Genomic DNA, 57671 nt, shown 5'->3' with positions numbered 1-57671 from the left:
GGAGGGCGGCACCGCGCTGGTCTCGGTCCGTCCGGAGCACATCGGGCTCACCTCGGCGACCGACCCCGACGCGCTGCCCGGGCAGGTCACCGACGTCGAGTTCACCGGCATGGCCACCAACCTCGTGGTCGACGTGGCCGGCGAGCCGGTGCAGGTGGCCGCCATCGACGTCCCGGCCGGCGTCGCGGTGGGCGACCAGGTCGGGCTGCGCCTGGTCCGGGACCGCATGTGGGTGGTGCGGCCGTGACCACAATCCCCGCCACGCCCGGCCCGGCCACCACCGCGCCGGCCACCACCGACCCCACGCCGCCCGCCCCGCGGCGGCGGCTCGCCGACCGGTTCGCCGGCGGCACCGGGTCGCGCTGGTTCCCGTACGTCCTGGTCTTCCCGCTCGCGCTCGTCCTCTTCGGGTACGTGGTGCAACCCATGTTCGCCACCTTCGCCGAGAGCGTCGGCGTGGACGGGTGGGAGAACTACGGCACCTTCCTCACCGGCGACGGCGTCGCCCGGTCCGCCCTGGTCACCTCGCTGGTGATCTCCGCGGCGAGCGTGGTGCTCTGCGGGATCGTCGGCGTGGCCATGGCCTTCCTGCTCAAGCGCTTCTCGTTCCCGGGCCGCCGGCTGATCGAGGCGATCATCCTGGTCCCGGCCGCCCTGCCGCCGCTCATCGGCGCCATCTCGTTCCAGCTTCTCTACAGCGAGACCGGCATCCTTCCACGCGGGCTCCAGCACCTCTTCGGCACCGCCGAGCCGGTGCTTCCGTTCAGCGGCATCGCCGGGGTGCTCGTGGTGCACACCTTCACCATGTACCCGTTCTTCTACCTCTCCGCCTCGGCGGCGCTGGGCGGCATGGACCCGTCGGTGGAGGAGGCGGCCTACAACCTCGGAGCCGGACGGATCCGGGTCTGGCGCACCGTGCTGCTGCCGATGCTCACCCCGGCGCTCGTCTCCGCCTCGCTGCTGGTCTTCATGACCTCGCTGGCGTCGTACACGGCCCCGCTGCTGTTCGGCGTGGACCAGACGATGACCATGCAGATCTACATCAACCGCACCAACGGTGACCTGCCGATGGCGTCCACCTACGCCTCGGTGCTCGGCGTCGTCTCGATCCTCTTCCTGCTCGGCATGCGGTGGTACGAGGGACGGCGCAGCTACCGGTCCCAGTCCAAGGGCGTCGCGGCGCACCGCCGGGAGGTCACCAACCCGCTCGGACGCTGGTTGGCGCTCGTCGCCTCGCTGCTGGCCACCGCCGTGCTGCTCGCCCCGGTGGCGACCATCGCCCTGGTGGCCTTCTCCCAGGACGGCTCCTGGACGACCGAGGTGGTGCCGGCGGCGTACACGACGAAGAACTTCGTCACCATCTTCTCCGACCCGGACGCCTTCGAGCCGATCCTCAACTCGCTGCAGATGAGCCTCATCGCGACCGTCGGCTGCGTCGTGTTCGGCGTGCTCGTCGCGTACGCGGTGCGCCGGCTGAACTTCCGCGGCCGCGGACTGCTCGACGTGGCGGTCATGCTGGCCTGGGCGCTGCCCGGCACGGTCGTGGCCATCAACCTGATCTCCGCGTTCAGCACCGGCAACGCGTTCAGCCTCGGCCAGGTCCTCATCGGCACCTTCTGGATCATGCCGCTGGCGTACTTCGTGCGGTTCCTCCCGCTGGTGTTCCGGTCCAGTTCGGCGACCCTGGCCCAGATCGACCCGTCCCTGGAGGAGGCGGCCCGCAACCTGGGCGCGTCCTGGTGGCGGGCGTTCGGCACGGTGACCCTGCGGTTGATGCTGCCGGGTGTGCTCGCCGGCGCGCTGCTCGCCTTCGTGCACGGCGTCGGCGAGTTCGTCGCCTCGGTGCTCATCTACACGTCGGAGACCGCGCCGATCTCCGTGGAGATCAACAATCGCATGTACTCGTTCGAGATCGGCACGGCCGCCGCGTACGGCATGCTCCAGGTGATCCTGATCTTCGTGGTCATGGTCGTCTCCGGCCGGCTGGAGAGCGGCCGGCGGTCGACCCGGGAGGCGGCACAGTGGACGGCCTGACCGGACCCGCCGGCACCGACCCGGTCGCACGCTGGCACGCGCGCGGCGGGCTGCTCCCCGCCTCGCGGGTGCCCGGCGGCGACCTCGCGGCCGTCGCCGGCGCGGCGGACTTCGCCGTGCTGCCCGTCGGCGCGGTCGAGTGGCACGGTCCGCACCTGCCGCTCGGCGCGGACCTCATCCTGGCCGAGGGCTTCGCCGGCGAGAGCGCCCCCGGCGACCACCACGACGCGGTGCCGTCCGGCGGCGGGACCCCGGACGGCACCGCAACCCCGGACGGCGCCGCGAGTCCGGGCATCGGCGTGACGCCGGGCGACGGGGTGGCGGGGCCGCGCGGGGTGCTCTTCCCCGCCGTGCCCTACGCCGCCTGCCCCGGACAGACCCGTCCCTGGCCCGGCACCGTCGCGATCCGGCCGGAGATCGCGGTCGGCTACCTGGCCGACGTGATCGAGGGGATCGTCGCGGCCGGCTTCGCACGCCTCGTGATCGTCAACGGGCACGACGCCAACATGTCCACCGTCCGCGCGGCGATGGAATGGGTGTCCGGGCAGCGCACGGCCAGCCTGCTGCTGGTCAACTGGTTCCAACTCGTCACGCCGGACGAGACCGCGGAGCTGTTCGGCCCGCTGCCCTCCCGCGGCCACGGCGGGGCGTACGAGACGTCCGGGGTGCTGGGCTTCGCGCCGGAATCGGTCCGTCCCGGTGTCGCACCCGACCTGCCGCCGAAGCCGAAGCTGCCGGTGCCCCACCCGTACGTGCTGGTCGAGTCCCGGCCGGACCCGTGGCAGGGCTGGTCGGGGCACGTCTCGCAGGCCAGCGAGACGGCGGGCCGGCGGATCCGGGAACTGGCCGGCGCCCGGCTGCGCGAGATCCTCCGCGCGTGGGTGGCCGCACCGCCGCCCGCGCCGCCCACCGACGCCCCGCTGCCCGCCCCGCCCGCCGGGCCGACCGCGACCGCCGGGGTGACCGCGACCGCCGGGCCCACCGCGACCGCCGGAAGGGAGGAGCCGTGACCCTCGACCGCGGACTGGACGTCGTCGACTTCCACCTGCACTTCCGCATCGGCGCCGACGAGACGGTCCGTGCCTGCGAGGAGGCGGCCGGGATGCACCCCGGCGGCGAGCACGAGCGGGCGGTCCGCGCGGCCGGCGCCGCACCGTACGCGGCCCAGTGGCGGCGCGCGTGGGGCTTCCCCGACCCCGAGCCACCCGCCCCGCGCTGGGAGGACGAGGCCGACCGGTGGGCCGAGGAGCTGCGCGCGAACGGGATCCGCCGTGCCGTCTTCGTGACCGGCGGCGGAAACGACGCCGTCGCCGACGTGGTGGACCGCCACCCGGACCTGCTGCTCGGGTTCGCCCACCACGACCCGTACGGCCCCGGTGCCGCCGCGGAGCTGGAACGCGCGGTGGTCGAGCGCGGCCTGCGCGGGCTGAAACTCTTCGCGCCGCTGCTGCGCGGGCCCCTCGACGACGAGGCACTGGACCCGCTGTGGGGCACGGCCCAGCGGCTCGGCGTGCCGGTGCTCATCCACATCGGGCACTACGGCAGCGCCGGTGGCCTCTCCCACGGCCGGTACGGCGGTCCCGACGAACTCGCCCGGATGGCGCGCCGGTTCCCCGAACTGGCCGTCGTGGTGCCCCACTTCGGCGTCCAGCACGTGCAGGACCTGCTCTTCGCCGCCTGGGGCTGCCCGAACATCCACGTCGACACCTCCGGCTCCAACCAGTGGGTGCGCTGGATGCCGTACAAGCTGACACTGGAGGACCTCTTCCGCCGCTGCTACGAGACCATCGGCCCGCACCGGATCGTCTTCGGCAGTGACTCGTCGTGGTTTCCGCGCGGCTACGTCACCCGATACCTCGACGACCAGTTGCGAATCTGCCGGGAGCTGGGCCTGCCCGACGACCATCTACGCGCGATCTTCGCCGGGAACGCCGCGCGGCTGCTCGGCCTGCACGACTGACCGGCTGATCACCGGGCGCCTCGATCCGCACCGGGGCCAGGAAGGAACGGAAGACCCGTCATGAGCACACCTGCGCTGACCACCTACCAGCGGCACCACCTGCGGCCGACCTACGAACACCACGTCGGGTACCTCTTCCCGGCCATGGTGCGGGCCAGCCAGGCGCACGTGGTGATGCTGACCGAGCAGGGGCTCATCCCTGCCGAGCGGGGCGCCCGGCTGCTGCGCGGGCTGGCCGACCTGAGGGCCGACACCACCCCGCCGCCGGCGTACGACGGCAGCTTCGAGGACGTCTACTACCTGGTGGAGAAGCGGCTCGCCGAGGCGTGCGGCATCCCCACCTCGCAGCTCGACGTGCAGCTCGCCCGCAGCCGCAACGACCTCGACGCCGGTGTGTTCCGGATGGTGCTGCGTGACCAGCTCCTCGGGGTGCTCGACCGTGTCCTCGCGGCGGGGTCGACCGCGCTGGAGCAGGCGGACCGGTACGCCGACGTGGTCATCACCGGCTACACGCACCGCCGACCGGCCCAGCCCACGACCATCGGGCACGCCCTCGCGGGGTACGCCGAGGCCCTGGCCGGCGAGGCCGTCGCCTACGCCGACCTGCTCGACACGCTGAACACCTCGCCGCTGGGCTCGTGCGCCTTCGCCGGCACCGACCTCGACATCTCGCCGGCGCGGGTGGCGGAGCTGCTCGGCTTCGGCGCCCTGGTCACCAACTCGTACGAGGCGGTGGCCGGGGCCGACCACCTCGTGGCCGTGGGCACCCTCAACGCGCGGTCGCTGGCCACCGGCGCACGTCTGGCGCGCACCCTGATGGACTGGCTGAGCTGGCGCTGGGTCACGACCCCCGCCGACTTCACGCAGGGCAGCAGCATCATGCCGCAGAAGTGCAACCCGGTGGTGCTGGAGCACCTGGTCTCCATGGCCGGCGCCACCGCGGCCGACGCGGCGTCGGTGCTGAACAACGTCGGGGCCGCTTGGTGGGAGGACTCCAACAACGCCACCACGGACGTGCAGGTGCGGCTCTGGGAGAGCAACGACCGCACCGACCGCTTCTTCGCGCTGCTCGGTGGCTTCCTCGCCGAGATCGAGCCGCTGGAACCGCCGTCGAGCGCGGAGATCGTCGCCTCCGGGGCCACGACCACCGCGGCCGCGGACGCGCTGACCCGCCACGGGGTGCCGTTCCGTGCCGCCCACTCGGTGGTCGGCCGGCTCGTGCGCGGCGGTGACCCGAGCACCTGGACCGCGGAGACGGTCCGGGATGCCGCGCGGGAGGTCACCGACCCGCTGTCCGACGACGCCGTCGCCGACCTGATCGCCGCCGCCGTCCGGCCGGAACTCGTGCTCGACCGCGCCCAGGCCGACGGCCCGGGCGCGTCCGCCGTGCGGGCCCAGGTCACCGTGCTGCGCGGCGCCTTCGACGGCGTCGCCCAGCGGCTGGCGGCCCTGCGGGACCGGCTGGCCCGCGCCGACGCGGAACTGGACCGGGTGGCCTCGGAGGGGGCGAGCCGGTGGTCGTGAGGACGGAACGGGACCGGCCGCTGTTCCGCCGCGGTCCCGCCACGCCCGGTCCGTCGGCGGCGAGTGAAGGGACGTACCACCGGTGAGCGCTCGCCTCGATGGCCGGCTCGCCCCGCCCGAGGGCGCCCCGGAGGGGCTGCTGCTCGGCGTCGACTTCGGCGGCACCAAGATGGCGGTCGGCGTGGCCGACGCGCACGGCCGGCTGCTGGCCCAGGAACGGCTGCCCACACTCGCCGACCGCGGTGCCCGCCAGGCCCTCGACCGTGCGTTGGACCTCGCCGCGGGTCTGGTGGAGACGCACGGCGGACGGCTTCTCGCCGCCGGGATCGCGTCGCCGGGCGTGATCCGACCCGACGGCATCGACCTCGCCCCCAACGTCCCGGGCTGGGACCGGCTGCGGTTGGCCGACGCGGTCCGGAGCCGGCTCGGCGTGCGGGCGGTGGCCGTGGAGAACGACCTGAACGCCGCCGCGCTCGCCGAGCTGCGGGTCGGCGCGCTCCGCGACGCCGACCCGGGTGTCGTCCTCGGTCTCGGCACCGGGGTCGCGGCGGCCGTCACGGTCGGCGGCTCGGTCCTGGCCGGCCACCGCGGTGCGGCCGGCGAGATCGGTTACGCCGTCACCGGCCCGTGGCCGGGCCAGATGTTGGAGCTGGGCTTCTCGGGCCGGGCACTGGACCGGCTGGCCGACGAGATGGGCGTGCCGGGGGCCGCGCCCGGGCTGGTCGCCGCCGCCGAGCGGCCCGGCGCCGCGCGGGACGCGTTGACCGCTCGTGTGGACGAACTGGCGCGCCACCTGGTGACCTGCTGTCTGCTGGTCGACCCGCAACGCGTGGTGCTGGTCGGCGGCGTGGCGGGCAGCGAGCTGATCCGCGAGCTGTTGGGGGAGCGGCTCAGGGCGGTGCTGCCGTACCCGCCGGAACTGTCGCTCTCCGCGTTCGCCGACGACGCCGCGCTGCTGGGTGCCGTCGTCCTGGCCGGCGACGCCCTGGCGGCACGGGCGGGAGACGCCCCGGGCCTCCCGGCGCCACGACCCGTCGACGGGTGGGCCGGGCTACGCGCCTGACGACGTGCACCCCGGCCGGCGCCTGACGCTGCCCATCTCGGGCAGCGTCAGGCGCCGGTGACGCGTGGCCGCCGGTGGTCGGTCAACCGGAAGCCGACGCCGCGCACGGCGTCGATGGTGATGCCGGTGCCGAGGTCGGCGAGCTTGCGGCGCAGCCGCTTGACCAGGGAGTGCACGTCGGCCCTGCTGTCCAGTCCCTCGTCGTGCCACACCGAGCGGTGCAGTTCGGCGTACGCCCACACGCGAACGGGTTCGGTGGTCAGGCACGTCAGCAGGTCGTGTTCGAGCCGGGTCAGGGAGACCTCCCGGTCCCCGTACCGGGCGGTGGACCGCACCGAGTCGATCGTCAACGTGTCGTCGCTGGTGTCCGGCGCGGGGGCGGTCGCCGGGGCCGGCCCGGGGAGGGTGCCGGGAACGCCGATCAGCCGGCGCAGCTCGTCGAGGTCGGCCACCAGTAGCAGCGGCGCGACGCCGTCGAGGCGCTCGGCGAGCCGGAGCCGCTCGGCCGGGGACCGCGTCACCGCGATCACCAGCGGATACAGCTCGCCGCCGGGCCTGTCCCGGGCCGTGTTCTCGTCGTCGTCGGTCACGGTGCCCGTCCGGAGATGATGGGCAGTCTTTGCCCAGATCGATGACCGTCGTGACAATTTTCGTCAGGCGTCGTGCCGGGTCGGCAAACGGTTAGTGACAACTTGCTCACCGCACGTCCTTGATCGTCCATTCATCTCGATCATAGTGTCCAACCGGGCAGCCGGCGTGATCCGCGCGGTGTGGGGAGGCTCGGTGGGTTCGTCCGTACCGGTTCCGCCGGACGGCGCGGTCCCTCGCACCTTCACCACGGCCCATCACCCCCTGGGTCGTCCTGAAGGAGGCAGCACGGAATGTTCAGACGTCCACACTGGAGGCGCACCGCCAGATCCCTGGTGAGCGCCGGCGCGGCGGCGGTCCTCGTCGCCACAGCGCTGGCGGCCACGGGATCAGGCGCCCAGGCCGCGTCCGGCGGCTTCGGCGCCGGTGCGCCCTCCCCGGCGGACAAGATCCGGCCGGAACTCACCAAGCAGCTCGAGGGCAAGAGCGAGAGCGACTTCTGGATCCGGTTCAAGGACCGGGCGGACCTCAGCCAGGCCAGCAAGATCAAGGACTGGAACGAGCGGGGCGCGGCCGTCGTGGCGGCCCTGAAGAAGACCGCCGCCAACAGCCAGGCCAAGGTCGCCGCCGAGCTGAACAGCTCGGGCACGAAGTACCAGACCTTCTGGGCCACCAACGCGATCCGGGTCAGCGGTGGCTCGCTGTCCATGGCGCAGAACATCGCCGCCCACTCCGAGGTGGAGGCCCTCTACGCGCCGGTCGCGTACGAGGTGCCCAAGACCAGCAAGGGCGACACCGAGAAGGTCGTGAACGCCCTCGAGTGGGGCATCGCGAACATCAACGCCGACGACGTCTGGTCCCAGTACGGCGTCAACGGGCAGGGCGTCACCATCGCCAACATCGACACCGGTGTGCAGTTCGACCACCCGGCCCTGGTGAACTCCTACCGTGGCAACAACGGCGACGGCACGTTCGACCACAACTACAACTGGTTCAACGCCGCCGGCACCTGCGCCACGCCCTGCGACGGCGACGGCCACGGCACCCACACCATGGGCACCATGGCCGGCTCGGACGGCGGCGCAAACCAGATCGGCGTCGCCCCGGGCGTCAAGTGGATCGCGGCGAACGGCTGCTGCCCCAGCGACGCGGCGCTGGTCACCTCCGGCCAGTGGATGCTTGAGCCGACCGACCTGAACGGCCAGAACCCGGACGTCAGCAAGCGGCCGAACATCATCAACAACTCGTGGGGCACGCGGGTCCCGTCCAACGACCCGTTCATGGAGGACGTGACCCTGGCCTGGAAGGCGTCGGGCATCTTCGGCGTCTTCTCCAACGGCAACAACGGCCCGGGCTGCGCGACCAGCGGCTCCCCGGGCAGCCTGGCCAGCAACTACTCCGCCGGCGCGTACGACGTCAACAACAACATCGCCAGCTTCTCGAGCCGTGGGCCCGGGCAGAACGGCGAGATCAAGCCCAACATCTCGGCGCCGGGCGTGAACGTCCGGTCGAGCATCCCGGGCAACGCGTACGCCAGCATCAGCGGCACCTCGATGGCCGCGCCGCACCTCGCGGGCGCCATCGCGCTGCTCTGGTCGGCGGCGCCGGCTCTGGTCGGCGACGTCGACGCCACCCGCGCCCTGCTGGACAACACGGCGACCGACAGCCCGGACTCGCAGTGCGGCGGCACCGACGACGACAACAACGTCTTCGGTGAGGGCCGGCTCGACGCGCTCGCGCTGCTCAACGCGGCCCCCATCGGCGACACCGGCACCCTGGCCGGCACCGTCACCGACGCGGGCAGCGGCGCCCCGCTGCAGGGTGCCACCGTCGCCGTGACCGGCCCGGCCGACCGCGAGCTCACCACCGGTGCGGACGGGAAGTTCTCGTCCCTGCTTCCGGCCGGTGACTACCAGGTCGCCGTGTCGGCGTTCGGCTACGCGCAGAAGACCGTGTCGGCGACGGTGAACACGAACGCGACCACCACGGTCAACGTCGCTCTCGACGCGGTGCCGAGCGTCACCGTGAGCGGCGCCGTCACCGACGGCTCCGGACACGGGTGGCCGCTCTACGCCAAGGTCACGGTCGACGGCCCGGGCGGGCTGTCGGACTACACGACCCCGGGCAACGGCCGCTACAGCCTGAACCTGCCGGCCGGGGCGACGTACACCCTGAAGGTCGAGTCGGTCTACCCGGGCTACGAGACGGTGACGAAGGAGGTGGTCGTCGCCTCGCGCAACGTCACCGCCAACATCGCCGTTCCGGTGCGGTCCGACTCCTGCACCACGGCGCCGGGCTACGTCTACGGCTCCGACGGTGAGTACGAGACGTTCGACGGCGCCACGTCGCCGAGCGGCTGGTCGGTGGTGGACCACGCCGGCACCGGCCAGGTCTGGAAGTTCACCGACGACGCCAACCGGGGCAACCGCACCGGTGGCAACGGTGGCTTCGCCATCGTCGACAGCGACCGTTACGGGTCGGGCGGGCGGCAGGACACCTCCCTCGTCAGCCCGGTCGTCGACCTGAGCGACGTCGCCGCTCCGGTGATCCGGTTCCGCCAGGACTTCAACTGGCTCGGCCCGGAGACCGCCGACGTCGACCTGAGCGTCGACGGCGGCGAGACCTGGACCAACGTGCTGCGGCAGAAGCAGGACATCGCGGGTCCGCGGGTGACCGAGGTGGCCGTCCCGCAGGCGGCGGGCCAGTCGCAGGTGCGGGTGCGGTTCCACTACTACGACGCCTCGTGGGAGTGGTGGTGGCAGGTCGACGACGTGCTGATCGGCAGCGAGGTCACCTGCGAGCCGGTCAACGGTGCCCTGGTGTTCGGTCACGTGCGTGACCGGAACACGAGCGGCTACGTCAACGGCGCGACCGTGACCAGCGCCGACAAGCCGACGGAGAAGGCCACCACGGTGGCGACTCCGGACGACACCGGTCTCGAGGACGGCTTCTACTGGATGTTCTCCTCGTTGACCGGCACCCACAAGTTCACCGCGACGGCTGCCAACTACGTCAGCCTGAGCAAGAACGTGGAGGTCGAGGCCGACTGGGCGACCAACGCGAGCTTCCAGCTCAAGGCCGGCCAGCTGTCGGTGACCCCGGCCACGCTGAGCGCCAACGTCCAGATGCCCACGGGCAAGACCAGCAAGACGTTCACCGTGACCAACACCGGCGGGGCGCCGGTCGAGGTCGAGTTCGGTGAGCGCGACGCCGGCTTCGAACTCCTGCGGGCCGACGGCTCCCGCGTGAGCCAGCAGCAGGTGCTCGGGTCCGAGGGCGCGCCGGAGCAGCGGCTCAAGGTGGCCACGTCGTTCTCCGCCAAGGCCTCCGACAAGGCCTCGACGGCGGTGGCGGCCCAGGCCGGCCCGCAGGCCGACCCGTGGACGAACCTTCCCGCCTACCCGGCCAACATCATGGACAACCGGGTGGTGAACCTCGACGGCAAGGTCTACTCGATCGGTGGTGGTGACGGGAGCGCGTCGACGACGAAGAACTACGTCTACGACCCGATCGCCCAGACCTGGTCGTCGATCGCCGACCTGCCCGAGGCGCGCAACGCGCTGACGGTGGGCGTCGTCGACGGGAAGATCATCGCGACCGGCGGCTGGGCGGCCTCCGGCCCGTCCGGCACCACCTGGTCGTACGACCCCGGCGCCAACACCTGGACCAAGGTGGCCGACAACCCCGCGCCGCGTTCCGCGGCCGGCCAGGCGGTCGTCGACGGCAAGCTCTACGCCGTCGGTGGCTGCACCACCTCGGCCTGCACGCCGATGTCCAGCAGCGTCGTCCGGTACGACCCGGGCAGCGACAGCTGGGAGACGCTGCCCGAGTACCCGAAGTCGGTGGCCTTCGCCTCCTGCGGCGGGATCGACGGCAAGGTCTACTGCAGCGGCGGCAACGACGGCGCCAGCGCGCACAAGGCCAGCTACGTCTTCGACCCGGGCGCCAACACCTGGAGCCCGATCGCGGACGCGCCGGTCGACGCCTGGGCCAGCTCCTTCGCCGTCGCGAACGGCAAGCTGCTGGTCGTCGGTGGTGTGCAGGCCGGTGCCGTCACCAACGCCGGTTTCGCGTACGACCCGAGCACCGAGTCCTGGTCGACCCTGCCGAACGCCAACGCCCCGCGGTACCGCGGTGGTGCGGCGTGCGGCTTCTACAAGGTCGGCGGCTCGTCGGGTGGCTTCACCTCGACGCGGGACAGCGAGGTGCTGCCCGGCTTCGAGCAGTGCGCCGCGGAGGCGGGCGACGTCAGCTGGATGACGATCGACAAGTCCGCGGTCACGCTGGCGCCGGGTGAGAAGGTCACGGTCACCGTCGGGATGACGGCGAACGTCGACCAGCCGGGCGCCTACAGCGGCCAGGTCACCATCAAGGAGAACACCCCGTACACGGTGGCTCCGGTCGCCGTGACGATGAACGCGGTGGCTCCGAAGACCTGGGGCAAGCTGATGGGTACGGTCACCGGGAACGGTTGCCAGGGCAGCGCCCCGCTGTCCGGCGCGATCGTCCAGGTCGACTCGTGGGCGAGCTCGCTCACCCTCTCGACGGACGAGCAGGGTAAGTACGCCTACTGGTTGGACCGGCGGAACAACCCGCTGACCATGATCGTCGCCAAGGACGGCTGGAAGCCCCAGACCCGTCAGACGAGGATCAACACCACCACGCCCACGGTGGAGGACTTCGCGTTGTCCCCCATCAAGTGCTGACGCCTGAGCGCTGAGGCACGCAGTTCGGCCCGCCTGGTCGCACCAGGCGGGCCGAACCGCGTCCGGGGCGGCTTCCCGGGCGCCGCGGGCGGCGGTGCGGCCGGCCGCACCGCCGCCCGCGGGGTCAGACCGACGCGAGGCGGAAGCCGACCCCGCGTACCGCGTCGATGGTCGCCGAGGCGTCCAACGTGGCGAGCTTGCGTCGCACCCGGCGCACCACCGAGTGGATGTCGGAGCCGCGCCCGAGGTGCTTGTTGCCCCAGACCTTCAGGTGCAGCCGCTCGTAGGTCCACACCCGACCGGGCGCGCCCACGAGGCACAGGAGAAGGTCGTGCTCCAGGCGGGTCAGTCGGATCTCGCGGTCGAGCCAGCGCACCACGCGACGGTCCGAGTCGACGATCAGGGCGGGCGGGTCGGCCGGCGCCGCGCCGGCCCGCCCGCCGGCGGTCGCGGCGCGTTCGGCACTGCCGGTCAGGGCGCGTGCGGCGCCGGCGGTCACGGCGCGTTCGGCGCCGATCGTGACGGTGTGTTCGGCGCTGCCGGTCACGGCCCGTGCGGCGCCGACGGTGACGGCGTGAGCCGTCGGTTCCGTGGTCGCCGCCACGGCGGCCGGTGACGGCACCACACCGAGGATCTCGCGCGCCTGTTCGACGCTCGAGACGATGAGGAACGCCTCCGTCCCTCCGAGCAGTTGGGCGAGCTGCCGGCGCGCGGCCGGCGAGGACGCGATGCCGATGACCATGGATGCGACCGGGATCCCCCTCATTCCCCACCTCTTCCGGTTCCCCACTGATACCGGGATGGTTTTGCTGTGACGCGGATCAATCTGGCGGCTGACCTTAGTCGGGCTTGATCTCGGTTCGGTCAACAATATTTGCACGTAGGCAGATATAAATGTTTCGGGCTTCGGCGTCCAGTGGATTCCTGGCACTTTCATGGTGACTTGACCGACTTGAGCGCCGTCGTGTTCCGGACGGGTGACCAGATCATGTCACCGCTGCAGCCGCCGGAAACCTGCGGAAAAGCACGCCGTTCCGGCTTCCGTCCGGCTCGCCGTGACCTCCGGACGCCGATCCCGAGGGCGGCAACACGTTTCGTCGGACATGTGACGGGAGGAGTTCGTCACACGCGTGAAATGAATCCTGAATGAGTCGGATGAGCGGCCGCCTCAGGCCAATTTGCCGAACATTTTTCGAGGATGGTCGGCGCAGTTACCCTACGGGTCGGTAGGAAATTGAGCGCGGACTCTCGGTAGCGACGGAGACCGATATTTGTCCCACATTGGACGAGGTGTCCCGATGGCCCTCCGCCGGGCGGGACGGGGACCACGGCGCGGGCACCGGGCGACGCGGGCGCGGCGGGCGTCGGCGGAGCCTCTTCTCCTCTAGGCTCGGCCCGGGCCGGTGCGAGTCGCTCCGGCTCGTCGGTCGGGCCGCGACCGGATGACGGCGACAGGGGGAGAGGCTTCATGAAGAAGATCCGGGCGGGGCTGTTCATCTCGCTCGACGGTGTCGTCGAGGCTCCGGACCAGTGGCACTTCCCGTACTTCAACGACGAGATGGGCGCCGCCGTGGGCAGTCAGCTCGACGGCGCCGACACGCTGCTGCTCGGCCGCCGGACGTACGACAGCTTCGCGGGCGCGTGGCCGGATCGGGAGACGGCCGGCGACGAGGACGCGGGCTTCGCGAAGACGCTCGGCGACCTGCGGAAGATCGTCGTGTCGCACCAGCCGCTCCAGTTCACCTGGCGCAACTCCGAACAGCTGCGCGGCGACCTCGTGGAGGCCGTCACCGCGCTGAAGCACGAGCCCGGTGACGGGCTCATCGGCATGAGCGGGTCGGTGTCGATCGTCCGGCAGTTGCTGTCCGCCGGGCTGCTGGACGAGCTGCACCTGCTCGTGCACCCGATCGCCGTGCGGTAGGGCATGCGCCTGTTCGAGGAGGGCGGGCCGTCGATCCCGCTCCGCCTGCTGACCTCGCAGACCTTCTCGACGGGCGTGCTCAACCTCGTCTACGCCCCGACCACCCCGGCCGGCGACGCCGGCTACGAGGAGGCCCGGACGCACCTGCCGCAGACCTGAGGCCGCGCGCCGGACCGGCGGGCGGGCGCCCTGCCCGTCCGCCGGCCCGACGGAGCCGGTCAGGTGCGCGCGGGCGACCAGCCGTCGGCGCGAAGCCGGGCGGAATCGGCGCCCTCACCGCTGAACAGCAGTCCGTCGCGGTCGGCCACGACGATCCCGTCGACGTAGACACCGCGTCCCTGGCTCGACACGTCGGTGACGCTGCGCCACCGCAGATGGGTGGCCCCGTCCGGCAGGTCGGCCGTGACCTGCCACCACACCCGGCCGCCGTAGCCGGTGACCGTGCCGTCGCTGCGCCACCGCTGGCCGGCGTGGCGCAGCACCATCGGCACGGGCGCCCACGTCGCGCCGCCGTCGGTGGAGACCTCGACCCGTGCGCTGTCGTAGCGCGGCTCGGTGTCGTACCAGAGCAGGAAGCTCGCCGTGCCGCCCCGCGCCGGCCGGCGCAGCGGCGCGGTGAGCGTGGCCGTGGCGGAGTCGCGCTGGTCGGCGCGCCACGCCTCCCGGGTGTGGGGCCGCACGGGCATCGCCTCGGCGAGGTCGCGTGCCACGGCGCGCCGGGCCACGTTGTTGCTGCCCCAGCCGCGGTCCGGGTGCACCCGGTTGCTGAGCAGGATCACGAAGGAGTGGGAGAGCGGGTCGACCACCAGGGACGTCCCCGTGAAGCCGGTGTGCCCGAACGCGACGGGGGAGGAGAGACCCATCATGTACCAGTGCTTGTTCAGCTCGAAGCCGAGGCCGCGGTCGCTCTCCGGGTAGGCCTGCTCCAGCGGCGCGTTGTAGTTGACCAGCATCGCCCGCACCGTCTCCGGCCGCAGGATGCGCCTGCCGCGGTACTCGCCGCCGTTGAGCAGCGACTGGCAGAGCACGGCCAGGTCGGCCGCCGTGGAGAAGACTCCCGCGTGGCCGGCGACGCCCCCGAGCGACCAGGCGTTCTCGTCGTGCACCTCGCCCCAGACCATGCCGCGCCCCGCGTACGGCTGGTACTCGGTGGCGGCGATGCGGGCGCGCCGCTCGGGGCCGGGGTTGTAGCCGGTGTCGGTCATGCCGAGCGGGGCCGTGACACCGTCGCGGACCAGGTCGGCCAGGGACCGGCCGGTGACCCGCTCGACGAGCACGCCCAGCGCGATCAGGCCGAGGTCGGAGTAGACGTACCGACTGCCCGGCGGGGCGGTGACCGGTGTGGCGAGCGCCGCCGCGAACCGTTGCTCCGGTGTCGGGTAGGCGCTCCACAGCGGTGTGAACGCCGGTAGGCCGGAGGTGTGGGTGAGCAGCATGCGTACGGTCACCGCCTCCTTGCCTCCGGCGGCGAACTCGGGGACGTAGCGGGCGACCGGGGCGTCCAGGTACACCCGTCCCCGTTCGACCTGTTGCAGGACCACGATCGTGGTGAACAGCTTCGACACCGACGCCAGGTCGACGATCGTGTCCGGCCGCATCGGGATCTGCTGGTCGGCGGGGAGCTCCACGCCGACCAGTTCCGGCGGCGGCCCCACCTCGCGGTACCGCACGGCGGTGCCCACGGCGGCGTGCTGCACGACGACGCCGTCCTTGGCCGCCAGCACGACGGCGCCCGCGTACGTCGGGTGCCCGGGGTGGTCCGGCGTCGGTTCGAGGTACGCGGCGAGGTCCGCGGGCATGCGCGCCACCTGCTCGGGAAGCAGACCGACCTGGCGGGCGCTGCCGCGCCGGAGCGTGTCGTGCCGGAAGCGGATGTCGGCGGGGGTGACGTCCGGCGCGCCCCACCGGGTGGCCTGTGCGGCCGGCGCGGCGTCGAGGGACGGTCCGGCGGTGGGCGGCGTGGCGGCCGGGTCGGGCGGTGCGGCGGTGGCGCCGGCCGGCGCCGCGGCCACCGTGACGGCCACGGCCAGGCCGATCGTGAGCGCCCGCACTGGTCCGGGCACGGGGGTGTTCCGGTGCGGCATGGTGCCTCCTACCAGGTCAGGCCGTGGCCGTACGGGTACGGCACGCCGCCGTCGGCGGCCGGGATCGTCACGGGCAGGCGCCCGCGCGGCGAGAGCTCCCCGTGCAGCGCGCGCACCAGGGTGTCCATGGCCGCCCGGGTGTACGAGTAGCTGGCCAGGTACGTCCGCACCCCCGGCAGGTGGGCGATGTCGTACGGATCCCGCACCGCCACCACGACGACGGGCCGCCCGGTGGCCAGCAGCGCGGCCACGAGGCGCTGCTGGCTGCCCCGCGGATCGGTCACCGTGGTGTCCCACGCCTTGTTCACGAGCACGACGGTGAGGTCGTGCCCGGCCGCCTCGGCGGCCGTCGCGGCGATGACCGCGTCGGACGGCAGGGTGGCGGGCCGGGCGGTGGCGCGGGCGCCGCGGGCGGTGAACCCCTGCGCGACGGTCTCGATCGGGGCGAAGGCGGCGGTGTTCCAGCCGGTGACGAGCACCGACCGGTCGGCGGGCCGCAGGGGCAGCAGCCCGTCGTCGTTCCGGACCGCGGTGAGCGTGCCGTCGGTGACCCGCGTGACGGCCCGCAGGTGCTCCGGCGCGCCGACCGTCCGCACGGCCGCGTCCACGTCGACCAGTGGCGAGCGGGTCAGGCCCTGCCGGTACTTCAGGGTGAGGATACGCCGGACCGACTCGTCGATGCGCCGCTCGGACAGCTCCCCGGTGGCCACGGCGCGCAGCACCGCGTCCCGTGCCAGGCGCAGGTCCGGCGGCATCAGGAGCTGGTCGGCGCCGGCCTTCAGCGCCAGCACGGGAACCCGCTCGTCGCCGTACCTCTGCCGTACGGCGGCCATGTTCAGCGCGTCGGTGACGATGACGCCCCGGAAGCCGAGTTCGCCCCGCAGCACGCCGGTGAGGATCCTCGGTGACAGGGTCGCCGGGTCGCCGGACGGGTCGAGGGCGGGCACGACGATGTGGGCCGTCATGATCGACTCGACGCCGGCGCGGATCGCCCGCCGGAACGGCGGCGCGTCGATCCGCTCCCACTCCTGCCGGGTGTGGTTGATGACCGGCAGGTCGGTGTGGCTGTCGTTGTCGGTGTCCCCGTGGCCGGGGAAGTGCTTCGCCACCGCCGTCACGCCGGCGCCGTCCTGGAAGCCGTCGACCTGGGCGGCGGTGAGGTCGGCCACGAGGGCGGGGTCGGAGCCGAACGACCGTACGCCGATCACCGGGTTGGCCGGGTCGACGTTGACGTCGGCGATCGGCGCGTACGGCTGGCGGATGCCGACGGCGCGCAGCTCACGGCCGGTGATCTCCGCGGCGGTGCGCGCGGCCTGGGGTGAGCGGCCCGCGCCCAGGGCCATCGCGCCGGGGAACTGGGCGGCGGGCGGGGGCATCCGCAGCACCACGCCCTGCTCCTGGTCGGTGGAGATCAGCAGGGGCACCCGGCCCTTGCGCCCGTCGCCCAGCGCCGCGCGTTGCAGTCCGTTGGAGAGGGTGGCGATCTGCCGGGGGCTGTCCAGGTTGTGCGACCAGGAGAAGTAGCAGACGCCACCGAGGTGGTACTCCTCGACCACCTCGGCGGGGGTCTCGACCCCGAACGCGGCCCGGTTGGCGGCGCGGTCGGCGGCGCTGGGCTCGGTGGCGTCGGCGCCGTAGACGTACGTGGCGAAGAGCTGCCCGACCTTCTGTTCGAGGCTCATGTGCCGCAGCGTCGAGGTGACCCAGCCGTGCTCGCCGGCGGGCGCGGGCGGCGCGGACGCCCGTACCGGCAGCGGCGCGAGGGTGGCACTCAGGACGGCGACCAGGACGGATGCGATGGCGAGACGGGCCTTCATAGACGACTGCCTCTCAGTCCGGATGGCTGAAACTTAGCTACACGTCTATGAATCGTCAAGAAGGTTTGCTACATCGCCCCCGCGCGGTCACCCGGCCGCGGCCCCTCGCGGATCACCGCCGGTGCCACTAGAGTCGACGGCAGCAATTCCCGTGGATCGATCCGGGTCACCCCACCACGGTGAGGAGCGCGGCATGCAGCTGCCCGAAGGCGTCGAGGTCGTCGGCCCCCGGCACGACCGCTACGAGGAGATCCTCACCCCGCCGGCGCTGGCGTTCGTGGCGGAGCTGCACCGCGCCTTCGACGCCCGCCGCCGCGACCTGCTCGCCGCCCGTGCCGCCCGCGTCGCCGCGCTGGCGGCCGGCGGATCGCTGGACTTCCTCCCGCACACCCGGCACGTCCGGGACGGCGACTGGCGGGTGGCGCCGCCCGCCCCCGGGCTCGTGGACCGGCGCGTGGAGATCACCGGGCCGACCGACGCCAAGATGACCGTCAACGCGCTCAACTCCGGCGCGAAGGTGTGGCTCGCCGACCTCGAGGACGCCAACACGCCCCGGTGGGAGAACGTCATCGGCGGCCAGCTCAACCTGCGCGACGCCGTCGACCGCACGCTCACCCACACCGCGCCCGACGGCCGGCGCTACACGCTGCACGACGGCGACCTGGCCACGATCGTGGTCCGGCCGCGCGGCTGGCACCTCACCGAGAAGCACATCCTCGTCGACGGCGAACGCACCTCGGGCAGCCTCGTCGACTTCGCCCTCTACCTCTTCCACTGCGCGCGGCGTCAGCTCGACCTCGGCCACGGCCCCTACTTCTACCTGCCGAAGATGGAGAGCCACCTCGAGGCGCGGCTCTGGAACGACGTGTTCCTGTCCGCCCAGGACCACCTCGGCCTACCGCGCGGCACGATCCGCGCCACGGTGCTCATCGAGACCTACGCGGCGGCGTTCGAGATGGACGAGATCCTCTACGAGCTGCGCGACCACGCCGCCGGGCTCAACGCCGGCCGGTGGGACTACATGTTCAGCGTCATCAAGACGTTCCGCACCCGGGGGCGCGACTTCCTCCTGCCGGACCGCAACGCGGTGACGATGACCGCGCCGTTCATGCGCGCGTACACCGAACTGCTGGTGCGGACCTGCCACCGGCGCGGCGCGCACGCCATCGGCGGCATGGCCGCGTTCATCCCGAGCCGCCGCGACCCGCAGGTCAACGAGACGGCGCTCGCGAAGGTCCGCGAGGACAAGACCCGCGAGGCGGGCGACGGGTTCGACGGCTCCTGGGTGGCCCACCCCGACCTCGTGCCGGTCTGCCGCGAGGTCTTCGACGCCGTCCTCGGCGACCGGCCCCACCAGATCGACCGGACCCGGGAGGACGTGCACGTCACCGCCGCGCAGCTGCTCGACGTCCGGGCCACGCCGGGCCGGCGCACCGAGGCGGGGCTGCGCAACGCCGTGAGCGTCGGCATCCAGTACCTGACGAGCTGGCTGCGGGGCACGGGCGCGGTGGCCATCTTCCACCTCATGGAGGACGCCGCCACGGCCGAGATCTCCCGCTCCCAGGTGTGGCAGTGGCTGCACAACGGCGTCGCGCTCGACGACACCGGCGCGACGGTCGACCGGGCCCTGGTGGAGCGCCTCGCCGACGAGGAGCTGGCGAAGCTCCCCGGCGACCCGGCCGACCACGCCGCGGCGCGGGCGCTGTTCCTGGAGGTCGCCGTGGCGGACGACTTCGTCGACTTCCTCACCCTGCCCGCGTACGAACGGATGCCCTGACAGCCGACACCTGACACCTGCGGCCCGCACGGGAGGCGGCGATGACCACGACGGACGTCAGCACCCTCGCCGCGACCCTGCGGGCCGTGCTCGGTGACCACCAGGTGATCACCGACCGGCAGGAGCTGCGCACCTACGAGTGCGACGGGCTCGCCCAGTACCGGGTGGTCCCCGCCCTCGTGGCGCTGCCCCGCACCGCCGCCGAGTGCGCGGCGACCGTCCGGGCCTGCGTCGACGCCGGCGTGCCGTTCGTGGCCCGCGGCTCGGGCACCGGCCTGTCCGGCGGCGCGCTCCCGCACGCCGACGGGGTGCTGATCGTGACGTCCCAGATGCGGGCGATCCGCGAGATCGCCCCCGCCGACGAGCGGGCCGTGGTGGAGCCGGGAGTCATCAACCTCCACGTGAGCCGCGCCGCGGCCCCCTACGGCTACCACTACGCGCCGGACCCGTCGAGTCAGCAGGTCTGCTCGATCGGCGGCAACGTCGCCGAGAACTCCGGCGGCGCGCACTGCCTGAAGTACGGCTTCACCACCAACCACGTCACCGGGCTGGAGGTGGTCACACCGGACGGTGACCTGGTGCGCCTCGGCGGCCGCGCGCCCGACGCACCCGGCTACGACCTGCTGGGCGCCTTCGTCGGCTCCGAGGGGACGCTCGGCATCACCACGGAGGTCACCGTGCGGCTCACCCGCTCACCGGAGTCGGTGCGGACGCTGCTGGCCGGCTTCGCCGGCACCGACCAGGCCGGCGCGGCGACCTCGGCGATCATCGCGGCCGGCGTGGTCCCCGCGGCCATCGAGATGATGGACGCGCTCGCCATCGAGGCCGCCGAGGCGGCCGTGCGGTGCGGGTACCCGGCGGGCGCCGGCGCCGTGCTGATCGTCGAGCTGGACGGCCCCGCCGCCGAGGTCGACGCCCAGTTCGCCGACGTGGAGCGGCTCTGCCGCGACAACGGCGCCACCGAGATCCGCGTCGCCGCCGACGACGCCGAGCGGGCCCTCATCTGGAAGGGGCGCAAGTCGGCCTTCGCGGCGGTCGGCCGGATCAGCCCGGACTACATCGTCCAGGACGGGGTCATCCCGCGTACGGCGCTGCCCGAGGTGCTGCGCCGCATCGCGGAGATCTCGGCGCGCCACGGGGTGCGGGTCGCGAACGTGTTCCACGCTGGCGACGGCAACCTGCACCCGCTCGTCCTCTTCGACGACGCCGTGCCCGGCCAGGCCGAGCGGGCCGAGGAGGTCTCCGCCGCGATCCTCGACATCTGCGTGGCGCAGGGCGGTTCCATCACGGGCGAGCACGGCGTCGGCATGGACAAGGTGAGCTTCATGCCCCGCATGTACACGGACGACGACCTCGACACCATGCAGCTGCTGCGGTGCGCCTTCGACCCGCGCGGGCTCGCCAACCCGGGCAAGGTCTTCCCGACGCCCCGGCTCTGCGGGGAGGTTCCCGGCCGGCGCAGAGGCGTCCACCCGGTGCAGGAGGCCGGCCTCGCGGAGATGTTCTGATGGCCGGGGACGTCCTCGCCGCCCTCCGCGCGGCGGCCGGCGAGGCGACCGGTCCGGCCGACGACGGAGCCCGTCCGGCCGGTCCGGACGGACCCGACGCCGCGGTGGTCCGGCCCGCCGGGGACGAGGACGTGGTGGCGGGCGTCCGTCCCCGGTACGTGGCCGCGCCCGGCTCCACGGCGGAGGCCGCCGCGCTGGTGCGGGTCGCCGCGGCCCGGGGCCTCGCCGTGGTGGTGCGCGGTGCCGGCACCAGACAGGACTGGGCGAACCCGCCACGCCGTCTGGACCTGCTGCTGGACACCCGCCGGCTCGCCGGCGTCGTGGAGCACGCGGCCGGGGACCTCATCGTCGTCGTCCGGGCCGGCACCCCGGTGGCGGAACTCCAGGCGGCGCTGGCCACCGCCGGCCAGCACCTCGCGCTCGACACGCCGCTGCCGCCGGGCGCGGCGTCCACCGTGGGCGGCGTCGTGGCCACGAACACGAGCGGACCCCGCCGGATGCGGTACGGCACGGTCCGGGACCTGCTGATCGGGATCACCGTCGTCCGGCCCGACGGTGTGGTGGCCCGCGCCGGCGGCAAGGTCGTGAAGAACGTGGCCGGTTACGACCTCGGGAAGCTGTTCACCGGCGCGTACGGCACCCTGGGGCTGGTGGCCGAGTGCGCGTTCCGGCTGCACCCGCTGCCCGCCGCGCGGGCCTTCCTGACCCGCCGGGCCGGCGACGCCGCCGAGGCGGGGCGCCTCGCCGCCGCCGTCCTCGCCGCCCAGGTGGTGCCGAGCGCGCTGGAGGTCGACGCGGCGCCCGACGGCCGTACGGAGGTGGCCGTGCTGCTGGAGGGCACGCCCCGGGGGGTGAAGGAGCGGGCCGCGGCGACGCGTGCGCTGCTCGGCGGGGCCACCGTCGCCGACGAGCCGCCGCCCTGGTGGTCGTCCTACCCGTGGCGCCCCGGCGACGTCGGGCTCACGCTCACGGCCGCCCTGTCCGGCGTTCCCCGGCTGCTCGCGGCCGCCGCCGAGGCGCGGCGCCGGCACGGGGTGGCGCTGGCCGTCCGCGGCTCGGCCGGCGCCGGGGTCCTGCACGCCGGCCTGCCCAGCGCCACCCCGCCCGACGTGGTGGCCCGGACCGTGGCGGAGTTGCGGGTCGTCGCCGGGTCGGCCGGTGGGCACGCCGTGGTGCTCACCGCACCGCCGCAGGTGCGGGAGCGGGTCGACCTGTGGGGCCCCGTCGACGGCCTGCACCTGATGCGCCGGGTCAAGGCGCAGTTCGACCCGGACGCCCGCTTCGCGCCCGGGCGCTTCGTGGGAGGGATCTGAGGTGAGCGGCATCCCCGACCAGCGTGGACGACCGGTGCCCCGCGACGTGCTGGGGCCGGTCGCCCCGGCGCCGGGCGAGCCGGCCTTCGACGACGACCACCCACCCCGGCGGGAGCTGGTCGACGACTGCGTCCACTGTGGTTTCTGCCTGCCCACCTGCCCCACGTACGTGCTGTGGGGAGAGGAGATGGACTCGCCGCGCGGCCGGATCCACCTCATGGAGCAGGGGCTCGACGGCGAGCCGCTGAGCCCGTCGATGGTCGCCCACGTCGACCGCTGCCTGGGCTGCATGGCGTGCGTCACCGCCTGCCCGTCCGGCGTGCGGTACGACCGGCTCATCGAGGACACCCGCCAGCAGGTGGAGCGGCGGCACCGCCGACCCCGCCGCGAGCGGGCGCTGCGCGCCGCCGTCTTCGCGCTCTTCCCGTACCCGCGACGGCTGCGCCTGCTGCGCGGGCCGCTGCGGGCGTACCAGGCCACCGGCCTGCGCGCGCTGGTCCGCCGCACCGGGCTGCTGCCGCGCCTGGCGCCCACGCTCGCCGCGCTGGACGCGCTGGCGCCCCCGATCGGGCGCGCCGCCCGCGTCCCGCGCCGGGTGCCCGCGCGGGGAACCCGGCGCGCCCGGGTCGGCATGCTCACCGGCTGCGTGCAGCACGCCTTCTTCCCGCAGGTGAACGCGGCCACCGCCCGGGTCCTCGCCGCCGAGGGGTGCGAGGTGCTGATCCTCCCCGAGCGGCAGGGCTGCTGCGGGGCGCTGAGCGTCCACAACGGCCGGCGGGCCGAGGCGCGGCGGTTCGCCCGGGCCCTGCTCGACGTCTTCGACTCCGCGGGCGTCGACTTCTTCGTGGTCAACGCCGCGGGCTGCGGTTCGGCCCTCAAGGACTACGGGGAACTGCTCGCCGACGACCCCGCGTACGCCGACCGGGCCGCCGCGTTCGCGGCGTCGGTGCGCGATCTCTCCGAGCTGCTCGTGGAGCTGGGTCCGGTGGCGCCGCGCCACCCGCTGCCGGTGACCGTCGCCTACCACGACGCCTGCCACCTGGCGCACGCCCAGGGCGTGCGGGCGCAGCCGCGGGAACTGCTGGCCGCCGTCCCGGGCCTCGCCGTGCGGGAGATCGCCGACCCCGAGATCTGCTGCGGGTCGGCCGGGGTGTGGAACGTCCTGAACCCGGAGCCCGCCGGGCAGCTGGGCGAGCGCAAGGCCGCCCACGTGCTCGCCACCGGCGCCGACCTGCTCGTCACCGCGAACCCCGGATGTCTGCTCCAGATCGCCTCGGCCGCGCGGCGGCTCGGCCGGCGACTCCCCGTCGCCCACACCGTCGAGGTGCTGGACGCCTCGATCCACGGCCGGGGTGTCGACGAGCTGCTGCGCTGAACGGGGCCCCTGCCCACCGCAGGGGCCCCTTCCACCCGTCGCGCCGGCCGCCGGCGGAGATCAGAAGGTGACCAGTGGATCGCCGAGGAAGTCGGCGATGAAGTTGACGAAGAAGAACCCGAAGAAGATGACGTTGACGATCAGCAGTACGTAGTGCCACGGGCGGGGACGCGCGGCACGCGGCAGGCGGCGGTTCAGGTAGATGAGCATGAACGGGAAGATCAGCGCGCCGAGGTTGGACATGTTCGCCGACCACTGCACCAGGCTCACCGGCAGCGCCAGGTGCAGGATGACCGCGATGATCAGGAGCAGCAGGAGCATGAACGGGTAGTAGAAGCGGCGCGGGTCGCCTTCGAGCAGGCGCCGCAGCCGGGGGCTGGTGGCGTGGGCGGCGTCGGTGGTCACCCGCACCATGCCCTCGAAGATCCCGAGCTGCGTGCTGAACAGGATGAGTACGCCGATGACCAGCATGCCGTAGAACATCGCCCGGCCGTACTCCGGTTCGAGGGCGGTGGCGACGAACGTGGGCACCGTCGCCGTGGTGGGCGACTCGCCGGACAACTCGACGGCCTGGGCCATGAGGATCGTCGGCAGCAGCATGCCCAGCATCGCGCCGACGAAGAAGATGCCCCACATGTCGGTGAGCAGCAGCCGGTACCACCGCTTCCAGCGGGCCGCGTTGGCCGGGTCGTCGGGGAAGGTGACCCCGCTGGCCAGCAGTTCCCGCCGGTCACCGCGCAGCCCGGAGATGTAGCCGGTGCGGTAGCCCATGCCGTAGCCCTTGTCCCGGTAGTGGCCCATCACGTACCAGTTCAGGCCGGAGGCCAGCGCCGTGAAGCCGGCGAGCCCGCCCAGTTGGGTGGCCGTGATGCCCTCCGGAGGGGCGGCCGGGGTGACGAACCCGCGGATCCCCTCCCACCACAGGCTGCCGGGCACGACGAGCAGCGTGATGGCCAGCAGCGCCAGCAGGATCGTCCCGACCATCACCCAGTTGGCCAGCTCCAGGGTGCGGCTGATGCGCCGGGCCGCGGCGGTCATCGCGAACACGAGCACGAGCAGGGCGATCGCCCACAGTCGCGGCTCCTCGGCGCCGGCCGGGGGCACCTCGCCGTGGACGAGAGCGTACAGGCCCTGGCCGGCCGAGGCCGCCCAGCCGCCGGCGATGAACGCGAAGATGACCAGGAACACGGCCACCGGCACCCAGAGCAGGTAACCGGGGGGCACGCGCCCCCAGCCGACGACCGGCGCCTCGCCGGTGGCCATCACGTACCGGGACGACTCGACGTTGTAGAACGTCTGGAGCACGGCCGAGACGAGGATGACCCATCCGACTCCGACGAAACCGAACTGACCCACCGCCTGCGGGCCGAGCAACCATTCCCCGCTGCCGATGGAGATGCCGAGGGCGATGAGGCTCGGGCCCAGCGCGTACTTGACCAACTGGGGGAGGCCGAGCCTGCGTACGCCGAACACCTCTTCCGGTTCGGGCAGGTCCGCGACGGCGAGCGGGGGACGGCTGGTCCCCAGTGGATAGGTGCGGACGTCCGGGGCCTCAGTTACTTCGGTCATGAAGAACCTCCTTGTGGGAAGGGCCCCCCTGACCGTCAATCGTCATGCGGCGTTAACACATTGGCAATAACCGTTTCATTTGGGGCGTGGAAACGTTGGCGCGGGGCGCCACGGGCGGCAGGCGCCGCCGCACTCACGCCACCGCGGCCGAATCCGTCCCGGCGAGGATCCGGTCCACCGTCTCGGCCACCGTGAGATCCGACGTGTCGATCCACAGGCCCAGCCTCGGGGTGGCCGCGCGCAGCGCGTGGTCGAGCGCGGCGACAGCCTGGTCCCCGGGCCGGTACGCCACCTTGCCCCGCGTCCGCCGGCGTTCGGCGTCCCGCGCCGCCACCACCTCGGCGCGGGGGGCCAGGACCACCACGGACAGCGGCCGGGTGCGGATGCGGTCGACGACCCACGGGAGGTCGTCACCCAGGACGATGTCCTGGAACACGACCTGGAAGCCCGCCTCGGCGTACCCGTCGGCGGCCGCCGCGGCGAGCGCGTACCGCAGCCGAAGCTGGCGTACGGCCTCGGCCGGCGGGTCGGCGGGACCCATCTCCACGCGGCCGTTGACGATCATGCGGCGGAACAGGTCACCCCGGACGTGGACGGACCGCGGCAGGCGCTCCGCGAGCGCCTGCGCGACGGTCGACTTCCCGGCGGCCTGGATGCCGGTGATCAGCGTGATCGGCATGGCCGCAGGATAGGAAGCCGGACCGCCCGCGCGACCGGCACCTACCGGTCGACGGTGCCGACCGGCGCCATCACCCGCAGCGCGTTCGCCGCGAGGCCGACGCGGATCGGCGTACGGCCGCGCAACTCGCCGTCGACCTCGACGGGCGCCGGCCGGTCCGTCTCCAGCCACAGCTCGCCGACGGCCACGAACGGCTGCTCGTGCAAGGTGCGGCGATGGCCGGTCGTCGCGTTGCGCACCGTGTCCCGCAGCAGTCCGCGGCGGCTGGGGCCGCCCACCGGGTACGCCACCAGCAGCCGGTCGTCGGCGTCCGCGTCCGCCGTGATCGGCCGTCCGGCGTGGAAGCCACCGTTCGCCACGTACAGCTGCCGGGTGACGTAGGTGTGCTCGGCGCCGGCCGTGCGGATCGTGGCGCGCAGCGGGCGGTGTCGGGTGAGCAGGGCCAGGGCGGTGAGCGGGTACGCGACCCGCCCGGTGAGGCGCTTCAGGCGCGGCGGCGTCGTGAGCATGACGTCGGCGGACAGCCCGACCCCGACGTGGTTGGTGAACGGCGTGTCGCCGGCGAGCCCCAGGTCGACGTCGACCACCGTGCCGGTGGCGAGGACGTCGACGGCCCGGTCGAGGCGCAGCGGGACGCCGACGGTCCGGGCAAAGTTGTTCGTGGTGCCCATCGGCAGCAGACCGAGCGCCATGTCGCGGTGGGCGAGCAGGCGCGCGGCGGCGCTGAGCGTGCCGTCGCCGCCGCCGGCGATGAGCAGGTCCGGCCCGAGATCGGCGGCCTCGGCGAGCGTGCGTTCCAGCCGGCCCACGTCCTCGACCGGGTGGTGGGCGACGAGGTCGAAACCGGCGGACGCGAGCAGCGCGCAGGCCCGTTCGTAGAGGTGGCGGCCCCGGCGGGAGTGGGCGTTCACGACGAGCACCGCCCGGCGCTCCCGCCGGATGGCCTCGCCGAGCTCCTGTTTGGTCCGCATCAGACCCCGACCCTATCCCCAGTGGACCGAGGTCGGCGCGGAACGTGCGCGGGCGGGCGCCGCGACCGGTGGCCGCGCCACGCGGGCCGGCCGGCGGGGGCCACCCGCGCAGGCGCCACCCGGTCCGCACCCGCCCGGGTGCGCGGGGCCGAGCCGGCTCCGGCCGGCCTCCTCGTTCCGGCCCTCCGCGCCCGGTGCCGACCGTACGCTGCCGGGGGAGGGGTGCAGATGGCGCAGACGCAGCGGGTGGCCGTCCTCGGGCTCGGCGGCATGGGACGGCCGATGGCCGCCAACATCCTCCGGGCCGGCCTGCCCACGGTGGTCTGGAACCGCAGCCCCGGGCCGGCCCGGGACCTCGGCGAGCAGGGCGCGCGGGTCGCCGACAGCGCGGCCGACGCCGTACGGGAGGCGGACGTCGTGGTCACGATGGTGACCGACGCCGACGCCGTCCTCGCCGTGGCCGACAGCGGCATGCTCGACGCCATGCCCGACGGCGCGGTCTGGGCGCAGATGAGCACCATCGGGGCGGCCGGCACCGACCGGGTCGCCCGACTGGTGGCCGAGCGCCGGCCGGGCGTCGTCCTGGTGGACGCGCCGGTGGCCGGCAGCCGTGGCCCGGCCGAGCAGGGGAAACTCGTCGTCCTCGCCTCGGGCCCGGAGCAGGCCCGTGACCGGGTGGCGCCGGTCTTCGACGCGGTCGGGCAGCGTACCGTCTGGGTCGGGCCGGTGGGGGCGGGTTCCCGGATCAAGATGGCCAACAACCTGCTGCTGGCCTTCGTGAACGAGGGGATCGCCGAGTGCGTGGCGCTCGGCCGGGCGCTCGGGCTCGACCGGGCGACGGTGCTCGACGCGCTGCACGGCAGCACGCTGGTCTCCCCGTGGGCGGCGGAGAAGCTGGAGCGGATCGGCCGGGACGACCACTCGCCGCAGTACCCGCTGCGCCTCGCGCTCAAGGACGTGCGGCTGGCCCTGGGCGACGTGGACGCGGACCGCTTCCCGGTCGCGGGCCGTCTCGCCGCCGAGTGGCAGGGGGCGGTCGACCAGGGCCTCGGCGACGAGGACCTCACCGTGGTCGTCCGCGCCCTCGAACGCTGACCCGCCGCCGTGCCGCGCGCCCGCCTGGTCGAGCTATTCGAACCGATTTCAGGCGGTAGGTGAGATCAGTAGGGTTAAGGTGATTTTGCGCAGGTTCCAAGCGGCCCGTTGTCCCTGGCCCCGCCGCGGCACTCGCGGTACGGGCCACACCGCATCCGCAGCGTGCGGTGGACGAGCGTCGCAGCACGACCCACGCCGGCGGCCACCCCGCCGGCCGGTGAGCCAGACGGTGTCGCCGCGGAGTCGCGTGCCCGGACGGAGAGATGATGTCCCTGCTTGACGATGTCAACGAGCCCGCCGACCTCGACCGGCTCACCCGCGACCAGCTCGGGCTGCTCGCCAGCGAGATCCGGGAGTTCCTCGTGGAGGCGGTCTGCCGGCGGGGCGGGCACCTCGGACCCAACCTCGGCGTGGTCGAGCTGACCCTGGCGCTGCACCGGGTGTTCCGCTCCCCGCACGACCGGATCATCTTCGACACCGGACACCAGGCGTACGTCCACAAGCTGCTCACCGGCCGCCGCGAGCGCTTCGGCGGGCTGCGCGGGCGCGGGGGCCTCTCCGGCTACCCGCGGCGGGCCGAGTCGCCGCACGACCTCGTGGAGAACTCGCACGCGTCGACCGCGCTGTCGTACGCCGAGGGGCTGGCCCGCGCGTACGCCCTCGACGGGGTGGGACGCACGGTGGTCGCGGTCATCGGTGACGGCGCCCTGACCGGCGGGCTCGCCTGGGAGGCGCTGAACAACCTCGCGACCTCCCCGGGCCGGGTGGTGGTCGTGCTCAACGACAACGGCCGCTCGTACGCGCCGACCGTCGGCGGCCTCGCGGCCCACCTCGGCCGGCGGCAGGGCGACGACGACGGACCCGGGCTCTTCGAGGCGCTCGGCCTGGACTACCTGGGCCCGGTCGACGGACACGACGTCGCGCAGGTCGAGGCCGCGCTGCACGCGGCCCGCACCGCCGACCGGTCGGTGGTGGTCCACTGCGTCACCCGCAAGGGGTACGGGCACCCGCCCAGCGAGGCCGACGAGGCCGACCGGCTGCATGCCGTGGGGGTGGTCGACCCGCGCACCGGGCAGCCGACGAGCGCGCCCGGCCGGACCTGGACCGACGCGCTCTCCGACGAGCTGGTGGCCATCGGCGCCGACCATCCCGACCTGGTGGCGGTGTCCGCGGCGATGCTCGGCCCCACCGGCCTGGCGGCGTTCGGCGCCCGCTACCCGGACCGCACCGTCGACGTCGGCATCGCCGAGCAGCACGCCGTCACGTCGGCGGCCGGGCTCGCCCTCGGCGGGAAGCATCCCGTCGTGGCGGTGTACGCGACCTTCCTCAACCGGGCCGTCGACCAGGTCCTGCTCGACGTGGCCCTGCACCGGCTGCCGGTCACGCTCGTGCTCGACCGGGCCGGCATCACCGGCCCGGACGGGCCCAGCCACCACGGCATGTGGGACCTCGCGCTGCTCGGCGCCGTCCCGGGGCTGCGGGTGGCCGCACCGCGGGACGAGGCGACGCTGCGCGAGGAGCTGCGGGAGGCGGTGGCCGACCAGGACGGCCCCACGGTGCTGCGCTTCCCGAAGGCGCGGGTCGGTGACGAGATCCCGGCGCTCTACCGCACCGGCGGGATCGACGTGCTGCGCACGGCCGCGGCGGCGCCCGTCCTGCTGGTCGCCGTGGGCGCGATGGCGGCGCCCGCACTGCACGCCGCCGACCTGCTCGCCGAGGCCGGCGTGGAGTGCACCGTCGTGGACCCCCGCTGGGTCCGCCCCGTCAACCCCGCGCTGACCGCGTTCGCCGCCGACCACGCCCTCGTCGTGACCGTCGAGGACGGCATCCGCGACGGCGGCGTCGGCAGCGCTGTCGCGCTGGCGCTCGCCGACGCGGCCGTCGGCGCGCCGGTGCGGGCGCTGGGCCTGCCGACCGCGTTCATCCCGCACGGGGAGCGGGCCGGCCTGCTCGCCGAGCACGGGCTCGACCCGCCCGGCATCTGCGCCGCGGTCCTGCACGAGGTCTCCACGCTGCCCGCCGACCTCGACCTGCGGATGCGGGCCCGGACGCAGACCCCGCTGAGCCCCCTGCCCGGATGAGCCACCACCGCCGACCCCATGCCCCAGAGGAAGGAGACCCGGGATGAGCCAACAGGTCGTCGTTCCCGCCGTGCACCGGCTCGCCCAGGCCCGGGCGGCGGAGAACTTCCCGGTCGCGCTGCGCGTGCTGCCCGCCCGGTACCGCCGCCACCTCATCGCCGTCTACGCGTACGCCCGCCACGTCGACGACCTCGGTGACGAGCCGCAGGCCCCCGGGGTCGACCGGACGGCCGAGCTGGACCGGATCGAGGCCGAGCTGCGCGCCCTGTACACCGGCCGCGCCGTGAGCCATCCGGTCGTACGGGCCCTCGCGCCCACCGTCACCGGCTGCGGGCTGCCCCTCGACGCGCTCGTCCGGCTCGTCGAGGCGAACCGGGTCGACCAGCGGGTCACCCGGTACGCGACGTTCGCGCAGCTGGTCGACTACTGCACCCTCTCGGCCAACCCGGTCGGCGAGCTGGTGCTGCACGTCTTCGGCCAGGCCGGGCCGGCACGCCGGGAGCTGTCCGACCGGATCTGCACGGCGTTGCAGCTCGTCGAGCACCTCCAGGACGTCGCCGAGGACCACCGGCGCGGCCGGGTGTACCTGCCGGCCGAGGACCTGGACCGGTTCGGCGTCACCGAGGAGGACCTGGGGCGCCCGGCCGCCACCGCGCCCCTGCGCGAGCTGATCGCGTTCGAGGCCGAACGCGCCCGGGCCTGGCTCGACGCCGGGGCGCCGCTGGTGTCCGCGCTGCACGGGTGGGCCCGCCTCGCGGTCGGCGGCTACCTCGCCGGCGGCCGGGCCACCCTCGACGCGCTCGCCGAGGCCGACCACGACCCGCTGCGCGCCGCCGTCCGCCCCCGCCGCCGACGGGTGCTGCGCCGGTACCTGGCCGCCACCGTGCGGAGCGCCGGATGACCGCCGCCGCCACCAGCACCGTCGAGGCCGCGTACCGCCGCTGCGAGGACATCACCCGCAGCCGGGCGGCGAACTTCGCGTACGGGATCCGGCTGCTGCCGCCGGCGAAGCGGCGCGCGCTGTCGGCCATCTACGCCACCGCCCGGCGGATCGACGACATCGGCGACGGCGGCCTCCCGCCCGACGAGAAGCTCGACCGGCTCGCCGAGACCCGCGCGGCGCTGCACCGGCTGCCGGCCGATGGGGGCGGGGACCCGGTGCTCACGGCGCTCGGGCACGCGGCGGCCCGGATGCCGATCCCGCTGGCCGCCTTTGACGAGCTGATCGACGGGTGCGCGGCCGACGTGACCGGGCGCCGGTACGCCACCTTCGACGAGCTGGTCTGGTACTGCCGCTGCGTGGCCGGGTCCATCGGCCGGCTGTCCCTGGGCGTCTTCGGCACGGCCGAGCCGGCCCGCGCCGCCCCGCTGGCCGACGCCCTCGGCGTGGCCCTCCAGCTCACCAACATCCTGCGCGACCTCGTGGAGGACCGCGCCGACGGGCGGATCTACCTGCCCGCGGAGGATCTGGACCGGTTCGGCTGCACGCTGGAACGCCGCGGGGCTGGGTTCGCCGATCCGCCCGGACGGCTGAGCGAGCTGGTGCGGTTCGAGGCGGCCCGGGCCGCCCGCTGGTACGACACCGGACTGCGGCTGCTCCCGCTGCTGGACCGGCGCAGCGCCGCCTGCACCGCGGCGATGGCGGGCATCTACCGGCGGCTGCTCGCCCGGATCGCGTCCGACCCGCTGGCGGTCACCCGGAGCCGCGTGTCGCTGCCCGGACGCGAGAAGGCCTGGGTGGCGGCCCGCGCACTGGTCGGGCGATCCGCGTGACCGGGCCGGTCGGTGCGTCGCCGGGCGGCGGCGGGGTGTGTGTCGTCGGCGGTGGGCTCGCCGGGATCGCCGCGGCGATCCGCCTGGCCGACCGGGGCCTGCCCGTGACGCTGCTGGAGAGCCGCGCCGAGCTCGGCGGGGCCACGTACTCGTTCCGGCGCGACGGCCTGACCGTCGACACCGGCCAGCACGTCTTCCTGCGCTGCTACCACGCCTACCGGGACCTGCTGGACCGGCTCGGCACCACCGCCGGCACACAGGTGCAGCGGCGGTTCGAGGTGCCCGTGCTGCTGCCCGGGCGGGCCCCGCACGTGCTGACCCGCCGCCGGCTGCCCGCGCCCGCCCACCTGCTGCCCGCGCTGGCCGGCTACCGGCTCATCAGCCCCGCCGAACGGCTCGCCGCCGTCCGCGCGTGCGCCGCACTGCGCCGCGTCGACCCGGACGCGCCCGCCACCGACGGGCAGTGCTTCGGTGACTGGCTGGCCGCGCACGGCCAGAGCCCACGGTCGGTGCGCCGGCTCTGGGACCTGATCACCGTGGCCGCGCTGAACGTGCCCAGCACCCAGGCCTCCCTCGCACTCGCCGCCCGGGTCTTCCGCACCGGCCTGCTGGAGGCCGCGGACGCCGGCGACATCGGCCGGCCGCTGGTGCCCCTGACCGAGCTGCACGCCGTCGCCGCGCGGCGCGTGCTGGACCGGCTGGGCGTCCGGGTACGCCCGCGCTCGCGCGTGCGGTGGATCCACCCCGAACCCGCCGGCTTCCGCGTCGGGGTGGACGGTGGCGAGCTCGCGGCCGACGGGGTCGTGCTCGCCGTGCCGCACCCGGTCGCGGCCGCACTCGTCCCGCCGGCCGCCGCGCCCGCGGCCGGCGACTGGGCGCGGCTCGGCGCCGCGCCGATCGTCAACGTGCACCTGCGTTACGCCCACCGGGTCACCCGGCTGACCATGGCGGCCGCCGTGGAGTCCCCGGCCCAGTGGATCTTCGACCGCTCGGGGCCGGACGCCGGCGACGAGCAGCACCTCGTGGTGTCGATCTCGGCCGCCGACGCCGAGATCGACCGTCCCGCCGCGGAGCTGGTGGCCACCCAGCGCCGGGCACTCGCCGACCTCTTTCCCGCCGCGCGGCACACCCCGGTACGCGACGCGTTCGTCACCCGGGAGCCGCGGGCCACGTTCCGGCAGAACCCCGGCACCCGGGCGTACCGGCCGGCGGCGGGCACCCGCCTGCCCGGGCTGGTCCTGGCCGGCGCATGGACCGACACCGGATGGCCGGACACGATGGAGGGCGCGGTGCGCAGCGGTCAGGTGGCCGCCGACACCCTCGCCCACCAGCTCGTGTCCCGGCCCCGACACCACACGGAGGCCGCACGATGACCGTTGTACGCAGCCGCAGCACCGACCAGATCCAGACGTACGTCGAGCCGGCCATCCGGGCGCTGCTGGACCGCCTGGACGCGGGCAACCGGCTGGTGGCCGGCTACCAGCTCGGCTACTGGGACGCCGACGGGTCACCCGCGGCCAGCCAGGGCAAGGGCCTGCGGCCGGCGCTGGCGCTGCTGTCGGCGCGGGCCGCGGGAGCCGCCCCGGAGGCGGGGGCACCGGCGGCCGCGGCGGTCGAGCTCGCGCACAACTTCTCGCTGCTGCACGACGACGTGATGGACGGCGACACCGAGCGCCGCCACCGGCCGACCGCGTGGACGGTGTTCGGCGTCGGCCCGGCGATCCTCGCCGGCGACGCGCTCATCGGGCTCGCGTACGAGGCGCTCGTCGAGGTGCCCGGTGGTGAGCCGGCGGCCCGCCGCCTCGCCGAGGACGTCCGCGCGCTGATCGCCGGGCAGATGGCGGACCTGAGCTTCGAGCGGCGCGACGACGTGACGCTCGACGAGTGCCTGGCAATGGCCGGGAACAAGACGGCGGCCCTGCTGGCCGCGTCCTGCGCGCTCGGCGCGCTGCTCTGCGGCGGCCCGCCGGGGCTGGTCGACGGGCTCTCCCGGTTCGGCTCCCACCTGGGGCTCGCGTTCCAGCTCGTCGACGACGTGCTGGGCATCTGGGGCGACCCCGGCCGCACGGGCAAGCCCGTCGGGTCGGACCTGCGCGCCCGCAAGCGCAGCATCCCCGTCGTCCGGGCGTTGACCAGCGGCGACCCCGCCGGCCTGGCCCTGGCCGACCTGTACCGCTCACCCGAGCCGCTGACCGACGAGGACGTGGCCCGGGCGAGCGAGCTGATCGAGGCGACCGGCGCCCGCGAGTGGACCCAGCAGCGGGCGTGGCAGGAGACCGAGCGGGCCCGGGCCGAGCTGGAGGCCCTGGACCTGCCGGAGGACGTACGCGGCGAACTCGCCGACGTGGCCGACTTCATCACGGGACGGGACCACTGATGACCGAGCTGCTGTCACCGAAGACCACCACCACCGTCGAGGCGGAGCGCCCCGGCGCCGACGTGCTCGACGAGGCGCGGGACGCGCTGCGGCGCGCCCGGGACCACCTGCTGGACCTCCAGGACGAGGCCGGCTGGTGGAAGGGCGACCTCGCCACGAACGTCACGATGGACGCCGAGGACCTGATGCTGCGGCAGTTCCTCGGCATCCGGACCGCCGAGCAGACCGCCGAGACGGCCCGCTGGATCCGCTCCCAGCAGCGTCCCGACGGCTCCTGGGCGATCTTCCACGGCGGCCCGGGGGACCTGTCGACCACCATCGAGGCGTACGTGGCGCTGCGCCTGGCCGGCGACACCGTCGAGGCGCCGCACATGGCGGCCGCGGCGGCGTTCGTCCGGGCGCACGGAGGCGTGGCGGCCAGCCGGGTGTTCACCCGGTTCTGGCTGGCCCTGTTCGGCCACTGGCCCTGGTCGCAGCTGCCCGCCGTGCCGCCCGAACTCGTGCTCCTGCCGTCCTGGGTGCCGTTCAACGTCTACGACTTCGCCTGCTGGGCGCGGCAGACCATCGTCCCGCTGTCCATCGTGCGGGCGCTGCGGCCGGTGCGGTCGCTCGGCTTCGGCGTCGACGAGCTGCGCACGAACGCGCGGCCACCCCGGCCGCCCCGGCTGGGCAGCCGGCCCGGCCTGCTCTACCGGCTGGACCGCCTCGCCAGCGGGTACGAGCGGATCGCCCGCGGCCCGGTACGCCGGCACGCGCTGCGCCGGGCCGCCGAGTGGATCGTCGCCCGCCAGGAGGCGGACGGGTCGTGGGGCGGGATCCAGCCGCCCTGGGTCTACTCGCTGATGGCGTTGCACCTGCTCGGCTACCCGCTGGACCACCCGGTGCTGCGGGCCGGACTGGACGGGCTGGAACGGTTCACGGTGCGGACGCAGACCCCGGACGGCCCGGCGCGCTGGCTGGAGGCGTGCCAGTCGCCGGTCTGGGACACCGCGCTGGCCGTCACCGCGCTCACCGACGCCGGGCTGCCGGCCGAGCACCCCGCCGTCGAGCGCGCCGGGCGGTGGCTGCTGAGCGAGGAGATCCGGGTCCGGGGCGACTGGGCCGTACGCCGGCCGGACACGCCGGCCGGCGGCTGGGCCTTCGAGTTCGACAACGACGGGTACGCCGACACCGACGACACCGCTGAGGTGATCATGGCGTTGCGGCGGACCGGCGTGCCCGCGGAGGCGGCGGTGCTGCGCGGCACCCGCTGGCTGCTCGGCATGCAGTCCCGCGACGGCGGCTGGGCGGCGTTCGACGCCGACAACACCCGCGCCATCCTCGGCGAGCTGCCGTTCTGCGACTTCGGCGAGGTCATCGACCCGCCCAGCGCCGACGTGACGGCGCACGTCGTGGAGGCACTGGCGGCGGAGAACTACGCCGGCACGACGCCGGTGCGGCGCGGCGTGCACTGGCTGCTGCGGGCCCAGGAGCCGGACGGCTCGTGGTTCGGCCGGTGGGGCGCCAACCACGTGTACGGCACCGGCGCCGTGGTGCCGGCGCTCGTGGCCGCGGGCGTGCCCCGCCGGCATCCCGCGATCCGCCGGGCCGTGGACTGGCTGTTCGCGCACCAGAACGCCGACGGCGGCTGGGGCGAGGACCTGCGCTCCTACCGAGACCCGTCCTGGATCGGCCGCGGCGAGTCGACCGCCTCGCAGACCGCGTGGGCCCTGCTCGCGCTGCACGCCGCCGGCCACGGCACCGGCGAGCGGGCGCTGCGGGCGGTGCGCTGGCTGGTCGACACCCAGCGCCCGGACGGCGGGTGGGACGAGCCCCAGTTCACGGGCACCGGCTTCCCCGGCGACTTCTACATCAACTACGGGCTGTACCGGCTGGTCTTCCCGATCAGCGCGCTCGGCCGGATCCTCGGCACGCGGGCGGACGAGGCCACGGTGACGCGGTGATCCGCCCCGCTGTCCCGGCCGACCCGGCGTGGACGCTGTACGCGCCCATGCGGCCGGAGCTGTCCGCGCTGCGCCGGGGGCTCGGCGATCCCGCACCCCATGGTCGGCTCACGCTGTGTCGCACCGGCATCGGGCCGCGTCGCGCCCGCTCGGCGGCGGCGCTGCGCCCGGCCGGCACGGGGCCGGTGGCGGTCGCCGGGATCGCCGGTGGGCTCGCCCCCGACCTCGCCACGGGCGACGTGGTGGTGGCGAGCGTGGTCCGTGCCGACCCGCTCGCGCCGGACGCCCCGGCGGGGGAGCTGCGGATGCCCGACGCCGACCTGCTCGCGGCGGCGCTGCGCAGGCGGGGGCTGCGGGTGCACGTCGGCCCGGTCGTCAGCACCGACCGGCTGGTCGACGGCGCGGCCCGGGACCGGCTGGCCGCGACCGGCGCGCTCGCCGCCGACCTGGAGTCGGCGTGGCTGCTGGCCGGCTGCGCCGGACGCCCCACGGCCTGCGTACGCGTGGTCGCCGACACGGCGGCCGGACCGCTGTACCGGCCGGCCACCCTGCGCCGGGTGCGCGCGGCGCTGCGGGTGCTGCCGGTGGTGGCCGCGGCGCTCACCGAGTGGGCCGCGGCGGCCGGCAGCGTGCACCGGTTGCTGCTGGCCTCGCCCCGGTCGTTCTGCGCCGGCGTGGAACGGGCGATCGCCGTGGTGGAGCAGGCGTTGCGCCGGCACGGCCCGCCGGTCTACGTGCGCAAGCAGATCGTGCACAACGCCCGGGTGGTGGCCGACCTGCGGGCCCAGGGCGCCGTCTTCGTCGACGAGCTCGACGAGGTGCCCGACGGGGCGCTCACCGTGTTCTCCGCGCACGGCGTGGCGCCGGCCGTGCGGAAGGAGGCCGCCGACCGGCGGCTGCCGGTGATCGACGCGACCTGCCCGCTGGTGACGAAGGTGCACGCCGAGGCCCGCCGGTTCGCCGGCCGTGGCGACACGGTGCTGCTCATCGGGCACCCGGGCCACGAGGAGACCGAGGGCACCCTGGGCGAGGCGCCCGACCGGATCCGCCTCGTGCCCGACCCGGCCACCGCCGAGACGGTGCAGGTGGACGACCCGGAGCGGGTGTCGTACCTGGTGCAGACCACGCTCGCCGTGGACGAGGCGGCGGGGATCCTCGACACGCTGCGCCGCCGGTTCCCGGCGCTGGCCGGTCCCGGCTCCGACGACATCTGCTACGCCACCACGAACCGGCAACGGGCCATCACGGCCGTCGCGGCCCACGCCGACCTGGTGCTGGTCATCGGTTCCGCGAACTCCTCGAACTCCCGGCGGCTCGTGGAGGTCGCCGAACGGGCGGGTGCCCGGGCGCACCTCGTGGACGACGTGAGCGGCATCGACCTGCGCTGGCTCGCGGGCGCCGCGACGGTCGGCATCACGGCCGGCGCCTCGGCGCCGCCGGGACTGGTCGACGAGGTGGTGGCCGCACTGACCGCCCTCGGGGCGAAGGAGGTGAGCGAGCACACCGCAGCAGTGGAGGACGTGGTTTTCACCCTGCCGAAGGAGGTACGCCAGCCGTGAGTATGCCGTTGCGTCAGAGCCTACGTATCGCGCGATACCTGGCCGGACAGAAGATACGCGGGCGCAAGCAGTTCCCGTTGCTGCTGGAACTGGAGCCGCTGTTCGCCTGCAACCTGAAGTGCGCGGGCTGCGGCAAGATCCAACAGCCGGCGAGCCTGCTCAAGCGCCGGATGCCCGTGGAGCAGGCGCTGGCCGCCGTGGAGGAGTGCGGCGCGCCGATGATCTCCATCGCCGGCGGCGAGCCGCTCATGCACCCGGAGATCGACAAGCTCGTGGCCGAACTGGTGCGCCGCAAGAAGTTCGTGTTCCTCTGCACCAACGCGATGCTGCTGCCCAAGAAGATCGACAAGTTCCGGCCGTCGCCGTACTTCGCGTTCACCGTCCACATCGACGGCCTGCGGGAACGGCACGACGCGGCGGTGTGCAAGGACGGCGTCTTCGACGTCGCCGTGGAGGCGGTCCGCGAGGCCAAGCGGCGCGGCTTCCGGGTCACCACGAACACCACGTTCTTCAACACCGACACCCCGCAGACGGTCATCGAGGTGCTCGACTACCTCAACGACGACCTGAAGGTCGACGAGATGATGCTCGCGCCGGCGTACGCGTACGAGAAGGCGCCGGACCAGGAGCACTTCCTGGGCGTCATGGAGACCCGGGAGCTGTTCCGCAAGGCGTTCTCCGGTGGTCGCCGGGCCCGCTGGCGGCTCAACCACTCGCCGCTGTTCCTGGACTTCCTGGAGGGGAAGGTCGACTTCCCGTGCACCGCGTGGGCCATCCCGTCGTACTCGCTGCTGGGCTGGCAGCGGCCCTGCTACCTGCTCTCCGACGGGTACGCCGCGAGCTACCGGGAACTGCTCGAGACGACCGACTGGGACAGCTACGGACGGGGACGCGACGCGCGCTGCGCCAACTGCATGGCGCACTGCGGGTACGAGCCGACGGCCGTGCTGGCCACCATGTCGTCGCTGCGGGAGTCGCTGCGCGCGATCCGGGACACGTGAGCGGGCGCGGGGGAGGACCGGCGGCTCAGCCGAACCGGGTCGCGAGCCGGCGGTACAGCCCCGGCAGCAGCCCGCGTACGGCCACGGGCAGGCGCAGCCAGCCCGGCACGTACACCTCGGCCCGGTCCCGGACAATCGCGTCGACGAGCGCGTCGGCGACCCGCTCCGGCGGCACCGGACGGGGGCGCCGGCGTCGGTACGGCTGGCCCCGGCGGACGAAGAACGGGGTGTCCACCACGCCGGGCACCACCGTGCTCACCCCGACCCGGCGGCCGGCCAGCTCCATCCGCAGGCTCTGGGCGAAGGTGTCCAGGCCGGCCTTCGTGGCCGCGTAGACGGACTCGCCGTTCACGCCGAGCCGGCCGGCGATCGACCCCACGAACACGAGGTGCCCGCCGCGGTGGCACATTCCGGGCAGCAGCGCCCGGGTCAGCTCGATGGGCGCGCGCAGGTTGACCGCGAGCAGTTCGTCGGCGAGCGCGTCCGCCATCCCGCCGAACGGGCCGGCCCAGCCCACGCCGGCGTTGTTGACGAGGACGTCCACCCGCGTGTGCCGGGCCAGGGCCTGCTCGGCCAGCTCGCGTCCGGCGTGCGGCCGGCCCAGGTCGCTCACGATCGTGGTGGCGCCGGTCTCCGCGGCGAGGCGGGCCAGCCGGTCCGCGTCGCGGCCGGCGGCCACGACCTGACTCCCGGCGCCGGCGAGGCGCCGTACCACCGCCGCGCCGATCCCCGACGACGCTCCCGTCACCAGCACTACCGCGCCGGTCAGGCGCATCGGGGCACCCCGGGTGGAGGCGCACCCGGCACCGCCGCGTCGTCCGTCGCCGGCCCGTCCGCGGCGCGGTCGGCCCCGTCCGGTCCGCCGCCATCCCGAGGCCCCCGGGCCCGGCTTCCCGCGCCGGCGGCCGCGCGAACGGCGCCCGCGCTGCCCGCGGTGGCGGGCGTGCTCCCGGCGGTGGCGGGCGTGCTGCCGGCCTCGGGCTGCGGCCCACCCTCGGGGTGGGCGTCGATCTCGGCGAGCAGCGCGGCCAGGTTGGCCCGCACCTGCGCCACCACGGTGTCGCCGACGTCGGCGAGGGCCCCGGTGAGCAGCACCCCGAGCCCGAAGCTGCCGCCGAGCCGCAGGATGCCGATGCCGATGTGCACCCCGTCGGCGAGGCCGACCACCGGTGCGGCGGCGCGCAGGGGCGCGCCGCTGAGCACCCGTGGCGGGAAGGTCGCCGGGACGTACGAGACGATCACGTTGAGCCGGCGGCTGGTGTAGACGCGCCGGGCCATCGCGGCGTGCAGCGGCGCCGGGAGGACGCCCATCGCCCGCATCACGAGGTTCGCGGCCTCGGGTTCACCGCTGCGGAGCGCGTCGCGCAGGGAGCGGCGCACCGCGGCCACCCGGTCCCGTGGCGGTCCCGCCCCCATGGGCAGGTCGAGGGTGACGGCCCCGGTCCAGTTGCCCTGGGTGGGAGCCCGCCGGCGCGCGTCGCGGGACACGGCGAACATCACCCGCAGCCGCTCCGGCACCGGAGCCGGGTGCGCGGCGCCCAGCGCCGCGGCGGTGAGCGCGAGCATCAGCTCGCTGGGGTGGGCCTGGCAGGACCGGGCCGCGCGGAGCACGTCCGCGGCCGGCAGGCTCGCCGTGAGCAGACGCCGCCGGGACGAGTCGAGCCGGCGGTTGAGGGGCGTGCGCGGCGCGGTGCCCTGCGTGGCCAGCCGGGCCAGTCCGCGTACGGTCCGGCCGAGCTGGCGCGCCGTCTCCCGCGCCTGGTCGAGCCCGCCCCGCTCCGGGGCGGGCGCCCCCCGCCGGCCCAGCAGGGTGCGGCCACCGGCCGGCGCCTCCCGCCGGGGCGGCTCGGGCGCGTCGAGCAGCCGGCGCAGCACGGCGATCACGGACAGGCCGTCCCCGAGGCAGTGGTGCAGCTTCACCGCGAGCCGGGTACGCCCGTCCGGCAGCCCTCCGACGAGCAGCATCCGCCAGGGTGGACGGTCGGTGGGCAGCGGCTCGGACCAGAAGCGGTCCACGGCGGCGCCGCCGTCGTCACCCGGCGCGACGTGGATCTCGTCGACGTGGGCGGCCGGGTCCACGTACCGGTCGATCACCCAGCCGGGGCGGCGCCAGCGGCCCCGGTCGACCAGGCGGCGGCGCAGCGTGGTGATCGCCGGCAGCCGCCGCGCCAGCAGCGCCGTCACCTCCGCCCGGGTGACGGGCTGGCCGTCGGGGCGCGCACCCAGCTCCATGACCGTGCCGATCTGCTGCGGCTCGGTGGGAGTCTGGACGTGGAGGAAGAACGCGTCCTGCGCCCGGAGCGGCCAGCTCGCGGGGCGGCGTCGTGGCGCGCCCCCGGCCCGCCCCCGCGTCCGCGCGTCGCCCCTCGCCGAGGCATCGTCCCCCGCCGCGGCGTCCCCCGCCGCGTCGCCCCTCGCCGCGGCGTCGCCCGGCGCGCCGACCCGCGAGGTGCGCGCGGCGGCGACCGCCGGCAGCCCCAGGTCGGGCAGCCGCCCGTCCGGTGGGACCTCGACGGTGCGCGCCGGCAGGGCGAGCCGGCTGCGCACGCCGGCGACAAGCGCCTGCGGGGTGTGGGCCGTCTCGGCGAGCCCGGCCGCCGCCATCAACGCCGCGTTCGCCGTGCCGTGCGCGGCGATCGGCCGGTACATCACGATCGGGGTGCCGGTGGCCAGCGCCTCGAGCGCGGTGGCCCCGCCCGCGTTGGTGACCAGCAGGCGGGCGGCCTGCAGCAGCGTCGGCATGTCGTCGACCCAGCCGCGTACGAGCAGCCGTCCCGGGGGCACGTCGAGCGCCGCCAACCGGGCCGCGAGCCGGTCGTTGCGCCCGCAGACGGCCACCACCTGGATGGGGTCGCCGATGCCGACCAGGGCGCGGATGGCCTCCTCGACGGCCCCGAAGCCGTACGAGCCGCACGCGACCACCACGGCGGCGCGGTCCGGGTCGAGATCGCAGCGCCGGGCGGCCGCCACCCGGTCACCGGGACGGAACGAGTCCAGCACCGGGGGCGCGCAGACCCCCAGCGACGACCCCTCGGCGGCGACCGCCGCGACCGGCAGCGCGGCGGGGTGCACCACGACGTTGAGGTCCAGTTCCGGGTACACCCAGAACGGGTGCGGGGCGAAGTCGGAGATCCAGGCGCCGACCGGGACGCCGAGCCCGCGGTGCCGGCGCAGCCACGCCAGCCCGGCGCTGCCCAGGGGATACGTGGAGACGATAAGGTCGGGGTCGAACCCCTCGATGACCGGGCCGAGGCGCCGCCCCGCCCACGAGCCGGTGAACCACTTGGCCGTGGCGGCGAACCACCGGTGCCGCCACAGCGAGGCCCAGAAGAACTCGTACAGCCAGGGCGTCACCGCCACGTTGGTGACGTAGGTGCGGCGGAAGCCCCGACCGACCCCCGGCCCCATGACCTCGAGGGTGTCCACCCAGCCGACCCGGCTGCCCGGCCAGATCGCGTGGACGCGCTCCTCGAGCGCCCGACCGGTCGCGTCGTGCCCGCCGCCGATGTCGGCCGAGACGACCAGCACCCGCCGGGCGACCGGCTCGGCCGGCTCAGGGCCGGCCGGCGTGTTCACCGCGCACCCGCCGGGCTCGGCGTGCGATACCCGGGCTCAGACGGGTATGCGCAGGTGCTTCCGCCGGCCGCGTCCGGCACCGTCGACACCGGGATCGTGACATGGCCGTGGGCTTCGCGCTGGCGATCGCCGCCGCGCTGTGCAGCGCGACGGCTGCGATCGTGCAGTCGATCGGCGCGCGCCGGCTGGCCGCCACCCCGCACGTCGACCCCCGGCTGCTGCTGCGGCTGGTCCGCAACGGCCCGTACGCCACCGGCCTGGTGCTGGACGGGGCGTCCTCCCTGCTCACGTTCACGGCGCTGCGGATCCTGCCGATCTTCGCGGTGCAGGCGGTCGGGGCGGCCAACCTCGGCATGGTGGCGCTCATCGCCATGTGCGTCCTGCGCCTGCGGTTGACCGCCCGCGACTGGGGGGCGATCGGCGGTGTGATCGCCGGACTGGTGCTGCTGGTGCTCTCCGCGGTCGCCGCGCCGCCGAACGAGGTGACCGGAACGGCCGGCTGGTGGCTGCTCGCCGCGGTGGTCGTGCTCGCCGGCGGGGCGTACCTCGGCAGCCCGGCGATGTCCGGCCCCGCCGTGCCGGGCCTGCTGGCCGGGCTGTCGTTCGGGTCCGCGGCCCTCGGCGCGCGGCTGCTCGGCCGGGTGGAGACCGTCGGGGCGCTCGTCGCGAGCCCCGCGACCTACGCCGTGGTGCTCGCCGGCCTGACCGGCGTGCTGCTCTACGCGATGGCGCTGCAACGGGGCTCGGTGACGGTCACGTCCGCCTCGGCCATCGTGGGGCAGACGGTGGCGCCCGCCCTGACCGGGTGGCTGCTGCTCGGGGACCGGGTGCGGCCCGGCTTCACCCCGGTGGCGGTCCTCGGTTTCCTGCTCGCCGTCAGCGGCGCGGTCGCGCTCGCCCGGCACGCCCAGCCGCACGCCGGACGAGACGACTGCGGGCCGGAGGGCGGGCCGGGTCGCTGACATGTCGGGTTCTCCCAGGCGTACGCGGAGGAGGGGCGCCGACAGCCACCCCTTCGGAACAATCATCAGCTTAGTCACCGTTTGCGTACTCTCATGGTGATTGCGGCAGTCTCGGCGCGACCCGGACCCCGGCCGACCCACCCGCCGTTTATCCGCACCGGGGTGGGGAACCCGCGCCGCGCCGCCACCGGCCGTGGCGACGGGAACACCCCACGGCCCCGGACGGCGGGACGCGGACGACCACGGCATGGAGGTGCAGGTGACCGGTCCGGTTGGAGTGCGGTGAGCGGGGCCGGGGAACTGGCCGTCGGTATCCCGATCGCACTGGCCGCCGCCGCGGCGTTCGGGGCGTCGGGGGTGCTCCAGTTCCGCTCCGGCCGGCAGGTGCCGGAGGAGCCGGCCGGGCGGCCCACGCTGCTTGCCCATCTGGTGCGCATCCCGAGTTGGCGCTGGTCGGTGGTGCTCGCGGTCCTGGCGTTCGCCCTCCAGGTGGCGGCGCTCAGCCTGATCCCGCTGATCCTCGTGCAGCCGCTGCTGGTCACGGGACTCGTGTGGTACGTCCTGCTCTTCGCGGCGTTCGCGCACGACCGCCCCGACCGCACCATCCTGCTGGAGTCCACCCTGTGCCTGTTCGGCCTGGCGGCCTTCCTCGTGATCGCCGACCCGGGGCGAGGCCAGGGGCGGGGGCTGGAGTCGTTCTGGTCGGCCCTGCTGCTCGGGATCGCCGTGGTCGTCGCGGTGGGACTCTGCTTGCTGGCGGCGCTGAAGCTCGACCGGCGCTGGCGACCCATGCCGTTGGCGCTGGCCGCGGGGGTCTGCTACGGCGTGACCGCCGGCCTCATCAGCAGCCTCGCGTTCCACCTCGACGAGAGCCCGTGGGAGGTGTTCACGCAGTGGCAGGCGTACGCCGTCCTCGTGCTCGGCCCGTTCGGGGTGCTGCTCAGCCAGAACGCCTACCAGGCCGGGCCGCTGGGCGCCCCGGCCCTGGCCGCGATCACGGTCACCGACCCCGTCGTGGCCATCCTGGTCGGCCTGATCTGGCTGGACGAGCAGATCCGCGGCGGCCCGCTGCCGGCCCTCGGCGAGGCGTTGTCGCTCGTGGTGGTGATCCTCGCCGTGGGCATGCTGGCCCGGCGCGCACCCCACGTGAAGGGGGGATAGCGCTCGCCCTGGCCGCGTACGACTTCGGCGAGGTGCGGATGCACGGCCGGATCGCCCGGCGCACCGTCCGGCACTTCGGCTACGACTACGATTACGGCTCCTTCCAGCTCAGCGAGACGGAGGCGCTGCCGGTGGAGCTGCACGAGGTCCGCGAGCGCTGCGCCCGCCTCGCCGGCGTGCCGGCCGCCGACCTGGCGCAGGCCCTCGTCACCCGCTACCCGCCCGGGTCGGTGATCGGCTGGCACCGGGACGCCCCGGCGTTCGGCCCGACCGTGGTCGGCCTCTCGCTGGGCTCCGCCTGCCTGTTGCGGTTCCAGCGCGGCAGGGCCGACCAGCGCCGGGTGTACGAGGTGGAACTGGCGCCCCGCTCGGCGTACGTGCTGGCCGGCGCCGCCCGGTCGAGCTGGCAGCACAGCATCCCGCCGGTGCCGGCGCTGCGCTACTCGATCACCTTCCGGCAGGTGCGCGGCAGATGAGCGACCCTGTCCCGCCCGACGGCCCGCGGATCGTGCAGCTGCTGGCCTCGCCCGTCCACCGCTACGTCGGCCGGCCGGCCGACGGACCGGCCCCCGCCCCGCCCGGCGAGCTGGTCGAGGAGGTCCAGCTCCGGGCCGGGCTCGGGATCGTGGGCGACCGGTACTTCGGCAGGCCGGCGCACCGGGAGGCGAGCGTCACGCTGATCGCCCGGGAGTCCCTGCCGCCCGGTGCGGACCTTCGGCAGGTGCGGCGCAACGTGCTCACCGCCGGCATCGCCGTCGACGAGCTGGTCGGGAAGATCCTGGTGCTGGACTCGGGGGCCGGTCCGGTCCGGCTGCGCGTGAACCGGCCGGCGAATCCCTGCGCCTGGATGGACGTGGCGATCGGGCCGGGCGCGTGGCGGGCGCTGCGCCGCCGGGGCGGCGTACGCTGCGCGCCGCTCACCGACGGACTCCTGCGCGTCGGTCCGGTGGACGTGACGATCGAGGAGCCGGACCCTCACCGGCCCTGAAGCGCCCGGACGTTGTCGCCGAACGTCCAGCCCCTGCTGCCGTCCCAGTTCAGCGACCAGGTCATCAGCCCCTTCAGACCGCCGCCGTAGGTGTTCCAGGCCTGGGCGACCGCCGCGGGGGCGAGGTGACCGCCGCCGGCGCCCGGCTGGGCCGGCAGGCCGGGGACCTGCTTGTCGTACGGCACCCGGATCGTGGTGCCCTGCACGACGAGCCCGGTGTTGAGGCAGTCGGTCTGGCGGGTGAAGCCCTGCACGGTGCCGGCCGGGTACGAGTCGCCGGCGCAGCCGTACATGCTGCCGTTGTAGTACTGCATGTTCAGCCACCAGAGCCGGCCGTTGTCGACGTACCGCTTGATGATCGGCAGGTAGGCGCCCCAGATCGACCCGTAGGTGACGCTGCCCCCGGTGACGTACGCGGTCTCCGGCGCCATGGTCAGCCCGAAGCCCTGAGGCATCTGGGCGAGCACACCGTCGATGATGCGGATCAGGTTCGCCTGCGAGGTGGAGAGCTGGTTGATGTTGCCGCTGCCGGTCAGCCCGGTCTCGATGTCGATGTCGATCCCGTCGAAGTTGTATCGCTTGAGGATCGGCACGACCGTGGCGACGAACCGGTCGGCGACGGCGGCCGAACTGAGGTCGATGCCGGCGGTCGCGCCGCCGATCGACATCAGGATGGTCAGCCCGGCCGCCTTGGCCTGGCACATCTCGGCGGGTGTCGGCACCTTCACGGTGGCGTCCATGCCGTCCTCCCAGAGCACCGTGCCGTCGGTGCGGATCACCGGGAAGGCCGCGTTGACCACGTTGTAGCCGTGCGCGGGGATCCGGGGGTCGGTGATCGGGATCCAGCCCAGCGGCGGGTGGACGCCGTTCGCGGCGCCGTCCCAGTTCTCCCAGTAGCCCTGGAGCACCTTGCCCGCCGGCTTCGGCCGCAGGGCGCAGGTGGCCGACCCGGGCGGGGTGGCGGTCGGCGTCGGGGTGGCCGTGGGCGACGGGGTGCGGGTGGGCGACGGTGTCGGCGTGGGGGAGGAGGTCACGGTGGGCGACGGCGACGGGCCGGCCTCGCACGGGCCGAGGTCCGTCCACAGCGCCGGCGTCGAGGCCGGGTTCCACCCGGAGCCGGGCGGCGGGGTGTGGGTGACCAGCGCCTGGTACGTGCGGCTCGCCCAGGTCACCCGGCTGCCCGCGGGGTAGGTGACACCCTCGCGCCACTCGGGTGCCGAGCAGGCCGCGACCGCGCTGGCGGTGGTCGTGGCGAACCCGTTGGCGGCCGGCAGCGCCGCGAGGGCGGCGACCAGCGCCGCGCCGGCCAGCAGCGCGGACGTCCCACGTCGAAGTCGCATGACATGCCTCCTCATCGATGCAGCGGAGGCTATCAGTTAACTTTGTTAAATGTAAATGCTCCGATTCCCCCCGCCGGTGCCTTGTGGCCCGCCGGCCCGGAAGACAGAATCGGGCGGCGAGGGGAGGTGGGCCATGCGCACGTCGCCACGACGGCTCGTCCCGCTCGCCACTCTCGCCCTGCTCGTCGGCTGCGCCGACACGCCCCGGCCGGTCGACTCCGCCGCCACGCCGGTCGCCTCGACCACGCCGGCCGCGCCGCCGCCCGTGCCGACACCGTCGGTGACCCGCTCACCCGCCCGGTACGACAAGGCCCTGCACGACGAACTCGTCGCGATGCTCCGGCGCGACCAGGCCGACCGCGAGGGCCGGCCGCAGGCCGAGAGCGACCAGGCGCGTACCGCCCGGCTGAAGGAGATCGTCGCCGCGCACGGCTGGCCGACCATCGACCTCGTCGGCGAGGACGGCGAGGACGCCGCCTGGGCGATCGCCCAGCACTCGGACTTCGACCTGGCCTTCCAGGAGCGGGCCGTCGAGCTGCTGCGCGCCGCGGTGGCCGCCGGCCAGGCGTCGCCGGGCAACCTCGCCTACCTGGAGGACCGGGTCGCGGTCGCCAAGGGGGAGCCCCAGGTGTACGGCACGCAGGTCCGCTGCGGGCCCGACGGACCGGTGCCCGCGACCCCGATCCGCGACGAGGCGGGCGTCGACGGCCGGCGGGCCGGGGCCGGCCTGCCCTCGTTCGCCGCCTACCTCGCCGAGATGGCGGCGATCTGCGCCGAGGGCGGCTAGCCGGGTCCCTCGGCCCGCGGCGGTGAGAGTCGACGCGGCCTGGCCGGGACCGCCCCGCCACGGATCGGCCTCGCCGCGGCCGGCTGTGTCGCAGGATCCGCGCGCGCCGGTCGCCGGGGTGGGGTCGCCGGCGGCCTGCGACACTCTCGTCATGCAGTTCACCGTGACGGACGTGCCCGAGCGTGAGCGCTTCGAGGCGCGGGACGAGGACGGCGCGCTCGCCGGCATCGTCACCTACCAGCTGACCGGCACCATCATCGCGTACACGCACACCGAGGTCGATCCGGCGTTCGAGGGCCGGGGCGTCGGCTCGACGCTGGCGCGGGCGGTGATGGACGACGCGCGGGCCAGGGGCCGCACGGTGGTGCCGATCTGCCCGTTCCTCGCCGGGTGGCTGGGCAAGCACCCCGAGTACGACGACATCGTGGTGCGCACGACCCGCCGGGTCAAGTAGCCGTACGCCGGCCGGTCGGCCCGTCGGTGGCGGGCCGGCGCCGGTCGGCGTACGCGCGCACCTTGGCCCGGTTGCCGCAGACGGCCATGCGGCACCAGCGTCGGCGGCCGCGCGGGTCGAGGAAGAGCCATCCGCAGTCGTCGCCGGGGCAGGCGCGGACCTGTGTCCGGGCCGGGGTGCAGAGCAGTTCGGCGGCGGCCCGTGCCGCGGCGAGCAGCGGCAGGCGCAGCCCTCCGTCGTCGGGCAGGGTCCAGCGGGCGATTCCCGTGTCGTCCGTCGCCAGCGTCGCGGCCGCCGCCGCCTCCCGCGCCAGCCGCGCCACGGCACCGAACGCGGCCGTGTCGCCCGGGACGAGGAAGACCTCGTGCAGCGCCGCCCGCAGGGACCGCGTCTCCGCCAGCGCGCGTTCGGCGGCGGCCGGCTCCGCCCGGGCCGCCGCGCGGAGCCGGCGCACCGTGTCGGCGGACAGCAGCCCGGCGTGCCCGCTCCAGACCGCGAGCCGGTCGTAGTCGCGCAGCCACTCCCGACGCGGGTCCGGTGTGTCCGCCCAGCCCGCCCACGTGTTGCACAGCTCCAGGCCGGGGTGGCCGGCGAGCAGGACCGGCATGGCGTAGCCGTCGACCTCGACCCAGTGCACGCCGACAGTATGCCTTGACCCGCCGCCTCCTAACCAGTCATCCTCAGCACACCGGTTAGCCATCAACTACTGGTTAGGAGGCGGGGATGCGCAGAGTGGTGACGGCCGCCCTGGCGGCCGCGGCGGTGCTCGGTCCGGCGGCGGCGGTGCTCGGTCCGGCCGCGGCGCCCGCGGCGGCGAGCGCAGGGGCGGACGGGGGGATCGGCCCGGGCAGCTACCGGCCCGAGCCGTGGCGCGCCTGGGTGCAGGAGGAGTGGACGGCGCCCGCCGGCCGGTACTGTTCGTTCCCCCTCCAGGTCCGGGTCGTCTCGCAGGACGTCCGGGTCCGGGTGGTCGCCCGGTACGGTGACGGCGCGGTCCGCCGCGAGGAGTTCGCCGGGCCGCTCGTCGTCGACTTCGTCAACGGCGCCACCGGTCAGAGCGTCCGGCGCGACGCGGGGGGCTCCGGCGCCGCCGACTACCGGCCCGACGGCAGTTGGCGGCGGTACACGATCGTCGGGCCGGCGGGGTTCGGGTTCCGGCCGGAGGACCGCTACCCGCGCGGCTACTACCTCCTCGACGGGGTGCACGTCATCGCGTTCGACGCCGACGGGACCCGCCGGATGGCCGTCGAGGTCGGTCGGGAGGAGAACGTCTGCCGGTCGCTCGGCGACGCCTCCTGAGCGGCTTCGCCCGGCCTCCGGCAAAGGGGTGCCCGGTGTGGTTCGACACCGGTCGATCGGGTCGGATTGGCGGCATGGACACCGACGTTCGGCGCTACCTCGACGACCTCGTCGCGGTGGCGCGCACGGTGCTGGGCGACGACCTCGTCGGCGGGTACGCCGCCGGTTCGGTCGGGCTCGGCGCCTACCAGCCGGGGCGCAGCGACATCGACGTGGCGTTGCTCTGCGCCGAGCCGATTCCCGACGAGGCCAAGCGCGCCCTGGTGGCCGGCCTGCGCCACGAGGCCCTGCCCTGCCCGGCGCGCGGGCTGGAGCTGGTCGTCTACCGCCGTGCGGTGGCCGCGTCCGGCACGGCCGAGCCCGGCTTCGAGGTCGAGGTGAACACCGGGGCGCGGATGGCGTTCCGCGCCACGTACGACCCGGCGGACCGGCCGGTCGCGGACGGGCACTTCTGGTACGCGCTGGACCGCAGCATCCTGCACCAGTGCGGGCACGCGCTGCTCGGCCCGCCGGCCGCCGAGGTGTTCGCCGACGTCAGCCCCGCCGATCTGCGCCGCCTCCTCGTCGACGCGCTGGGCTGGTGGCTCGCCCTGCCGACACCGGCCGGTGACGAGCCGGCGCCCGGCGCCGAGGACGCGGTGCTCGGCGCCTGCCGGTCCCTGGTCCGGGTCCGGCACGGACGCTGGCTGGCCAAGACGGCGGCCGGGCGGCGGGTGCTGGCCGACGGCGACGAGGCGGCACCGGTGATCGAACGCGCCATCGCCGCGCGTCTCGGCGGCACGCCGCCCAGCGGGCCCGAGGCGCGCGCCTTTCAGCAGCGGGTGCTCGACGAGGTCGCCCGCGCCGCCTGAGGCGCCCCGCCGGGTGGCGGAGAGGGCCCCGGCCGCCACCGGCAGGGGCCCCTCCGCGCGGACGTCAGCCGACGGTGACCCGGAACGGTTCGTCGACCGGCCCGCCCGGCAGACGCACGGTGACGCGGTCGTCCGCCGTGTGCACCACCCCGCGGCTCGTGGTGACCGGCCGGTCGGTCGCGAGCACCACCTCGTCGTCGCCCTGCGTCGGGCGCAGCAGCACGCTGTCCCCGTCCCGGGAGACCAGCTCGCAGGTCGTCTCGACCAGCGTGGCGGCGCCCACCCGCACGCCGTACGGGAGGATCAGCCCGGTGCGGGCGGGCACCCGCAGGCGGCGTCCGCCGAGCAGCGGGGCGCCGTGCCAGCCGAGCGCGACGGTGACGGCCGACGGCGCCACGTTGACCAGGTGCAGCAGCCGCTGCCCGGCCCCGTCCACGGTGGAGGTGAGCACCAGGCCGGGACCGTCGGCGTCGGGGGCGAGCCGCGGCCGGGCGCCGAGCCGCTCCGCGGCCGCCCGCCAGAACTCCAGGTCGCAGGGCACGTCGGCGGCGACCACGAGGGCCCGTCCCGCGCCCACGGACACCTCCACGGCGCACGGCTCGCCGGAGCCCACCTCGGTGAGCACCGGCTCGGCGGCGGCGCCCGCCAGCCGCTGCGCGTACCCGACCCGCGCCTCGGCCCGGCCGGCCGCCCAGCGGTGACCGACCACGGACGGGAAGCACTGCGGCCCGTCGTCGACGCGTCCGGTCACGGTGAGGCCGAGCGCGTCGGCGAGCAGCGTGCACCGGGTGCCGTCGTGGTCGCGCTCGGGCAGGACGCCGTGCAGCAGCAGGCGGCCCCCGCCGCGCAGGTGGTCGACGAGTCGTTGCTGCACGTCCCGGCCGAGCGTGGCCGCGCTGGCCAGCGCGATCACCGGCGGCGCGCCGGCCGGCAGCGGCGACTGGAGGTCGACGGCGGGGAACGAGTAGCCGGCGAGCAGCAGCGCGCGGGCCAGCACGTCGCGGGGGCCCATGCCGCGGAACCGTTCCAGGTCGGCGACCTGCGCGGCGCGGGACGCCGACGCGGGGTGGTGGTACTCGGTGAGGTAGTGGTCGGGCACGAATCCGAGCGCGAGCCCGTCGTTCTCCTCGTCGGAGTCGGCGAGCAGGTCGGCCACACCGCGTACGGCGTGCAGCGCCCGCCGGGCCGCCCCGAACGTCGGGTTGAGACGCCCCTCCGGGTCGACCGGCGCCGCGAACCCGTGCCGCTCGCCGGTGAACGCGATCCGGTCGTTGCCGTCGCCCACCGGCTCGGCGAGGGGCGGGTTGTAGCCGCCGGCGAAGAGGTAGAGGTTGAGCAGCCGGTTGCCCTGCGCCACGCAGAGCCGCGCCTTCAGCTCGATGGCCTCGGGCGGGTAGAGGATCGCGAGGTCCTGGCCGTAGTCGCCGTTGCCGGCCTCGAACTCCAGCGAGGTCAGCGGCTGGTGCGCGTCGTGCACCGCGGCGAGGAAGGCGTTGCCCACGTACAGGTCGGCGACGTTGGTGACGGTGAGGTCGCCGAGGTAGTAGTCCGAGCCGGAGGTGAGCTGCGGCTGCCCCCGGTACGCCTCGAAGAGCTGGCTGATGCCGATCGGGAACGTGCGCCCGCGCCCGCCCCCGGTGCCGTGCACGTTGACGAGGAACGGCACGCCGGTCACCCCGTGCCGTTGCGCGGAGTCCCGCAGCGCGGCCACGTACCGGCGGTACCGGTCGCGCATGTAGCGGCCCAGGTCGTCGTGGAGCGTCAGCGACCGCTCCTCGGCCGGTGTGCGCAGCGCCGCCGCCCAGGCCACCGGGTCGCCGGGATCGGCGCCGACCCGCTCGGCCGCGCCGTCCTTGCCGTACCGCTCGACGGCCCAGCGCCGCAGGTCCTCGCAGACGCCGTCGGTGAGGTCGGGGGAGTTGGTCACCCACGAGAGCATCCCGATCTCGTTGTCCAACTGGACGGCGATCACCGGGCCGCCCCGGTCGGCCAGCCGCTCGGCGATCACCGGCATGACCTGCGCGTACCAGCCGTCGGCGGCGGCCAGGAACTCGGGCGCGAGGTAGTCGATCGTGCGCGTGGTGACGGGCCGTCCGTCCCACGTGGTCGGCAGCAGGTGCGGGTGCGACTCGTACACCCGGTAGGGGATGCCCTCGTTCTTGACCTCGGCCATGATGAAAGGCCCGGGCCGGACCACGGCGTGCAGGCCGCGTTCGTGGGCCAGGTCCAGGAACCCGGCCAGGTCACGCTGCTCGTGCGTACGCCCCGTGAGGTCCACGGTGCCGTCCGGCAGCTCGTGCCAGAGCCACGGCACGTAGGTGGCGACGGTGTCGCCGCCGCACTCGCGGAGCCGGTCGAGCCGGTCCGCCCAGGCCGCCCGTGGCAGCCGGAAGTAGTGCACCTCGCCGGCGAGCAGCAGGCGGGGGCGACCGTCGACGACGATCCTGCGGTCGTGGAGACGAACTCGCGACATGCGGTCTGACTCTTCCTCTCGACGGATCTCCAGGCGGTCCCTCTTGTGCTCCGGCGGGCGCCTGCTTATCGTGCCTGAAACCGGTTTCTGTTAACCGCACGTTACGGATCGAGGGAGCCATGGGCAACAGTCGGGTCACGGTTCGGGAGATCGCGCGGCTGGCCGGCGTCTCGGTCGCCACGGTCTCCCGGGTCTCCAACGGCACCGGCCAGGTGTCGGAGGAGATGCGCCGACGCGTCCTCGATGCCATCGAGAAGTACGGCTACCGTCCGGACCACCTGGGCCGCGCGCTCGCCGCCCGCCGGCACGGCGCGCTCGGCCTGGTCTTCCCCGGCCTGTCCGGCCCCTACTTCACCGAGCTGATCCAGGGCTTCGAGTCGGAGGCCGTGCCGGCCCGGGCCAGCGTGCACATCCTCTGCACCCACCTGCGGGAGGACTCCGACGACCAGGTCCTCGAGATGGCCCGGCGGGTCGACGGCGTGGCCGTCGTCGGCGGCACCATCTCCGACCCGGCGCTGCTGCGGCTCGCCGAGATGGTTCCCGTGGTCGTCCTGGCCGGTCGGGGCCCGGAGACCGTGCCCTCGGTGAGCGTCGACAACGCGCCCGCCATGGCGCGGCTGACCCGGCACCTGCTCGTCGACCACGGCCTGCGGGACCTCGCCTTCGTCGGCAACCCCGACGGGTCGCCCGACGTCAGCGAGCGGTGGGCCGGCTTCCGGGACGCGTACCGGGAGCTGGACCTGGACCCGCCCGCCGAGCCGGTCCGGGTCGCGATGCAGCAGCCCGACGGCGTGCTCGCCGCCGAGCGGCTGCTCACCGGCGGCGCCGCCCCGCAGGCGGTGGTCTGCGCCAACGACGAGATCGCGCTCGGCGTCCTCGTCGGGGCCCTCGGCCGGGGCCTGCGCGTGCCGGAGGACCTCGTCATCACCGGCTTCGACGACGCGCCCATGGCCGCGCTCGTCGCGCCACCGCTCACCACCGTGCGACAGCCGATCCGGGACCTGGCCGCCGAGGCCGCCCGGTCGATCCTCACCGCCGTCGACGCCCCCGGCGCGGCGGCGCCCGACAGCATCGTCCTCCCCACCGAGTTCGTCGTGCGCCGCAGCTGCGGCTGCCCGGCGGAATCCCCCACTGGAGGTACCGGCAAGTGAAACGACCACGACTCGCCCGGATCGCCGCCGTAGCGGTGGCCGTCGCCCTGGCGGCCAGCGGCTGCACCGGCACCGAACAGGAGTCCGGCCCCGGCACCGAGGGCCGCATCGCCTACCTCGACTACGGCGACTTCGGCGGCGGCAGCAACCCGCAGGCCAACTACAACCCGTACCTCGACGCGAGCCGCCTCGGCGCCACCGAGTACGTCTTCGAGCAGCTCATCACGTACGACAACTACGGGTGCCAGGCGAAGCCCTGGCTCGCCACCGAGTGGAACTGGACCGACCCGCGGACGCTGGTGTGGAAGCTGCGGTCCGGGGTGAAGTGGAACGACGGCAAGCCGTTCTCCGCCGACGACGTCACCTTCACCTTCGACATGCTCAAGCAGCACAAGGCGCTCGACACCAAGGGCATCTGGCGCTACCTGAGCGCCGTGGAGGCGACCGACCCGCAGACCGTCACCATGCGGTTCACCCAGCCCGGCGCCGCGGCCTTCACGCTCTTCAGCGAGATCAAGATCGTGCCGAAGCACGTCTGGTCCACCGTGCCCGACCCGGTGACGTTCCCCAACGCCGAGAAGCCCGTCGGCACCGGCCCGTTCACCGTCAAGGCGTTCAACCCGCAGCAGCTGACGCTGGCCCGCAACCCCGACTACTGGCAGGCCGACAAGGTCATGGTGGACGAGCTGCGGTTCCACAAGGCCGACGGCGGGGGCCAGATCGACCAGCTCAAGCTCAGCCGCGGCGAGTACGACACGAACGCCATGTTCGTGCCGGACATCAAGAAGGCGTACGTCGACCGGGACCCGGAGCACAACAGGTACTGGTATCCCTCCGGCGGCTCGATCAGCGTCTACATGAACCTCACGAAGGCGCCGTTCAACGACACCGCCTTCCGCAAGGCCCTGCTGCCCGCGTTCAACCGGCAGGAGATCGTCGACAAGGCGCAGCTCGGCTACGTCAAGCCGGCCAGCCAGACCGGCCTCGTGGTGCCCGGGCAGGCCGACTGGCTGCCGAAGGACATCCCCAACCAGGGCGTCATCGCGTACGACCAGGCCAAGGCCGACGCCGACCTCACGGCCGCCGGCTACCCCCGCAACGGCGACGGCAAGCGGGTCGGCAAGGACGGCAAGCCGATCCAGTTCAGCTTCCGGGTGCCCGGCTCCTGGACCGACTGGGTGCAGGCGCAGCGGATCATCGTGGCCAACCTGACCGCGCTGGGCTTCACCGTCCGGGCCGAGACGCCCACCCCCGAGGCGTACGAGAACGACCGGGCGATCGGCAACTACGACATGCTGCTCGGCGTCCACGGCGGTAGCTGCAACATGTTCCGCAACTTCCAGGAGCCGCTGGCCAGCGACCAGTCCGCGCCGATCGGCAAGAAGGCGGTCAGCAACTTCGTCCGCTGGAACGACCCGCGCACCGACCAGCTCATCGACACCCTGCGCACGGCCACGGACGAGGCCGCGCAGAAGGCCGCCGTCGCCGACCTCACCAAGGTCATGATGGAGCAGGTGCCGATGATCCCGCTCTGGTACGGCGCGAAGTGGTTCCAGTACCGCACGACCAAGGCGGTCGGCTGGCCGAACGAGGAGAACCCGTACGCCGCGCCGAGCGACAACCTGCTGATCATCACCAACCTGAAGCCCGCCGGGGCCGGCGCCAAGTAGCCGACGGCCGGCCGGCGCGCCCGCGCGCGCCGGCCGGCACGCCCCGAGAAAGGGATGGCTCCCGTGGCCTACTTCGTCAGACGCTTCCTGTTCTTCCTCGGCACCCTGTGGGCCGCCGTCACGCTGAACTTCCTGATCCCGCGGCTGCAGCCCGGCGACCCGGCCGAGGCCATCGTGTCGCGGCTGGCCGGGCAGAGCGAGAGCATCGACCCGGCCCAGGTGCAGGCGATCCGCGTCATGCTCGGCACCCCGGACGGCAACCTCTTCGACCAGTACGTCCAGTACCTCGGGGCGGTGCTGCACGGCGACTTCGGCATCTCGTACACGTACTTCCCGTACAGCGTGACCCACATGATCGGGCAGGCGCTGCCGTGGACGGTGATCCTGGTCGGCGTCACGCAGATCATCTCGTTCGTCGTCGGCACCCTGCTCGGCACCTGGGCCGCGTACCGCCGCAACAGCCGCGTCGACTCCGTCATCACGCTGGGCTCGACGTTCCTCGGCACGCTGCCGTTCTTCTGGCTCGCCCTGCTGCTCGTCTACGTCTTCGCCATCACGCTGCGCTGGTTCCCCGAGCGCGGCGGCTACGGCGGCGGCAGCTCGCCCGGATGGAACTGGCTGTTCATCTCCGACGCCTTCCAGCACAGCGTGCTGCCGGCGGTGGCGCTGCTGATCACCGGGCCGATCGGCTGGATCATCGGCATGCGCAACAACATGGTGCAGAGCCTCGGCGAGGACCACACCCGCCTCGCGGTCGCCCGCGGACTGCCCCGGCGCCGCGTCGCCATCACCTACGGCGCGCGCATCGCGATCCTGCCCAACGTCACCGGCTTCGCCATCGCGCTCGGCGGCATCCTCGGCGGCACCGTGCTCGTCGAGACGGTCTTCAACTACCCCGGCATGGGCCGGCTGCTGCTGGAGTCGGTGTCCAGCCGGGACTACCCCCTGATGCAGGCCATCTTCCTGTTCACCACGATCGGCGTGCTCGTGGCGAACTTCCTGGCCGATCTGCTCTACGGGTTCCTCGACCCCCGGGTGCGAAAGGTGGAGTCGGTATGACCATCGGTCACGACGGGCGGGGTGAGGACGCGTGAGCACACCGGCCCCCGCCGTACCCGCGCCCGGCGCGGACACCGAGGGTGTGCAGGCCGCCGCCACCGCGGTGGCCCGCGGCACCCGGCTGCCCGGCTGGTTCGTCATCCTCTGGCGCAACCGCAAGTGCCGCATCGGCATCCTGATGCTCGCGGCGTTCGTCCTCGTCGCGGTGTTCGCGCCGCTGATCGCTCCGTACGACCCGCGCGACGACGCGTTCCCGACCTCGCTGGGCCCCACCGCCGACCACTGGCTGGGCACCACGGCGCAGGGCGAGGACGTCTTCTCCCAACTGGTCGTCGGCGCCCGCACCTCGCTGGTCGTCGGCCTCGCGGCCGGCGTCCTCTCCACCCTCATCGGCCTGGTCGTCGGCCTCACGGCGGGGTTCGTGGGCGGCTGGGTCGACGAGGTGCTGTCGTTCCTCATCAACCTCGGCCTCGTCGTGCCGGCGCTGCCGCTCATGGTGACGCTCGCCGCGTACGCCCCGGTCCGCGGGCTCTGGCTGATCATCATCGTCATCAGCGTGACCGGCTGGGCGTACGGCGCCCGGATCAAGCGCTCGCAGATCATCACCCTGCGCACCCGGGACTACATCACGGCCGCCCGGTTCGCCGGCGACCGCACGGCCCGGATCATCGCCCGCGAGATCGTGCCGAACATGACCTCGCTCATCGTGGTCGGGTTCATGGGCGCGGCGCTCGGCGCCATCGGCGGCGAGGCGGGCCTGGCGTTCCTCGGGCTCGGCGACCCGCTGACCGTCAGCTGGGGGACGATGCTCAACCAGGCGAGCCTCGGCGGCGCGATGCTCACCGGCCAGTGGGCCTGGCTCATCGCCCCCGGCCTGGCGCTCTCCCTGCTCATCACCTCCTTCACGCTCATCAACTTCGGCATCGACGCGCTGAGCAACCCCCACCTGCGGGAGGACTGACATGGCTCTGCTCGAGGTGGACCACCTCTCGGTCACCTACACCCCCCGCGACCAGCCGGCGAACCGGGCCGTGCACGACGTGTCGTTCCACATCTCCGAGGGCGAGTTCGTGGGACTGCTCGGGGAGTCCGGCTGCGGCAAGTCGACGCTCGGCAACGCGGTGCTGCGGCTGCTCTCACCGCCGGCGCGCATCACCGGCGGTCGGGTCACCTTCGACGGCG

General features: G+C 74.3%; 47 protein-coding genes (2 of these 47 running past the window's edge). 35 read left to right on the top strand and 12 right to left on the bottom strand.

What is annotated here, in order from left to right; all coding sequences use genetic code 11:
* The 6 genes from OG994_RS09445 to OG994_RS09420 all read left to right on the top strand — a co-directional run.
* Positions 1-247: the 3' portion of an ABC transporter ATP-binding protein gene (locus tag OG994_RS09445; protein ID WP_120329335.1), read on the top strand. Its footprint begins 827 nt before the window's first position; 247 of the gene's 1074 nt are visible here — the last part of the coding sequence; the start codon falls outside the window, past its left edge; the stop codon is at positions 245-247.
* Positions 244-2034: an ABC transporter permease gene (locus tag OG994_RS09440; protein WP_240032973.1), complete on the top strand. Its 1791-nt coding sequence runs from the start codon at positions 244-246 to the stop codon at positions 2032-2034. Before OG994_RS09445 ends, OG994_RS09440 begins: the two co-directional genes overlap by 4 nt.
* Entirely contained in the window at positions 2022-3044 is a 1023-nt protein-coding gene (locus OG994_RS09435) for a creatininase family protein (protein WP_328852864.1), read from the top strand. Before OG994_RS09440 ends, OG994_RS09435 begins: the two co-directional genes overlap by 13 nt.
* On the top strand, positions 3041-3994 hold the full coding sequence (locus OG994_RS09430) for an amidohydrolase family protein (protein WP_204985194.1): 954 nt from the start codon (positions 3041-3043) through the stop codon (positions 3992-3994). Before OG994_RS09435 ends, OG994_RS09430 begins: the two co-directional genes overlap by 4 nt.
* A gap of 60 nt (positions 3995-4054) precedes the next feature.
* Complete coding sequence (locus OG994_RS09425; protein ID WP_328852863.1) at positions 4055-5518, top strand: argininosuccinate lyase; 1464 nt, start codon at positions 4055-4057, stop codon at positions 5516-5518.
* 82 nt (positions 5519-5600) lie between these two features.
* Complete coding sequence (locus OG994_RS09420; RefSeq protein WP_328852862.1) at positions 5601-6581, top strand: ROK family protein; 981 nt, start codon at positions 5601-5603, stop codon at positions 6579-6581.
* A gap of 47 nt (positions 6582-6628) precedes the next feature.
* Here OG994_RS09420 and OG994_RS09415 read toward each other — a convergent pair whose 3' ends face one another.
* The gene (locus OG994_RS09415) at positions 6629-7171 is read right to left on the bottom strand and encodes a winged helix-turn-helix domain-containing protein (protein WP_328852861.1); all 543 of its coding nucleotides are present in this window, start codon (positions 7169-7171) and stop codon (positions 6629-6631) included.
* A gap of 291 nt (positions 7172-7462) precedes the next feature.
* Here OG994_RS09415 and OG994_RS09410 point away from each other — a divergent pair, with 291 nt between their 5' ends.
* Entirely contained in the window at positions 7463-11875 is a 4413-nt protein-coding gene (locus OG994_RS09410; RefSeq protein WP_328852860.1) for a S8 family serine peptidase, read from the top strand.
* A gap of 124 nt (positions 11876-11999) precedes the next feature.
* Here OG994_RS09410 and OG994_RS09405 read toward each other — a convergent pair whose 3' ends face one another.
* Positions 12000-12641: a winged helix-turn-helix domain-containing protein gene (locus OG994_RS09405; RefSeq protein ID WP_328852859.1), complete on the bottom strand. Its 642-nt coding sequence runs from the start codon at positions 12639-12641 to the stop codon at positions 12000-12002.
* A 702-nt stretch (positions 12642-13343) separates the two neighbouring features.
* On the opposite strand from OG994_RS09405, the gene OG994_RS09400 reads away from it, so the two are divergent.
* Positions 13344-13796 carry a dihydrofolate reductase family protein gene (locus tag OG994_RS09400; protein ID WP_328852858.1) on the top strand — a complete coding sequence of 151 codons (453 nt, stop codon included), beginning with the start codon at positions 13344-13346 and terminating at the stop codon, positions 13794-13796.
* A 3-nt stretch (positions 13797-13799) separates the two neighbouring features.
* The gene (locus tag OG994_RS09395; RefSeq protein ID WP_328852857.1) at positions 13800-13955 is read left to right on the top strand and encodes a hypothetical protein; all 156 of its coding nucleotides are present in this window, start codon (positions 13800-13802) and stop codon (positions 13953-13955) included.
* 59 nt (positions 13956-14014) lie between these two features.
* Here OG994_RS09395 and OG994_RS09390 read toward each other — a convergent pair whose 3' ends face one another.
* Together OG994_RS09390 and OG994_RS09385 are read right to left on the bottom strand one after the other, a co-directional pair.
* Positions 14015-15880: a serine hydrolase gene (locus OG994_RS09390; RefSeq protein WP_328852856.1), complete on the bottom strand. Its 1866-nt coding sequence runs from the start codon at positions 15878-15880 to the stop codon at positions 14015-14017.
* Between the two features lie 8 nt (positions 15881-15888).
* Complete coding sequence (locus OG994_RS09385; protein WP_328852855.1) at positions 15889-17697, bottom strand: glycoside hydrolase family 3 protein; 1809 nt, start codon at positions 17695-17697, stop codon at positions 15889-15891.
* A gap of 193 nt (positions 17698-17890) precedes the next feature.
* On the opposite strand from OG994_RS09385, the gene aceB reads away from it, so the two are divergent.
* The 4 genes from aceB to OG994_RS09365 are packed head-to-tail and all read left to right on the top strand — an operon-like array spanning position 17891 to position 23670.
* The gene (gene aceB / locus OG994_RS09380; RefSeq protein ID WP_328852854.1) at positions 17891-19474 is read left to right on the top strand and encodes a malate synthase A; all 1584 of its coding nucleotides are present in this window, start codon (positions 17891-17893) and stop codon (positions 19472-19474) included.
* A gap of 41 nt (positions 19475-19515) precedes the next feature.
* On the top strand, positions 19516-20982 hold the full coding sequence (locus OG994_RS09375) for an FAD-linked oxidase C-terminal domain-containing protein (RefSeq protein ID WP_328852853.1): 1467 nt from the start codon (positions 19516-19518) through the stop codon (positions 20980-20982).
* Positions 20982-22295 (top strand): FAD-binding oxidoreductase, encoded by a 1314-nt coding sequence (locus OG994_RS09370; RefSeq protein WP_328852852.1) that lies wholly within the window; start codon positions 20982-20984, stop codon positions 22293-22295. The genes OG994_RS09375 and OG994_RS09370 overlap by 1 nt, the downstream gene beginning before the upstream one ends.
* Before the next feature lies 1 nt (position 22296).
* A complete protein-coding gene (locus tag OG994_RS09365) occupies positions 22297-23670 on the top strand; it encodes a (Fe-S)-binding protein (protein WP_192902166.1) in 1374 nt (457 codons plus the stop codon).
* A gap of 60 nt (positions 23671-23730) precedes the next feature.
* On the opposite strand, the gene OG994_RS09360 is transcribed toward OG994_RS09365, so the two are convergent.
* From OG994_RS09360 to OG994_RS09350, 3 genes are all read right to left on the bottom strand, one after another.
* Positions 23731-25239 carry an Nramp family divalent metal transporter gene (locus OG994_RS09360; protein WP_328852851.1) on the bottom strand — a complete coding sequence of 503 codons (1509 nt, stop codon included), beginning with the start codon at positions 25237-25239 and terminating at the stop codon, positions 23731-23733.
* A gap of 133 nt (positions 25240-25372) precedes the next feature.
* A complete protein-coding gene (locus tag OG994_RS09355; RefSeq protein WP_328852850.1) occupies positions 25373-25918 on the bottom strand; it encodes an AAA family ATPase in 546 nt (181 codons plus the stop codon).
* 41 nt (positions 25919-25959) lie between these two features.
* Entirely contained in the window at positions 25960-26889 is a 930-nt protein-coding gene (locus OG994_RS09350; protein ID WP_120329177.1) for a diacylglycerol/lipid kinase family protein, read from the bottom strand.
* A 228-nt stretch (positions 26890-27117) separates the two neighbouring features.
* Here OG994_RS09350 and OG994_RS09345 point away from each other — a divergent pair, with 228 nt between their 5' ends.
* The 9 genes from OG994_RS09345 to hpnH all read left to right on the top strand — a co-directional run bounded on the left by OG994_RS09345 (position 27118) and on the right by hpnH (position 38718).
* Positions 27118-27984: an NAD(P)-dependent oxidoreductase gene (locus OG994_RS09345; RefSeq protein WP_328852849.1), complete on the top strand. Its 867-nt coding sequence runs from the start codon at positions 27118-27120 to the stop codon at positions 27982-27984.
* A gap of 266 nt (positions 27985-28250) precedes the next feature.
* On the top strand, positions 28251-30065 hold the full coding sequence (locus OG994_RS09340; RefSeq protein WP_328852848.1) for a 1-deoxy-D-xylulose-5-phosphate synthase: 1815 nt from the start codon (positions 28251-28253) through the stop codon (positions 30063-30065).
* Between the two features lie 43 nt (positions 30066-30108).
* Complete coding sequence (gene hpnC / locus OG994_RS09335) at positions 30109-30966, top strand: squalene synthase HpnC (protein WP_328852847.1); 858 nt, start codon at positions 30109-30111, stop codon at positions 30964-30966.
* The gene (gene hpnD / locus OG994_RS09330; protein WP_328852846.1) at positions 30963-31838 is read left to right on the top strand and encodes a presqualene diphosphate synthase HpnD; all 876 of its coding nucleotides are present in this window, start codon (positions 30963-30965) and stop codon (positions 31836-31838) included. Before hpnC ends, hpnD begins: the two co-directional genes overlap by 4 nt.
* A complete protein-coding gene (hpnE, locus tag OG994_RS09325; protein WP_240032970.1) occupies positions 31835-33211 on the top strand; it encodes a hydroxysqualene dehydroxylase HpnE in 1377 nt (458 codons plus the stop codon). The genes hpnD and hpnE overlap by 4 nt, the downstream gene beginning before the upstream one ends.
* Entirely contained in the window at positions 33208-34215 is a 1008-nt protein-coding gene (locus OG994_RS09320; RefSeq protein ID WP_120329172.1) for a polyprenyl synthetase family protein, read from the top strand. The genes hpnE and OG994_RS09320 overlap by 4 nt, the downstream gene beginning before the upstream one ends.
* Positions 34215-36158, top strand: a complete 1944-nt coding sequence (shc, locus tag OG994_RS09315) for a squalene--hopene cyclase (protein ID WP_120329171.1) — start codon at positions 34215-34217, stop codon at positions 36156-36158. Before OG994_RS09320 ends, shc begins: the two co-directional genes overlap by 1 nt.
* Positions 36159-36205: 47 nt before the next feature.
* Positions 36206-37717: a 4-hydroxy-3-methylbut-2-enyl diphosphate reductase gene (gene ispH / locus OG994_RS31545; RefSeq protein WP_120329327.1), complete on the top strand. Its 1512-nt coding sequence runs from the start codon at positions 36206-36208 to the stop codon at positions 37715-37717.
* Positions 37718-37719: 2 nt separating this feature from the next.
* Positions 37720-38718, top strand: a complete 999-nt coding sequence (gene hpnH / locus OG994_RS09300) for an adenosyl-hopene transferase HpnH (RefSeq protein ID WP_240032991.1) — start codon at positions 37720-37722, stop codon at positions 38716-38718.
* A gap of 25 nt (positions 38719-38743) precedes the next feature.
* On the opposite strand, the gene OG994_RS09295 is transcribed toward hpnH, so the two are convergent.
* Positions 38744-39493 carry an SDR family NAD(P)-dependent oxidoreductase gene (locus tag OG994_RS09295; RefSeq protein ID WP_328852845.1) on the bottom strand — a complete coding sequence of 250 codons (750 nt, stop codon included), beginning with the start codon at positions 39491-39493 and terminating at the stop codon, positions 38744-38746.
* Positions 39484-42294: a wax ester/triacylglycerol synthase domain-containing protein gene (locus OG994_RS09290; RefSeq protein ID WP_328852844.1), complete on the bottom strand. Its 2811-nt coding sequence runs from the start codon at positions 42292-42294 to the stop codon at positions 39484-39486. Before OG994_RS09290 ends, OG994_RS09295 begins: the two co-directional genes overlap by 10 nt.
* A gap of 101 nt (positions 42295-42395) precedes the next feature.
* Between OG994_RS09290 and OG994_RS09285 the strand changes: the two genes are divergently transcribed.
* The 4 genes from OG994_RS09285 (at position 42396) to OG994_RS09270 (ending at position 45405) form a co-directional block, all read left to right on the top strand.
* Positions 42396-43256 carry a hypothetical protein gene (locus OG994_RS09285; protein ID WP_120329167.1) on the top strand — a complete coding sequence of 287 codons (861 nt, stop codon included), beginning with the start codon at positions 42396-42398 and terminating at the stop codon, positions 43254-43256.
* Between the two features lie 282 nt (positions 43257-43538).
* A complete protein-coding gene (locus OG994_RS09280) occupies positions 43539-44417 on the top strand; it encodes a DMT family transporter (RefSeq protein WP_120329166.1) in 879 nt (292 codons plus the stop codon).
* A 38-nt stretch (positions 44418-44455) separates the two neighbouring features.
* Positions 44456-44893, top strand: coding sequence for an alpha-ketoglutarate-dependent dioxygenase AlkB (locus tag OG994_RS09275; protein WP_328852843.1), 438 nt, complete (start codon positions 44456-44458; stop codon positions 44891-44893).
* Positions 44890-45405 carry a molybdenum cofactor biosysynthesis protein gene (locus OG994_RS09270; RefSeq protein ID WP_328852842.1) on the top strand — a complete coding sequence of 172 codons (516 nt, stop codon included), beginning with the start codon at positions 44890-44892 and terminating at the stop codon, positions 45403-45405. Before OG994_RS09275 ends, OG994_RS09270 begins: the two co-directional genes overlap by 4 nt.
* On the opposite strand, the gene OG994_RS09265 is transcribed toward OG994_RS09270, so the two are convergent.
* The gene (locus tag OG994_RS09265; protein ID WP_328852841.1) at positions 45393-46745 is read right to left on the bottom strand and encodes a glycosyl hydrolase family 18 protein; all 1353 of its coding nucleotides are present in this window, start codon (positions 46743-46745) and stop codon (positions 45393-45395) included. The genes OG994_RS09270 and OG994_RS09265 overlap by 13 nt on opposite strands.
* 133 nt (positions 46746-46878) lie before the next feature.
* Between OG994_RS09265 and OG994_RS09260 the strand changes: the two genes are divergently transcribed.
* Positions 46879-47532: a DUF6624 domain-containing protein gene (locus OG994_RS09260; RefSeq protein WP_120329162.1), complete on the top strand. Its 654-nt coding sequence runs from the start codon at positions 46879-46881 to the stop codon at positions 47530-47532.
* Positions 47533-47683: 151 nt separating this feature from the next.
* Entirely contained in the window at positions 47684-47986 is a 303-nt protein-coding gene (locus tag OG994_RS09255; protein WP_120329326.1) for a GNAT family N-acetyltransferase, read from the top strand.
* Here the strand turns inward: OG994_RS09255 and OG994_RS09250 are convergent.
* Complete coding sequence (locus OG994_RS09250; protein WP_328852840.1) at positions 47979-48623, bottom strand: CGNR zinc finger domain-containing protein; 645 nt, start codon at positions 48621-48623, stop codon at positions 47979-47981. The two genes, OG994_RS09255 and OG994_RS09250, sit on opposite strands and share 8 nt — an antisense overlap.
* Positions 48624-48709: 86 nt before the next feature.
* On the opposite strand from OG994_RS09250, the gene OG994_RS09245 reads away from it, so the two are divergent.
* Positions 48710-49285, top strand: coding sequence for a hypothetical protein (locus OG994_RS09245; protein WP_147427252.1), 576 nt, complete (start codon positions 48710-48712; stop codon positions 49283-49285).
* 74 nt (positions 49286-49359) lie between these two features.
* On the top strand, positions 49360-50136 hold the full coding sequence (locus tag OG994_RS09240; protein ID WP_328852839.1) for an aminoglycoside adenylyltransferase domain-containing protein: 777 nt from the start codon (positions 49360-49362) through the stop codon (positions 50134-50136).
* Positions 50137-50200: 64 nt separating this feature from the next.
* Here OG994_RS09240 and OG994_RS09235 read toward each other — a convergent pair whose 3' ends face one another.
* Positions 50201-52609 (bottom strand): beta-galactosidase, encoded by a 2409-nt coding sequence (locus tag OG994_RS09235; protein WP_328852838.1) that lies wholly within the window; start codon positions 52607-52609, stop codon positions 50201-50203.
* A gap of 119 nt (positions 52610-52728) precedes the next feature.
* Between OG994_RS09235 and OG994_RS09230 the strand changes: the two genes are divergently transcribed.
* The 5 genes from OG994_RS09230 to OG994_RS09210 all read left to right on the top strand — a co-directional run.
* Positions 52729-53760 carry a LacI family DNA-binding transcriptional regulator gene (locus OG994_RS09230; protein WP_120329157.1) on the top strand — a complete coding sequence of 344 codons (1032 nt, stop codon included), beginning with the start codon at positions 52729-52731 and terminating at the stop codon, positions 53758-53760.
* Positions 53757-55430 (top strand): ABC transporter substrate-binding protein, encoded by a 1674-nt coding sequence (locus OG994_RS09225; RefSeq protein ID WP_328852837.1) that lies wholly within the window; start codon positions 53757-53759, stop codon positions 55428-55430. Before OG994_RS09230 ends, OG994_RS09225 begins: the two co-directional genes overlap by 4 nt.
* A gap of 63 nt (positions 55431-55493) precedes the next feature.
* Complete coding sequence (locus OG994_RS09220) at positions 55494-56489, top strand: ABC transporter permease (RefSeq protein WP_120329155.1); 996 nt, start codon at positions 55494-55496, stop codon at positions 56487-56489.
* A gap of 31 nt (positions 56490-56520) precedes the next feature.
* The gene (locus OG994_RS09215) at positions 56521-57450 is read left to right on the top strand and encodes an ABC transporter permease (RefSeq protein ID WP_120329154.1); all 930 of its coding nucleotides are present in this window, start codon (positions 56521-56523) and stop codon (positions 57448-57450) included.
* 1 nt (position 57451) lies between these two features.
* Positions 57452-57671, top strand: the 5' portion of a protein-coding gene (locus OG994_RS09210) for an ABC transporter ATP-binding protein (protein ID WP_328852836.1). Its footprint extends 1652 nt past the window's final position; only the first 220 of its 1872 coding nucleotides appear in the window; the start codon lies at positions 57452-57454; the stop codon falls past the right edge of the window.

The organism is Micromonospora globbae, from assembly GCF_036184225.1.
Classification (GTDB): Bacteria; Actinomycetota; Actinomycetes; order Mycobacteriales; family Micromonosporaceae; genus Micromonospora; species Micromonospora globbae.
Note: the sequence above shows the minus strand (reverse complement) of the source record. Positions and strands in the feature narration are given on the sequence as shown.

What these genes read in the sequence shown, in the direction of transcription:
- shc (WP_120329171.1), top strand. Translation starts at nt 34,215, where the DNA reads ATGACCGAGCTGCTGTCACCGAAGACCACCACCACCGTCGAGGCGGAG.
- OG994_RS09400 (WP_328852858.1), top strand. Translation starts at nt 13,344, where the DNA reads ATGAAGAAGATCCGGGCGGGGCTGTTCATCTCGCTCGACGGTGTCGTC.
- ispH (WP_120329327.1), top strand. Translation starts at nt 36,206, where the DNA reads ATGCGGCCGGAGCTGTCCGCGCTGCGCCGGGGGCTCGGCGATCCCGCA.
- OG994_RS09425 (WP_328852863.1), top strand. Translation starts at nt 4,055, where the DNA reads ATGAGCACACCTGCGCTGACCACCTACCAGCGGCACCACCTGCGGCCG.
- OG994_RS09385 (WP_328852855.1), bottom strand. Translation starts at nt 17,697, where the DNA reads ATGAAGGCCCGTCTCGCCATCGCATCCGTCCTGGTCGCCGTCCTGAGT.
- OG994_RS09355 (WP_328852850.1), bottom strand. Translation starts at nt 25,918, where the DNA reads ATGCCGATCACGCTGATCACCGGCATCCAGGCCGCCGGGAAGTCGACC.
- OG994_RS09240 (WP_328852839.1), top strand. Translation starts at nt 49,360, where the DNA reads ATGGACACCGACGTTCGGCGCTACCTCGACGACCTCGTCGCGGTGGCG.
- OG994_RS09255 (WP_120329326.1), top strand. Translation starts at nt 47,684, where the DNA reads ATGCAGTTCACCGTGACGGACGTGCCCGAGCGTGAGCGCTTCGAGGCG.
- OG994_RS09350 (WP_120329177.1), bottom strand. Translation starts at nt 26,889, where the DNA reads ATGCGGACCAAACAGGAGCTCGGCGAGGCCATCCGGCGGGAGCGCCGG.
- OG994_RS09235 (WP_328852838.1), bottom strand. Translation starts at nt 52,609, where the DNA reads ATGTCGCGAGTTCGTCTCCACGACCGCAGGATCGTCGTCGACGGTCGC.
- OG994_RS09345 (WP_328852849.1), top strand. Translation starts at nt 27,118, where the DNA reads ATGGCGCAGACGCAGCGGGTGGCCGTCCTCGGGCTCGGCGGCATGGGA.
- OG994_RS09370 (WP_328852852.1), top strand. Translation starts at nt 20,982, where the DNA reads ATGGCCGGGGACGTCCTCGCCGCCCTCCGCGCGGCGGCCGGCGAGGCG.
- OG994_RS09375 (WP_328852853.1), top strand. Translation starts at nt 19,516, where the DNA reads ATGACCACGACGGACGTCAGCACCCTCGCCGCGACCCTGCGGGCCGTG.
- OG994_RS09260 (WP_120329162.1), top strand. Translation starts at nt 46,879, where the DNA reads ATGCGCACGTCGCCACGACGGCTCGTCCCGCTCGCCACTCTCGCCCTG.
- hpnH (WP_240032991.1), top strand. Translation starts at nt 37,720, where the DNA reads ATGCCGTTGCGTCAGAGCCTACGTATCGCGCGATACCTGGCCGGACAG.
- OG994_RS09230 (WP_120329157.1), top strand. Translation starts at nt 52,729, where the DNA reads ATGGGCAACAGTCGGGTCACGGTTCGGGAGATCGCGCGGCTGGCCGGC.
- OG994_RS09265 (WP_328852841.1), bottom strand. Translation starts at nt 46,745, where the DNA reads ATGCGACTTCGACGTGGGACGTCCGCGCTGCTGGCCGGCGCGGCGCTG.
- OG994_RS09245 (WP_147427252.1), top strand. Translation starts at nt 48,710, where the DNA reads ATGCGCAGAGTGGTGACGGCCGCCCTGGCGGCCGCGGCGGTGCTCGGT.
- OG994_RS09320 (WP_120329172.1), top strand. Translation starts at nt 33,208, where the DNA reads ATGACCGTTGTACGCAGCCGCAGCACCGACCAGATCCAGACGTACGTC.
- OG994_RS09360 (WP_328852851.1), bottom strand. Translation starts at nt 25,239, where the DNA reads ATGACCGAAGTAACTGAGGCCCCGGACGTCCGCACCTATCCACTGGGG.
- OG994_RS09340 (WP_328852848.1), top strand. Translation starts at nt 28,251, where the DNA reads ATGTCCCTGCTTGACGATGTCAACGAGCCCGCCGACCTCGACCGGCTC.
- hpnD (WP_328852846.1), top strand. Translation starts at nt 30,963, where the DNA reads ATGACCGCCGCCGCCACCAGCACCGTCGAGGCCGCGTACCGCCGCTGC.
- hpnC (WP_328852847.1), top strand. Translation starts at nt 30,109, where the DNA reads ATGAGCCAACAGGTCGTCGTTCCCGCCGTGCACCGGCTCGCCCAGGCC.
- OG994_RS09395 (WP_328852857.1), top strand. Translation starts at nt 13,800, where the DNA reads ATGCGCCTGTTCGAGGAGGGCGGGCCGTCGATCCCGCTCCGCCTGCTG.
- OG994_RS09275 (WP_328852843.1), top strand. Translation starts at nt 44,456, where the DNA reads ATGCACGGCCGGATCGCCCGGCGCACCGTCCGGCACTTCGGCTACGAC.
- OG994_RS09285 (WP_120329167.1), top strand. Translation starts at nt 42,396, where the DNA reads ATGGCCGTGGGCTTCGCGCTGGCGATCGCCGCCGCGCTGTGCAGCGCG.
- OG994_RS09390 (WP_328852856.1), bottom strand. Translation starts at nt 15,880, where the DNA reads ATGCCGCACCGGAACACCCCCGTGCCCGGACCAGTGCGGGCGCTCACG.
- OG994_RS09295 (WP_328852845.1), bottom strand. Translation starts at nt 39,493, where the DNA reads ATGCGCCTGACCGGCGCGGTAGTGCTGGTGACGGGAGCGTCGTCGGGG.
- OG994_RS09405 (WP_328852859.1), bottom strand. Translation starts at nt 12,641, where the DNA reads ATGAGGGGGATCCCGGTCGCATCCATGGTCATCGGCATCGCGTCCTCG.
- aceB (WP_328852854.1), top strand. Translation starts at nt 17,891, where the DNA reads ATGCAGCTGCCCGAAGGCGTCGAGGTCGTCGGCCCCCGGCACGACCGC.
- OG994_RS09270 (WP_328852842.1), top strand. Translation starts at nt 44,890, where the DNA reads ATGAGCGACCCTGTCCCGCCCGACGGCCCGCGGATCGTGCAGCTGCTG.
- OG994_RS09410 (WP_328852860.1), top strand. Translation starts at nt 7,463, where the DNA reads ATGTTCAGACGTCCACACTGGAGGCGCACCGCCAGATCCCTGGTGAGC.